This is a genomic window from Desulfothermus naphthae (assembly GCF_054657475.1).
The window spans coordinates 665,172-722,842 of the sequence record NZ_BAAHYQ010000003.1 but is presented as its reverse complement, the minus strand read 5'-3'; the positions used below and the strand labels follow the sequence as shown (position 1 = coordinate 722,842).

The 57,671-nt window shown below is 33.6% G+C and carries 57 protein-coding genes and 1 pseudogene (2 of these 58 cut by a window edge); 54 read left to right on the top strand and 4 right to left on the bottom strand.

Going from position 1 to position 57,671, the window contains the following annotated elements; genetic code table 11:
* The 7 genes in view from ACYQ1E_RS15220 to ACYQ1E_RS15190 are tightly spaced (at most 34 nt apart) and all read left to right on the top strand, a layout consistent with a single transcriptional unit that may run on beyond the window.
* Nucleotides 1–652: the 3' end of a hypothetical protein gene (locus ACYQ1E_RS15220; RefSeq protein ID WP_459881248.1), read on the top strand. Its footprint begins 1,172 nt before the window's first position; the window shows 652 of its 1,824 coding nt (coding positions 1,173–1,824); its start codon lies beyond the left edge, outside the window; it ends in the stop codon at nt 650–652.
* Nucleotides 653–656: 4 nt separating this feature from the next.
* On the top strand, nt 657–1,754 hold the full coding sequence (locus ACYQ1E_RS15215; protein WP_459881245.1) for a hypothetical protein: 1,098 nt from the start codon (nt 657–659) through the stop codon (nt 1,752–1,754).
* The gene (locus ACYQ1E_RS15210) at nt 1,751–2,425 is read left to right on the top strand and encodes a GNAT family N-acetyltransferase (RefSeq protein WP_459881242.1); all 675 of its coding nucleotides are present in this window, start codon (nt 1,751–1,753) and stop codon (nt 2,423–2,425) included. Before ACYQ1E_RS15215 ends, ACYQ1E_RS15210 begins: the two co-directional genes overlap by 4 nt.
* On the top strand, nt 2,412–3,563 hold the full coding sequence (locus tag ACYQ1E_RS15205; protein ID WP_459881239.1) for a glycosyltransferase family 4 protein: 1,152 nt from the start codon (nt 2,412–2,414) through the stop codon (nt 3,561–3,563). The genes ACYQ1E_RS15210 and ACYQ1E_RS15205 overlap by 14 nt, the downstream gene beginning before the upstream one ends.
* On the top strand, nt 3,560–4,582 hold the full coding sequence (locus ACYQ1E_RS15200; protein WP_459881236.1) for a polysaccharide deacetylase family protein: 1,023 nt from the start codon (nt 3,560–3,562) through the stop codon (nt 4,580–4,582). The genes ACYQ1E_RS15205 and ACYQ1E_RS15200 overlap by 4 nt, the downstream gene beginning before the upstream one ends.
* Nucleotides 4,583–4,616: 34 nt before the next feature.
* Nucleotides 4,617–5,063: an acyltransferase gene (locus tag ACYQ1E_RS15195; protein ID WP_459881233.1), complete on the top strand. Its 447-nt coding sequence runs from the start codon at nt 4,617–4,619 to the stop codon at nt 5,061–5,063.
* Nucleotides 5,041–6,645 carry a heparinase II/III family protein gene (locus tag ACYQ1E_RS15190; RefSeq protein WP_459881230.1) on the top strand — a complete coding sequence of 535 codons (1,605 nt, stop codon included), beginning with the start codon at nt 5,041–5,043 and terminating at the stop codon, nt 6,643–6,645. The genes ACYQ1E_RS15195 and ACYQ1E_RS15190 overlap by 23 nt, the downstream gene beginning before the upstream one ends.
* A 221-nt stretch (nt 6,646–6,866) precedes the next feature.
* Here ACYQ1E_RS15190 and ACYQ1E_RS15185 read toward each other — a convergent pair whose 3' ends face one another.
* Entirely contained in the window at nt 6,867–8,159 is a 1,293-nt protein-coding gene (locus ACYQ1E_RS15185; protein ID WP_459878963.1) for an IS1380 family transposase, read from the bottom strand.
* 82 nt (nt 8,160–8,241) lie between these two features.
* Between ACYQ1E_RS15185 and ACYQ1E_RS15180 the strand changes: the two genes are divergently transcribed.
* The 8 genes from ACYQ1E_RS15180 (at nt 8,242) to ACYQ1E_RS15145 (ending at nt 17,329) form a co-directional block, all read left to right on the top strand.
* Nucleotides 8,242–8,496, top strand: coding sequence for a hypothetical protein (locus ACYQ1E_RS15180; RefSeq protein WP_459881227.1), 255 nt, complete (start codon nt 8,242–8,244; stop codon nt 8,494–8,496).
* Nucleotides 8,468–9,220, top strand: coding sequence for a WecB/TagA/CpsF family glycosyltransferase (locus ACYQ1E_RS15175; protein ID WP_459881224.1), 753 nt, complete (start codon nt 8,468–8,470; stop codon nt 9,218–9,220). Before ACYQ1E_RS15180 ends, ACYQ1E_RS15175 begins: the two co-directional genes overlap by 29 nt.
* Complete coding sequence (gene xrtD, locus ACYQ1E_RS15170; RefSeq protein WP_459881221.1) at nt 9,195–10,751, top strand: VPLPA-CTERM-specific exosortase XrtD; 1,557 nt, start codon at nt 9,195–9,197, stop codon at nt 10,749–10,751. Before ACYQ1E_RS15175 ends, xrtD begins: the two co-directional genes overlap by 26 nt.
* 217 nt (nt 10,752–10,968) lie before the next feature.
* Nucleotides 10,969–11,172, top strand: coding sequence for a type II toxin-antitoxin system HicB family antitoxin (locus tag ACYQ1E_RS15165; RefSeq protein WP_459881218.1), 204 nt, complete (start codon nt 10,969–10,971; stop codon nt 11,170–11,172).
* 52 nt (nt 11,173–11,224) lie between these two features.
* Nucleotides 11,225–12,868, top strand: coding sequence for an MraY family glycosyltransferase (locus tag ACYQ1E_RS15160; RefSeq protein WP_459881215.1), 1,644 nt, complete (start codon nt 11,225–11,227; stop codon nt 12,866–12,868).
* Between the two features lie 2,258 nt (nt 12,869–15,126).
* Nucleotides 15,127–15,594 carry a hypothetical protein gene (locus tag ACYQ1E_RS15155; protein WP_459881212.1) on the top strand — a complete coding sequence of 156 codons (468 nt, stop codon included), beginning with the start codon at nt 15,127–15,129 and terminating at the stop codon, nt 15,592–15,594.
* 138 nt (nt 15,595–15,732) lie between these two features.
* Nucleotides 15,733–16,647 carry a hypothetical protein gene (locus tag ACYQ1E_RS15150; protein WP_459881209.1) on the top strand — a complete coding sequence of 305 codons (915 nt, stop codon included), beginning with the start codon at nt 15,733–15,735 and terminating at the stop codon, nt 16,645–16,647.
* Between the two features lie 106 nt (nt 16,648–16,753).
* On the top strand, nt 16,754–17,329 hold the full coding sequence (locus tag ACYQ1E_RS15145) for a hypothetical protein (RefSeq protein ID WP_459881206.1): 576 nt from the start codon (nt 16,754–16,756) through the stop codon (nt 17,327–17,329).
* Between the two features lie 355 nt (nt 17,330–17,684).
* Here ACYQ1E_RS15145 and ACYQ1E_RS15140 read toward each other — a convergent pair whose 3' ends face one another.
* Nucleotides 17,685–18,746 carry an IS630 family transposase gene (locus ACYQ1E_RS15140; protein WP_459881203.1) on the bottom strand — a complete coding sequence of 354 codons (1,062 nt, stop codon included), beginning with the start codon at nt 18,744–18,746 and terminating at the stop codon, nt 17,685–17,687.
* Between the two features lie 267 nt (nt 18,747–19,013).
* On the opposite strand from ACYQ1E_RS15140, the gene ACYQ1E_RS15135 reads away from it, so the two are divergent.
* From ACYQ1E_RS15135 to ACYQ1E_RS15025, 23 genes and pseudogenes are all read left to right on the top strand, one after another.
* Nucleotides 19,014–19,820: an L-type lectin-domain containing protein gene (locus ACYQ1E_RS15135; protein ID WP_459881200.1), complete on the top strand. Its 807-nt coding sequence runs from the start codon at nt 19,014–19,016 to the stop codon at nt 19,818–19,820.
* 954 nt (nt 19,821–20,774) lie between these two features.
* Nucleotides 20,775–21,263, top strand: coding sequence for a hypothetical protein (locus ACYQ1E_RS15130; protein WP_459881197.1), 489 nt, complete (start codon nt 20,775–20,777; stop codon nt 21,261–21,263).
* 138 nt (nt 21,264–21,401) lie between these two features.
* Nucleotides 21,402–22,352, top strand: a complete 951-nt coding sequence (locus ACYQ1E_RS15125; RefSeq protein ID WP_459881194.1) for a hypothetical protein — start codon at nt 21,402–21,404, stop codon at nt 22,350–22,352.
* 179 nt (nt 22,353–22,531) lie between these two features.
* Nucleotides 22,532–22,720 carry a hypothetical protein gene (locus ACYQ1E_RS15120; protein ID WP_459881191.1) on the top strand — a complete coding sequence of 63 codons (189 nt, stop codon included), beginning with the start codon at nt 22,532–22,534 and terminating at the stop codon, nt 22,718–22,720.
* A gap of 385 nt (nt 22,721–23,105) precedes the next feature.
* The gene (locus tag ACYQ1E_RS15115) at nt 23,106–23,495 is read left to right on the top strand and encodes a hypothetical protein (protein ID WP_459881188.1); all 390 of its coding nucleotides are present in this window, start codon (nt 23,106–23,108) and stop codon (nt 23,493–23,495) included.
* Between the two features lie 263 nt (nt 23,496–23,758).
* Nucleotides 23,759–24,982 (top strand): AAA family ATPase, encoded by a 1,224-nt coding sequence (locus ACYQ1E_RS15110; RefSeq protein WP_459881185.1) that lies wholly within the window; start codon nt 23,759–23,761, stop codon nt 24,980–24,982.
* A gap of 337 nt (nt 24,983–25,319) precedes the next feature.
* Complete coding sequence (locus tag ACYQ1E_RS15105) at nt 25,320–25,820, top strand: heparinase II/III family protein (protein ID WP_459881809.1); 501 nt, start codon at nt 25,320–25,322, stop codon at nt 25,818–25,820.
* Nucleotides 25,821–25,822: 2 nt separating this feature from the next.
* Entirely contained in the window at nt 25,823–26,044 is a 222-nt protein-coding gene (locus tag ACYQ1E_RS15100; protein WP_459881182.1) for a DUF2281 domain-containing protein, read from the top strand.
* Nucleotides 26,045–26,275: a hypothetical protein gene (locus ACYQ1E_RS15095; RefSeq protein ID WP_459881179.1), complete on the top strand. Its 231-nt coding sequence runs from the start codon at nt 26,045–26,047 to the stop codon at nt 26,273–26,275. It abuts the gene before it with no gap.
* A gap of 21 nt (nt 26,276–26,296) precedes the next feature.
* Nucleotides 26,297–26,374: pseudogene (locus tag ACYQ1E_RS15090) on the top strand (hypothetical protein); the annotation flags it as partial.
* A 775-nt stretch (nt 26,375–27,149) separates the two neighbouring features.
* A complete protein-coding gene (locus ACYQ1E_RS15085) occupies nt 27,150–27,599 on the top strand; it encodes a hypothetical protein (protein WP_459881176.1) in 450 nt (149 codons plus the stop codon).
* Nucleotides 27,600–27,735: 136 nt separating this feature from the next.
* Entirely contained in the window at nt 27,736–28,041 is a 306-nt protein-coding gene (locus ACYQ1E_RS15080) for a hypothetical protein (RefSeq protein ID WP_459881173.1), read from the top strand.
* 54 nt (nt 28,042–28,095) lie between these two features.
* Entirely contained in the window at nt 28,096–28,626 is a 531-nt protein-coding gene (locus tag ACYQ1E_RS15075; RefSeq protein WP_459881170.1) for a hypothetical protein, read from the top strand.
* 181 nt (nt 28,627–28,807) lie between these two features.
* A complete protein-coding gene (locus ACYQ1E_RS15070) occupies nt 28,808–29,686 on the top strand; it encodes a hypothetical protein (RefSeq protein WP_459881167.1) in 879 nt (292 codons plus the stop codon).
* A gap of 106 nt (nt 29,687–29,792) precedes the next feature.
* Nucleotides 29,793–30,233 carry a hypothetical protein gene (locus ACYQ1E_RS15065; protein WP_459881164.1) on the top strand — a complete coding sequence of 147 codons (441 nt, stop codon included), beginning with the start codon at nt 29,793–29,795 and terminating at the stop codon, nt 30,231–30,233.
* A 519-nt stretch (nt 30,234–30,752) separates the two neighbouring features.
* Nucleotides 30,753–31,223 (top strand): coiled-coil domain-containing protein, encoded by a 471-nt coding sequence (locus tag ACYQ1E_RS15060; RefSeq protein ID WP_459881161.1) that lies wholly within the window; start codon nt 30,753–30,755, stop codon nt 31,221–31,223.
* Nucleotides 31,224–32,256: 1,033 nt separating this feature from the next.
* Complete coding sequence (locus tag ACYQ1E_RS15055; protein WP_459881158.1) at nt 32,257–32,766, top strand: hypothetical protein; 510 nt, start codon at nt 32,257–32,259, stop codon at nt 32,764–32,766.
* A gap of 138 nt (nt 32,767–32,904) precedes the next feature.
* Complete coding sequence (locus ACYQ1E_RS15050) at nt 32,905–33,087, top strand: hypothetical protein (protein ID WP_459881155.1); 183 nt, start codon at nt 32,905–32,907, stop codon at nt 33,085–33,087.
* Nucleotides 33,032–33,667, top strand: a complete 636-nt coding sequence (locus ACYQ1E_RS15045) for a hypothetical protein (protein WP_459881152.1) — start codon at nt 33,032–33,034, stop codon at nt 33,665–33,667. The genes ACYQ1E_RS15050 and ACYQ1E_RS15045 overlap by 56 nt, the downstream gene beginning before the upstream one ends.
* Nucleotides 33,668–33,852: 185 nt before the next feature.
* The gene (locus ACYQ1E_RS15040; RefSeq protein WP_459881149.1) at nt 33,853–34,779 is read left to right on the top strand and encodes a hypothetical protein; all 927 of its coding nucleotides are present in this window, start codon (nt 33,853–33,855) and stop codon (nt 34,777–34,779) included.
* Nucleotides 34,780–35,504: 725 nt separating this feature from the next.
* Nucleotides 35,505–35,888, top strand: a complete 384-nt coding sequence (locus tag ACYQ1E_RS15035; RefSeq protein ID WP_459881146.1) for a DUF5615 family PIN-like protein — start codon at nt 35,505–35,507, stop codon at nt 35,886–35,888.
* A 2-nt stretch (nt 35,889–35,890) separates the two neighbouring features.
* Entirely contained in the window at nt 35,891–36,127 is a 237-nt protein-coding gene (locus ACYQ1E_RS15030; RefSeq protein ID WP_459881143.1) for a DUF433 domain-containing protein, read from the top strand.
* Nucleotides 36,128–36,504: 377 nt separating this feature from the next.
* A complete protein-coding gene (locus ACYQ1E_RS15025) occupies nt 36,505–37,095 on the top strand; it encodes a hypothetical protein (RefSeq protein ID WP_459881140.1) in 591 nt (196 codons plus the stop codon).
* 274 nt (nt 37,096–37,369) lie between these two features.
* Here the strand turns inward: ACYQ1E_RS15025 and ACYQ1E_RS15020 are convergent, their stop codons facing one another.
* Entirely contained in the window at nt 37,370–37,942 is a 573-nt protein-coding gene (locus ACYQ1E_RS15020) for a hypothetical protein (protein WP_459881137.1), read from the bottom strand.
* Nucleotides 37,943–38,164: 222 nt separating this feature from the next.
* Here ACYQ1E_RS15020 and ACYQ1E_RS15015 point away from each other — a divergent pair, with 222 nt between their 5' ends.
* The 10 genes from ACYQ1E_RS15015 (at nt 38,165) to ACYQ1E_RS14970 (ending at nt 51,937) form a co-directional block, all read left to right on the top strand.
* A complete protein-coding gene (locus tag ACYQ1E_RS15015; protein WP_459881134.1) occupies nt 38,165–39,055 on the top strand; it encodes a hypothetical protein in 891 nt (296 codons plus the stop codon).
* A gap of 427 nt (nt 39,056–39,482) precedes the next feature.
* Entirely contained in the window at nt 39,483–40,535 is a 1,053-nt protein-coding gene (locus tag ACYQ1E_RS15010; protein WP_459881131.1) for an NUDIX domain-containing protein, read from the top strand.
* A gap of 347 nt (nt 40,536–40,882) precedes the next feature.
* A complete protein-coding gene (locus ACYQ1E_RS15005; protein WP_459881128.1) occupies nt 40,883–41,944 on the top strand; it encodes an IS630 family transposase in 1,062 nt (353 codons plus the stop codon).
* Nucleotides 41,945–42,042: 98 nt separating this feature from the next.
* Entirely contained in the window at nt 42,043–44,034 is a 1,992-nt protein-coding gene (gene uvrB / locus ACYQ1E_RS15000) for an excinuclease ABC subunit UvrB (protein WP_459881125.1), read from the top strand.
* A 93-nt stretch (nt 44,035–44,127) separates the two neighbouring features.
* Nucleotides 44,128–45,120, top strand: a complete 993-nt coding sequence (locus tag ACYQ1E_RS14995; RefSeq protein ID WP_459881122.1) for a potassium channel family protein — start codon at nt 44,128–44,130, stop codon at nt 45,118–45,120.
* An 11-nt stretch (nt 45,121–45,131) separates the two neighbouring features.
* The gene (ligA, locus tag ACYQ1E_RS14990; protein ID WP_459881119.1) at nt 45,132–47,180 is read left to right on the top strand and encodes an NAD-dependent DNA ligase LigA; all 2,049 of its coding nucleotides are present in this window, start codon (nt 45,132–45,134) and stop codon (nt 47,178–47,180) included.
* 15 nt (nt 47,181–47,195) lie between these two features.
* Nucleotides 47,196–47,981 carry a 4-hydroxy-tetrahydrodipicolinate reductase gene (gene dapB / locus ACYQ1E_RS14985; RefSeq protein ID WP_459881116.1) on the top strand — a complete coding sequence of 262 codons (786 nt, stop codon included), beginning with the start codon at nt 47,196–47,198 and terminating at the stop codon, nt 47,979–47,981.
* A complete protein-coding gene (locus ACYQ1E_RS14980) occupies nt 47,982–48,809 on the top strand; it encodes a phosphodiester glycosidase family protein (protein WP_459881113.1) in 828 nt (275 codons plus the stop codon).
* Between the two features lie 10 nt (nt 48,810–48,819).
* Nucleotides 48,820–49,467, top strand: a complete 648-nt coding sequence (gene lolA, locus ACYQ1E_RS14975; protein WP_459881111.1) for an outer membrane lipoprotein periplasmic chaperone LolA — start codon at nt 48,820–48,822, stop codon at nt 49,465–49,467.
* 478 nt (nt 49,468–49,945) lie between these two features.
* Nucleotides 49,946–51,937, top strand: a complete 1,992-nt coding sequence (locus ACYQ1E_RS14970; RefSeq protein WP_459881109.1) for a tetratricopeptide repeat protein — start codon at nt 49,946–49,948, stop codon at nt 51,935–51,937.
* On the opposite strand, the gene ACYQ1E_RS14965 is transcribed toward ACYQ1E_RS14970, so the two are convergent.
* Nucleotides 51,923–52,561, bottom strand: coding sequence for a lysophospholipid acyltransferase family protein (locus ACYQ1E_RS14965; protein WP_459881106.1), 639 nt, complete (start codon nt 52,559–52,561; stop codon nt 51,923–51,925). The genes ACYQ1E_RS14970 and ACYQ1E_RS14965 overlap by 15 nt on opposite strands.
* A gap of 346 nt (nt 52,562–52,907) precedes the next feature.
* On the opposite strand from ACYQ1E_RS14965, the gene ACYQ1E_RS14960 reads away from it, so the two are divergent.
* From ACYQ1E_RS14960 to ACYQ1E_RS14935, 6 genes are all read left to right on the top strand, one after another.
* Nucleotides 52,908–54,194, top strand: a complete 1,287-nt coding sequence (locus ACYQ1E_RS14960) for a 4Fe-4S dicluster domain-containing protein (protein WP_459881103.1) — start codon at nt 52,908–52,910, stop codon at nt 54,192–54,194.
* A gap of 14 nt (nt 54,195–54,208) precedes the next feature.
* Entirely contained in the window at nt 54,209–55,150 is a 942-nt protein-coding gene (locus ACYQ1E_RS14955) for an RnfABCDGE type electron transport complex subunit D (protein WP_459881100.1), read from the top strand.
* A 6-nt stretch (nt 55,151–55,156) separates the two neighbouring features.
* A complete protein-coding gene (locus tag ACYQ1E_RS14950; RefSeq protein WP_459881097.1) occupies nt 55,157–55,750 on the top strand; it encodes an RnfABCDGE type electron transport complex subunit G in 594 nt (197 codons plus the stop codon).
* A 34-nt stretch (nt 55,751–55,784) separates the two neighbouring features.
* Complete coding sequence (gene rsxE, locus ACYQ1E_RS14945; RefSeq protein ID WP_459881094.1) at nt 55,785–56,393, top strand: electron transport complex subunit RsxE; 609 nt, start codon at nt 55,785–55,787, stop codon at nt 56,391–56,393.
* 92 nt (nt 56,394–56,485) lie between these two features.
* Nucleotides 56,486–57,064 carry an electron transport complex subunit RsxA gene (gene rsxA, locus ACYQ1E_RS14940; RefSeq protein WP_459881091.1) on the top strand — a complete coding sequence of 193 codons (579 nt, stop codon included), beginning with the start codon at nt 56,486–56,488 and terminating at the stop codon, nt 57,062–57,064.
* A gap of 19 nt (nt 57,065–57,083) precedes the next feature.
* Nucleotides 57,084–57,671, top strand: partial view of an RnfABCDGE type electron transport complex subunit B gene (locus ACYQ1E_RS14935; protein ID WP_459881088.1) — the 5' portion only. It continues 255 nt past the right edge of the window; only the first 588 of its 843 coding nucleotides appear in the window; the start codon lies at nt 57,084–57,086; its stop codon lies off the right edge, out of view.

The window sequence follows — 57,671 nt, the reverse complement described above, 5'->3', positions numbered from 1 at the left end:
CGAATTTGCAAGAAAATTTGATAATTGTCATCCACTTTACATTAATTATGGTAATTTATTAGAAGATTACAAATTTTATAAGGGAGAAGTGCCTGGAGATATAGTTAGTCATACCCAATATCCAATTCCAGTCTATCCGATTACCTATATAGCAGAAAATACAGCTTTTGAATGTGTAACAGGTGAGTTTAAGAAGCCTGTGGTTCTTTGGTTACAACTTTGGGGCGGAAAAGGCCGTTATCCCACTCCCGATGAGTTTTCCTGCATGGCTTATCTTGCTGCAATTTATGGGGCAACTGGTTTTCAAACATGGCCAATGATGCCAGGATCAAAGCTTTTATGGAATAGAGTAAAAGTGGTTATATCGGAAATGAAAGAGCTCGCTCCTGTATTGTATGAACCAGTAAGATTTCCTATTGAGCTAAAGGGTTCAGAATATGTTCACGCGATGGCTAAAAAAGTTAATGGAAAATATTGGATAATTGCAGTTAATACCTTAAATAAACCTCAAAAAATAACTATTAAAGTTTTATCTATTAAAAACATTAGTCATGTAGAAGTAAAATTTGAGAACAGGATTTGTGACTATAAAAAGAATTATTTTGAAGATAATTTTAAACCTTATGAAAGACATGTTTATAAAATAGAGTAAGCTTATGAAATTTGATGTAGCTATTTTAGGTTTAGCCCCTCAAGGGTTAGCTTTACTTAGAACCTTTGCTAGAATGGGATTAAATGTTCTAGCCATTGGAACACCATCTCAAGTTGGAATAAAATCTAAATATGGAAAGATTTTTATAATAAAAAAATTAGATGAGCTTAAAAGTATATTAGAAAAATATATTCAAAAAAATACAATTGTTCAAGTAACTAGCGATTACTTTTTAAATTACTTATTAAAGAATTATCCAGAAACTTTTTTATCATATAACATCTATCCTTCCTATGAAGTTGCTAACATTTTTGCAAATAAATTTAAAACAGGAATCTTATCACAGCAATTAGGAATTAATTATCCTAAATGTTATATTTTAAAGGATATAGATATTAAAAATTTTAATTTATTTCCATCCATTTTAAAATGGAATATAAGATATAAAGAAACAACTTTTAAAACGGTAGTTATAAATTCTACCAAAGAATTACAATTACATTGGTCCAATTTTACTACGCAAGAAAGGGAAAATTTACTTCTCCAAGAATATATTAAAGGAGGTTTTGATACTGATATAAGTTATGGGGGATATTGGGAAAATGGAATAGAAAAAGTAGGAATTGTAATAATTCAGAAGAGAAAATTTCCTTATCCTGGAGGCTTAGCAAGTTGTGTAGTAGAAGAAACAAATAATTCTTACGTAGTCGAAGTAAGAAAAATTGCCCAAAAAATTTTATCTTATGTTAAGTATGAAGGTTTTGTTGAAGTAGAATGTAAAATTGTTCCTCAGAATAAACAGGTATATTTAATTGAAGTTAATCCTAGAGCCTGTGGATGGATTAAGATATTAATGGATCGTTTTGTTAATTTTGTTTTAAAAGAAAAGACTGATAAGAATAGTAGTAAAAAATTAATTTGGATAAATTTAGTTAGAGATATAAGAGCCGGTTTTTATCTTTTAAGAAAATATCGTGATCCCAAGTGGATTATAGATATGTTTAAAGATTATTTAAAATTTCCTATTTGGGATATATTTGATTTACGAGATATTAAACCTTTTCTATGGCAATTTAGAAAGCTTTTGTGGAGGTTGAAATGAACAAGATAAAAACATTGCTAAAGAAAACCGTTTTTAAAGTACAAAGTGAAGGAATATTAAGTACAATAGTAGAAATTTTTAAAATTTTTGCGCAAAAAACTGGTTTTTCTTCATCTATAACTTTGATTTATAGAATTGATTTATCTTTAACAAGTTTATATTTATTAAATAATTTTTCTCAATATCATATTCTTGTGATAAATGACGTTGGTGAGTTTAACAATTTTTATCAGGTTCCTCAGAAGCTTTATTTTTTACCGTTAAAAAAGTGGTTCGAAAGAGGTTCTAAGTGTTTAGCTATTAGTAAAAATAGGCATTTAGCAGCATATACTTGGATACATAAAAATTTTTACGATGAGTTAGGCCCTGCAGGAGCATTAAGATTAGATGAAAACGAAGCATATATTGGTCCTTTCTATACAGATCCTTTATTTAGAGGAAAAGGTCTCTATTATATACTTATGAATTATGCCTTACATCATTTAAAGAAAAAAAATATTGTTTTTTTATACGGTTCTTCAAATATACATAATATAGCTACTATTAAGGTACTATCAAAATCAAATTTTAATATTATTGGCATAATCTGGGTTCAAGGTAATAACTACCAAATAATAGATTTTACAAAAGAAAAGAAGTTAAATAAAAAGTTTTACAATGAAAAAAATTAATATTTTATTTACTAGGTCATTTAGATTTCTTCGTAGAGGTGGAGTAACTATTTACGCAAAATATTTGGTAAAACATCTTAAGAGGGATCTTATTGAGATAATTAATCTAAAGGAAATTTCTAAACAATCAATAGATATATTAAAAGAACATAGTGATTCCTCTATTAGAGAAAAGATAAAGTCAAGATTTTTTCTTACTCTTTTTAGTCTATTATTCCCATTCCGAATTTTAATCCATTCAGTAGATATTATTCATGCAAATCCATCATTTAGGCCAATACCCTTAATTAGAGATAGTTATTTTATTTTATGGGCAGCCTTATTAAGAAGAAAAATAGTTGTAACTATACATGGATGGGATTACAATTTAGAACAAAAGATGTTGTCTTGTAAATATCTATCACGAATTTTTGCGCTCATTTATAATTTAGCCGATGTTATTTTTGTTTTATCTGAGAATTTTAAAAAATCACTTTTAAAACTTGGGATAAAAACTAAAATTATTGTTGAAACTAATATGGTAGATGATAATCCTATTTTAGAAAATAGTATAGAAAACAATATAAAACAAAAACCATTTAAAAAAAACTTAATAATACTATTTCTTGCCCGTATCGAAAAAACAAAAGGAATATATCAGGCAATTGAGGCTTTTAAGATTGTGTATCAGAAGTTCCACAATATAACACTTTTTATTGCTGGAAGTGGTGCAGAGTTAGAGTATGTTAAAAAATTTGTAAAGGAACAAAAGATACCACATATTAAATTTTTAGGCTATGTTTCAGGGAAGAAAAAGACAGAAGTTTTTTTGAATTCTGATATTTATTTATTTCCTTCATACCATGAAGGTCTTCCCATTTCCGTTTTAGAAGCCATGTATTTTGGCCTACCTGTTATTACAAGACGTGTTGGAGGATTAAAAGACTTTTTTATTAATGGCAAACATGGTTTTATTACTGATTCTAAAGATCCCAAAGTCTTTGCAAATTACTTAGAAAAGTTAATTTTAGATAGGGATCTTAGAATAAAGATCTCACAATTTAATCATAATTATGCAAAAGAGTATTTTGTTGCTTCTAAAGTTGTGCAGAGAATTGAGGGAGTTTATTTAGATCTTTTTAAGGAAAGTTTGTTATGATTTATATTATACTCACTCTTGATTATGAGATTTTTGGTAATGGTGCGGGCGATGTTTTGCGTCATATTATTAAACCTACAGATAGAATACTTGGTATTCTGGAACAATATAATGTACCTCTTACAATCATGTTTGAAGTGGGGGAATATTTAAAATTTCAAGAGTATGATGCTCAAATAAAAAAGGACAAAGGTTATTCTTATGCTAATGCTATGTCCAAACATGTTATTGATGCATATCAGAGAGGTCATGATGTTCAGTTACATATTCACCCACAGTGGTTTAATGCCTATTATAAATCTGGACAATGGATAATGGATGATCCAGATATTTGTATATCTGAATTTTCAGCTAATGAAATTGATAAAATAATTTCAACTTCAAAGAAATGTTTAGAAAATATTTTAAAACCAATTGATAGAGTGTATAGTTGTAAGGTTTTACGACTGACCAATTTAAATTGGTCAGAGGCTCCAAGAAGTGTTTTTGCTTCTATGGCTAAAAATAACTTACATGTTCATTCCTTAGCTGTTTCTACTAATCCTAAAAATACAAAGAAAGGATATTGGTACTTAGATAAAAACTATCCAATAATAGAAATTCCGATTCATGCATTAAAAATGCCTATCTATAAATATGTAAACCGTTATAGAATAATTACGGCTTTATATAGATTATTAATTTCAAAGTTTTTTTGGAGAAATAATAAAAATAGTAAAAACAATAAAAAAACACAAAAAAAACTAAGTGTTAAAAGTATATTAAAAAAAGTATTTGATTCTTATCCAGCAAAATGGGATTTTTGCAAACAGTCTTCTAAAGAAATGATTTATTTTCTCTTTAAAGCAATGGAATTTTATGATTGGCAGAATTGTGATGTTCCTTTAGTTATGATTTCACATTCAAAAGATTTTTTTAATAGTAGAAATTTAATTTATTTTTTAGAACAGGTTAAAAAAATAAATAATATTAAATTTGTTACTTTTAATAGTTTTATAGATATTTTAAAAAGAAATTAATTTTAATTCTTTTGTAAAGGTAAGGAATGAAAATATGTTTATTTATACAGTATTTCGAAAAATTATTCACCATGTTGGTAGTTATTTGAGAAGGATAAAAAAAATATATTATAAAATGTGTGGCATTAAAATTGGCCAAAATACCATGATTAGTTTGGGTGCCAAACTTGATGTTAGAAGAGGTGAAATTATTATTGGCAATAATTGTACAATAACATATGGCTGTATTCTTTTATCTCACGATGCTACTGCTAAATGGTTACATCCTGGAGATAATGGAGCAGGTAAGATTATAATAGAAGATGATGTTTTTATTGGAGTGGGAACAATAGTTATGCGAAATGTTAGAATAGGTAAAGGGGCTATAATTGGAGCTGGATCTGTAATTACTAAAGATGTTCCTGCAGGAGCAATTGTTATTGGAAATCCACAAAGGATAATAGGATATAGACCAGGTTATGAGCCAATTAAAAAAAATTAAGTTTTATATCTTGAGACTTAAAAATTCATCAATAAAAGAAATATGTTATAGAATAAAAGAATTAATTTTTATTAAAAGACTAAAAAGTGCACAGAAAAAAATTCTTCAGACCCATATAAATTTTATCCAACATATTAAAATTCCTAATTTTTATTTTGAACGGGATTCTTATAAGATTGTAAATGAAATTTTAAAAGGGAAAACATATACCTTAAATGAATCTATTGAGTTAATAAGTGAAATTGAAGCCCAGTACAGATTCACTTTTTTTTCAGATATAGATATAACCAAGTTTCCATTGGATATAAGGTCTATTTGGGAGCCAGCTAGACTTCAACATTTGGCTTTTTTAAGTTTATATATTCTTCAAAATCCTACTTTAGCAAATAAAGATAAAGAAATAATAAAAAAATATATTAAAAGATCTCTGTTTAAATGGTTTAATGATAATCCTTTTCCTTATGGGTTACATTATATATCTGCAATGGAATGTGCTCTTAGGATACCTGTTTTTGTATATTGTTTTAAAGCATTGGACGATGTCCTAACAAAAGAAGAAGTAAAAGAGATTGCTCAACAGATATTTATAAACGCTTGGTTTGTTTTTAATAGACTTTCTCTTTATTCTTCTGTTGGAAATCACACAATAGCAGAATGCACAGGACTTATCTTTGCTGCTCTTTCTATAGACTGCCTTTTTAGTAAAAAATGGCTTGATGTTGCCATACAACTTCTGAAACAGGAAGCTTATCACCAAATCTTAAATGATGGAGGACCTGCAGAGCAGTCCTTAAATTATCATAGGTTTATTCTTGATCTTTTATGGCTATCAAAAAATATGCTTGAAATAAACGGAAATAATGAACTCAAAGAAGTTGAATATAGGTTAAAAAAAGGTGAAAAATTTTTAAGTTGTTTTTATTATGACAAAGATAAATACCCCTCAATTGGGGATAGCGATGATGCTCATGCAATAGCACCTGGGGTATATCCTATAATAAGGAGTAATCCACAGAAAGTAGGATATTATCTTTTTCAAACTTCAGGATACAGCATTATAAGAACAGATAATATATTATTCATATTTGATCATGGCCCATTAGGAATGCCACCATTGTATAACCACGGTCATGCTGATGCACTTTCTGTAATTCTTATAAAGAATGGAAATCCTTTTTTGATTGATACTGGGACATATAAGTACAACAAAGAGCTCAAGCTACGAAAATATTTTAAAGGTACAAAGGCACATAATACAGTTACAATTGATGATAAAGACCAGGCAGTTCAAGAAACTTCTTTTATATGGAGCCATCCGTATAGATGTCATTTAGAAAGAATTTATACAACTGAGAAAGATCTGTATATTTCTGCTTATCATGATGGATATAAAAGGCTTTCTAACCCGGTATTTCATAGAAGAACTGTATCATTTTTTGATAATGAGTTTTTTATTATAAAAGATTCTTTTTGGGGAGAAGGAACTCACAAATTTGAATTAAATTTTCATTTAGCAGATGGTTCAATGGTAAAAAAGATTGACAGATGGTGGCAAATAGAAAATAAAAAAGAGTCTACCTAAAATCTGCAATTACAGTTCAATCGTAAGCAACTGATTGTTCTGGACAGAGATACCTAGATATGGAGCTGTTATGTTAAAGGATATGTCTCCCTCATTGTGACTTGGAAGGCTTTTTCAGGTAGAAGCTGCGGTCAGTGGCACTCTTTACGGGTGTGTAAAGGCACACCACTGCACATGGACTTACGCAAAATCCTATTTTGGAGGATACTCTCAAAAAAAGATTAAGCAAATTGTAATGACCGGATGGAATTTTCTATCTTTATCCAACGTTCTTTGAAAAAATAATCCCTCGATAATCGAAGGAACCATTGTCGTCCCGCATGCATCAGCCGAGCTGGAACATGGATTAGAAACATGCGGATTGTGTTGGGCTCTTCTCTAAAACCATCTTCATCGTTGAGCCACATCATCCAAACCAGTAGATTGTAAGCCAGAATACAGGTCTGGAATATGGCGGAGTTGGCCCAAAAATCCTGTGTCAAAATGCTTCCAGAGGCCATCTGTCCCTTACACCACTCAATCCAGTTTTCACTGGCCCCCCGTTGGCAATAATACCTGTGGACGTCCCAGGGACTCAGGTTCATATTTGTTACATAACAAAAATAATCATACTCAGTCTTTGTAACGCTGAAAAAAAAGCAACTAAATTTGCTCTCTATTACTTGACGTACGGCCACAAACCGGCGGGGGTGTTTCCACCTCTCACATTTGTATGTGAATTCGGTCTTCTCATAGCCAGGTCTATTTTTAACCTTGTGCCATTTCTGAGCTTCTAAAAGCTGAGTGAGTCCTCGCATCTTAACCTTGATTAAGTACAAAGCATGAGCCTCTTCTAAGTAGTCTAAAAGTTCTCCATTAAAAAAGGCGGAATCTGCACGTACAATAATTTTCCAGACTCTCCTTGGAAGCTTGGCAAAGCACTCTTGCATAAACTCTACACAACCATTGGCTGAATAAGCATCTCCGGCTCTAAACCAGTTGTGAAGACATTCCCGCGTCTCAGCAATAAAGCAAAGTAGCGGATGATATCCCCTTTGTCCTGGCTTCTTGGGGTTGTAACCCTTCTCGGCACCTTCCTGTTTCCCATACACCCCACGCACTGTAGAGTCCAAATCTAAAGTGATGCGGCTAAACCATTTTTTACCCCAAACCTTTTTGCGCACTTTTGTTTCTACATCGGAGAGCTCATTGCAATGTCGGGGATTAAACAACTTAAAAACCCGATTTATGGTAGTATAGTCAGGAAACCTTTCCCATTTAAAAAGCGACCTCAATGCTAAATCAGATTTTAGGATAAATACATGGCTCATATGCTTAGCCCCGGCTAACACTGCCATCATCAAAATCATGATAATGTCGGAAACCTTATACTGTGCGGTAGCTCCCCGCTTAATAGTAATGTGTTGCTCAAGCATCTTGGGAAGCTTCAGTTTGTCAGCAAACAGGCCCAGCAATACCAGTCCGGCGTTGCCCGTAAGATTTTTTTCAGTGAACTTAACATGGAATCTACGCATAGAATCAGTGCCTCCTTCATACTTCCTATTTGAAACACTTTATACCATTAATTCACTATATTGTCAAGCTAAACATTATCTTATGATGCAAATTTTAGGGTCTATATTTATCTGTTCCGTTGATGAATACGATTTCAATTTAACAAAGAATTTCTCTTCACCCTGTTATGGAGTTAAAAGTGAAATAAATGTATTACACATGAAAAAACATGGGCTACCTAAAGAAGTTTATTTTTGCACGGCGATTTCAATTAATTCACCTTTAAATTTAAAAACATTAGAAGAAAAGGTTAAAGAAAGTGCAGAGGTTGAAAATATTAAATATATGGGTAGATAGTATAACTAAACAAGAATTTCTTAAAAAGATAGAAGAGTTTATCCATACAAAAGAGAAAAAAGTTCATACAATCTTTGCCTCTAATCCTGAAAAAAATTTTTCCGTTCCAAAAGATCCAGTTGTTTATAAAATATTTAAAGATGCTGATATACTCCTTCCAGATGGGATAGGTGTTGTTTTAGCAGCAAGACTCCTATATGGAATTCATATAACAAGGCTTCCTGGCGCTGATATGATGGAAGAGATATGTAAATTGGCAGCTAAAAAAGGATTTAAAGTATTTGTATATGGTGCAAAAGAAGAAGTAAATAAAAAGGCTGTAGATATTTTAATAAGAAAATATCGAGGCTTAAATATTGTTGGAAGATCCCATGGTTATGTGAATGAAAAAGATATGAACAAATTAATAGAAAAAATAAATAATTCAAAAGCAGAGATTCTTTTTGTTGCATTAGGTTCTCCAAAACAGGAAAGATGGATTGCTGCATATAAAGACAAGTTAAATACAGTAAAGGTATGTCAAGGTATAGGAGGAACTCTTGATACTATTGCTGGAAATGTAAAAAGAGCTCCAATTTTTTGGCAAAGGCTAAATCTTGAATGGCTATATAGACTTATATCAGAGCCAAAGAGGATAAAAAGACAAAAGGTTCTTCCTGTTTTTGCATTTTTGATATTATTAGAAAAGGTTAAAACATATGTTAAAAAGAGAAAAGATTTATAATAGCTTATATTTGGGTATTATTGGACTTTTAATAATCGCTACTTATTATTCCACTCTTTCGTGGCTTTTTTTTGTAGATCTTACTAGAGAAGACTATAATTATGGGTATATTATACCTTTTATAGTCTGTTATCTGTTATGGGAAAAAAAAGATATTTTAAAAAGTGTTCCCTCTATCCCTTCCTGGAAAGGAATTATTTTAATAATTTCAGGAATTATTATATTCTGGTTTGGAGAACTTGCAGGTGAATTTTATTCACAATATATTTCCTTGTGGATTATAATAGTGGGATTGGTATGGTGTTTTGTAGGTTGGTCAAAACTTAAAAAAATTATTTTCCCTTTAATGATTATTCCTTTGATGTTTCCTCTCCCTCAATTTATAAACAACAGACTCACATTAAAACTAAAGCTTATATCTTCTAAATTAAGCGTATTATTCCTTCAGTTTCTCGATATTCCAGCTTATAGAGAAGGAAATATAATTGATCTTGGTTTTACTAAGTTACAGGTAGTAGATGCTTGTAGTGGACTTAGGTATCTTTTTCCTTTATTAGTCCTGGGAATAATAATGGTTTATTTTTATAAAGAAAAGTTATGGAAGAAATTAATAATTGTACTTTCTACCATACCTCTGTCTATAATAACCAATGCTCTTAGAATCACAATTACTGGTATTTTATATAAGAAAGTTGGTCAGGAAGTAGCAGAAGGATTCTTCCATGCATTTTCAGGATGGTTAATTTTTATATTGAATATGTTAATAATTTTAGGTGAAATGTGGCTACTGAAAAAAATATTTCCTTACACAAGCTTTAATACAAAAACACCAGATAAGGCTAAAAATAAAAATGAACATAAAGATGAAAAACTCAATGCACCTTTAAAACCGTCTTACCTGACATTTATTGCTATTTTTATTATATTTTTCTTAAATACATGTATGGTTTATTCAATAAAATTAACCCAGAAAAAAATACCTATTAACAAAGCATTATCAACTTTTCCTGTAGCTGTTGATGGATGGAAGGGAACGCACGATTATTTAACTAAAGATATAATAAATGCATTAGATCTTTCAGATTATGTTGTATTAAACTACCAGAATTCAGAGGGTAAAACAGTAAATTTTTATGTGGCATACTATGAAATACAAACCAAAGGAAAATCAATCCATTCGCCAAGAAGTTGTTTTACTGGAAGCGGATGGGTTTTAAAGCAAGATGGTTTAAAAAAAGTAAGATTATCTAATAATAAAACAATAGTTGTTAGAAGACTTTATATGGAAAAAACGGGTAATCGTCAGATTTGTTATTATTGGTTTTATCTAAGAGGAAGAGTTATTAGTGATGCTTATCATGTAAAATTTTTCAATTTTTTGGATTCCATAACAAGACATAGAACAGATGGTGCGCTTATAAGAATAGTTACGCCAATTTATAATTTTGAGATGGTTAGGGACGCAGACAAGAGACTGGAAAATTTCATAAGAATGATATATCCAATTTTAAATAAATATTTGCCTGCTTAAAATTAAAAAAATAGCAAATGCAAAGTCAAGGATCTTTGATACAAGTTAAACTTTTTGCTTTAAAATAAATATACTGTAAAATAAGAAGCAAGTAAGTATGTTTAAAAAAATTATTCCTGGGATAAAATTGCACAAGATTTTAAGAGATTGTATAATGATTGCTGTAACTGTATTGATTTTTATAACAGGTGAGAAAATCAAAAATGGATATTGAAATATGAAATTAAAAGTAATCGTTCACACTGCAGAAGAAGGTGGATATTGGGCAGAAGTCCCTTCTATCCCTGGTTGTGCTACTCAAGGTGAAACATTTGAGGAACTTTTGACCAATATTTGCGTGGCTGTAGAAGGTTGTTTGTCTGTAGATATGAAGGACATTCAAATAAATGAAAATGACAGAGTTCTGGAAATAGCAGTTTGAAAGCCATATCTGTTAACAAATTCGCAGAACTTTTTGAAATCAACGGAGTAATATGACTGTAGTTTTTACAATTATTATAATTTCTTTTTTTATCACTATATCTATCATTCCAGTTCTTTATAGAATTGCTCTTAAGTACAATCTCCTGTTGGATATACCGTCTAAAAGAAAGATGCATGAGAGGCCTGTTCCGAGAATTGGCGGGATTGGCATGGCCCTGGCCTTTTTTGTCACTACCTTTATGTGGGTACCAAAAAATGAATTTTTTTATGCCTTTTTAATTGGATGTGGGATAATTGTGTTTTCTGGTGTTTTAGATGACTTGTTCTCTTTAGGGTATAAACCTAAATTTTCAGCTCAAATAATAGCAGCCGTGGTTTTAATAGTGTATGGTAAGGTAAGAATTTTATCTGTTGGAAACATTCTTCCTGAAAATTTTTGTCTTTCTGATTGGTCTAGCTTTTTGTTAACCCTGGTTGTAATTGTAGGTATTACTAATGCCATTAATCTTGCCGATGGTCTGGACGGACTGGCAGGTGGGATTTGTTTGTTGGCATTTTCATGTATCGCTTATCTTGCATATTTAGTTCACATGCCTATTATCTTACTTTTTTGTGCATCCATGATAGGGAGTATTCTGGGTTTTTTGAGATTTAACACATATCCAGCAACCATTTTCATGGGAGATACCGGGAGCCAGTTGCTTGGATTTAGTGGAATAATATTGGCTATAAAGCTCACTCAAGAAAGTATTGACTTAAGCCCTGTTTTGCCAGCCCTTATTTTTGGAGTTCCTATTCTGGATACCCTCTCAGTAATGACTCAGAGGATGATGGAAAAAAGACCATTATTTAAAGCAGACAAAAACCATTTTCATCATAAATTGATTCGTCTTGGTTTATTTCATACAGAAGCAGTAGTTGTTCTCTATACATTACAATTTTTATTTATTCTTTTGGCTATTATTTTTAGAACATCTTCGTCAATAATAATTTTACTTGGATTTATTATTTTTCTTGTTTTAACGATATTATTTTTTATTTTTATTGAAAAAAGAGATTATAAACTCGTACGTTTTGAGTTTATAACAAACTTAAAAAGTAAATTAAGAGATATTAGAGAACAGGGATTTTTTATTAAATGGTGTTTTTTTGCCTTAAAAATTTTTCTTCCTGTTTTAATGGTTTTTATTTCTTTTGTACCTGCAAATATACCAAAATATTTATCTATTGTTGCAACAGCTATAGTAATTTTATTGTTATTTAATATTGGTATTGGAAAGAAATTAAATCTTTTACTAAGATTAATAGCATATATGTTTTTTCCTTATTTAATTTTCTTAGGTGAACAAAATAGCTATGTCTTAACTAATCATTCTTTATTAATAGGTTATAACTTATTATTTCTTTTAGTAACTACATTTTCTGTTCTAACGATAAAACTTACAAGAAGACGTAGTGGATTTTATGTAACACCAATGGATATTTTAATCTTGTTAATTATAACAAGTTTATTTATAATCCCTGCTGATAATATAAATATTCACAAAGTGGGTATGATTGCAGCAAAAAGTCTCATTATTCTTTTTGGTTATGAAGTTTTAATAGGAGAACTCAGAAAAGAGACAAAAGCATTAGGTATTTTTATACTTGGAGTTCTTATTGCGATTATAATAAGAGGATTTTGTGCGATTTAACAATAGAGGATTCGCCATCGGCGTACCTAAAAAGAGCAAAAAAGGGGACATGCGAATAATGTAATTCTAACAAGAGTGACCAGTGTGTGTGATCAGTGTGTGTGATAAAGAGTGATCAATGAAAACTGAACAGTGTCAGTAGATAACAGATCACAGACACAGATCACAGATAACAGTGATCAGTGTCAGTAGATAACAGATCACACACACAGATAACAGGTCACACTAACAAGAGTGACCAGTGTGTGTGATCAGTGTGTGTGATAAAGAGTGATCAATGAAGACTGAACAGTGAGTATATAACAGATCACAGACACAGATCACAGATAACAGTGATCAGTGTCAGTATATAACAGATAACACACACAGATAACAGGTCACACTAACAAGAGTGACCAGTGTGTGTGATCAGTGTGTGTGATAAAGAGTGATCAATGAAGACTGAACAGTGAGTATATAACAGATCACACACACAGATAACAGGTCACAACATCAAAAAAGGGGACATGCAAATAATGCAATTTGGGTTAATGGGTTTATGCGTTTATGCGTAAATGGGTTGATGGGTTTGTTGGCTTAATAATAAAATGGAACATTAAACAAGAAGGCCTTTTTCCCGAAATCAGTCACAGACCACAGATAACAGGTCACAGACACTAACAAGAGTGACCAGTGTGTGTGATCAGTGTGTGTGATAAAGAGTGATCAATGAAGACTGAACAGTGAGTATATAACAGATCACACACACACTGATAACAGGTCACAACATCAAAAAGGGGACATGCAAATAATGCAATTTGAGTTAATGGGTTAATGGGGGTATGCGTTAATGGGTTAATGGGTTGATGGGTTTGTTGGCTTAATAATAAAATGGAACATTAAACAAGAAGGCCTTTTTCCCGAAATCAGTCACTGACCACTGATAACAGGTCACACTAACAAGAGTGACCAGTGTATGTGATCAGTGTGTGTGATAAAGAGTGATTAGTGAAAACTGAACAGTGTCAGTAGATAACAGATCACACACACAGATAACAGATAACAGTGATCAGTGTGAGTGGAAAACAGATCACAGACACTGATAACAGGTCACAACATCAAAAAAGGGGACATGCAAATAATGCAATTTGGGTTAATGGGTTTATGCGTTTATGCGTAAATGGGTTGATGGGTTTGTTGGCTTAATAATAAAATGGAACATTAAACAAGAAGGCCTTTTTCCCGAAATCAGTCACAGACCACAGATAACAGGTCACAGACACTAACAAGAGTGACCAGTGTGTGTGATCAGTGTGTGTGATAAAGAGTGATCAATGAAGACTGAACAGTGAGTATATAACAGATCACACACACAGATAACAGGTCACAACATCAAAAAAGGGGACATGCAAATAATGCAATTTGGGTTAATGGGTTAATGGGGGTATGCGTTAATGGGTAAATGGGTTTGGTGGGTTTGTTGGGTTAATAATAAAAGGGAACATTAAACAAGAAGGCCTTTTTCCCGAAATCAGTCACAGACCACGGATAACAGGTCACAGACACTAACAAGAGTGACCAGTGTGTGTGATCAGTGTGTGTGATAAAGAGTGATCAATGAAGACTGAACAGTGAGTATATAACAGATCACACACACAGATAACAGGTCACACTAACAAGAGTGACCAGTGTGTGTGATCAGTGTGTGTGATAACATCAAAAAAGGGGACATGCAAATAATGCAATTTGGGTTAATGGGTTAATGGGGGTATGCGTTAATGCGTAAATGGGTTGATGGGTTTGTTGGCTTAATAATAAAATGGAACATTAAACAAGAAGGCCTTTTTCTCGAAATCAGTCACAGACCACAGATAACAGGTCACAGACACTAACAAGAGTGACCAGTGTGTGTGATCAGTGTGTGTGATAAAGAGTGATCAATGAAGACTGAACAGTGAGTATATAACAGATCACACACACAGATAACAGGTCACAACATCAAAAAGGGGACATGCAAATAATGCAATTTGGGTTAATGGGTTTATGGATAAATGGGTTGTTACAAAGCCTGCCTAAATCAGTCTCCTACCCTTTGTTGAGAAAAGTATCTATAGACCTAGAAAAGTAAACAAGGAAGAGGGATTATTGATTAATGGTTAGGATAGGTTAACGTTAATATAAAACATATTTGAATTTTAACAGCAACTTGACATAAATATAAACAAAAGGTAAAGTCAAATGAGAATGTAAATAGTAAATAATATTGAGGTGTTAGAATGATGAAAAGGTTTATTCTGATAATTACAATTATATTTTGTTTGAGTTTATTTTCAGGTGGAGTGATTGCCTCTAATGCAAAATCAGAGGTTAAGACACCATTACCTATGGGTTTGTCAAAGGATACTCAATTTATTATTTATTACATGGACAAGCGTTTTGATGCCTTGTACCGGGAAATGGATAAACGTTTTGAACAAGTGGATAAACGTTTTGAACAGGTGGATAAACGCTTTGAACAGATTATGAATTTTTTATGGATGTTAACTGGAATTTTTACTACTTTGACTGCTGCGGTGATAGCCTTTGCATTCTGGGATAGGCGCACAATTATTCGTCAGGCTCGAAATGAGGCCATTGAAAGAATTGAAAAGGAAGGTCGGCTCCAGAATTTGATAGAAGTTCTCCGAACATTTGCCAAAAAAAATAGTGAATTTGCAGAAATTTTAAAATCTTTTAATCTGTTGTAACACATCCCTATGTCTCAGAAGAGATGGCATTTAAAGTGAGCATAAAAAAAGGGCACATGCAAATAATGCTCTTCAGGTGTTAGGTAGTTTGATAGAGAAGAGGTGAGAGGTTAGTTTCATGAAAAGCAGGAGTTGAGGATGCAGTATGATATAGCGTCAAAGGTAATATTGTCACATTGCAGAAAGGCAGTGTTGCAAGAGTTGTGCGGGTTGAGGGTGAAGGATGCTGAACTCATAGAGGTACGTCCCCAGGAGACAGCGTCAGTAAGGAGGTCAGATTTTGTTTTAAAAGCCCTGTTTGAAGATGGGACAGAGAAAATGGTGTTACTGGAACTGATAACCGCATGGAAGAAATATTTGCCACTGAGGACACTGGAGACAAGATGTCGTCACTTACTGGAAGAAGGGCTTGAGATAGAAACAATAATGATAGAATTAAGGCGATGTTACGGAGTAAAGGATTATTATCATGACAATGAGGTTGATTTCAAGTATAAAGTGGTAAAGTTGTATGAAATGGAAGCGAAAGAGGTGTTAAAAAAGGGAATTAAATGTTTGTATCCCTTTATGCCGTTGATGAAGGGAGGTAGTGAGTTGGTAGAAGAGGCAGAGAGGAGGATATATGAGGGAGAAGAAAGTCGTGCATACAAGGCAGATATGTTAACAGGGATGACAATTATGGCGGGTTTGGTATCAGAAGAGATGGCATTAAAATTGTTACAAAGGAGGAGGGATATCATGATAGAATCAGCAGCATATGAGTTAATAGGGCAAGAGAGATATGAAGCCGGTATGCAACAGGGGTTGCAACAGGGATTGCAACAGGGATTGCAACAGGGATTGCAGCAGGGGTTGCAGCAGGGATTGTTGTTGGAAGCTCAGGAGATGTTGGTAAATGCTCTGGAGGAGCGATTTGAGATAGTGCCGCGGGCCATAGTTAGGAAAATCAAGGAAATTGAGGATAGAGAAGTGATAAAGGGTTTGTTTAGAGTAGCGTTACGAAGTGATTCTTTGGAGGAGTTTAAGAGGAAATTGGAGAAGGCTATAGAATGATGTACTGATAGCAAAAAAATTATCAAGGGATTATGGGTTAATGCGTAAATGGGTTTATGCGTTTACGAGTTAATGGGTTTGTGGAGTTAAATGAGTAAATGCGAAAATGAGAGTTAGTTTCGCATCCACCGTTATTGAAAAAAGAGATTATAAACTCATACGTTTTGAATTTATAACAAACTTAAAAAGCAAATTAAAAGATATTAGAGAACAGGGATTTTTTATTAAATGGTGTTTTTTTGCCTTAAAAATTTTCCTTCCTGTTTTAATGGTTTTTATTTCTTTTGTGCCTGTAACTATACCAAAATATTTATCTATTGTTGCAACAGCTATAGTAATTTTATTATTAATTAGTATTGGTACTGGAAAGATATTAAATCTTTTATTAAGATTAATAGCATATATGTTTTTTCCTTATTTAATTTTCTTAGGTGAACAAAATAGCTATGTCTTAATTAATCATTCTTTATTAATAAGTTATAACTTATTATTTCTTTTAGTAACTACTTTTTCTGTCCTAACGATAAAACTTACAAGAAGACGTAGTGGATTTTATGTAACACCAATGGATATTTTAATCTTGTTAATTATAACAAGTTTATTTATAATCCCTCCTGATAATATAAATATTCACAAAGTGGGTATGATTGCAGCAAAAAGTCTTATTATACTTTTTGGTTAGGAGAACTCAGAAAAGAGACAAAAGCATTAAGTATTTTTATACTTGGAGTTCTTATTGCGATTATAATAAGAGGATTTTGTGCGACTTAACAATAGAGGATTCGCCATCGGCGTACCTTAAAGGCTTGTCTTTGACAACGCAATGAAGGCTATTAGGAAGACAACTATTTTCCTGAGACTCAAGGTTTAAAGTTCCACGTTCAAAAAACTTAAAACATAGAACTTTGCGAATTTTAGCTAATTTTAATCAAGAAAAATTCCAATTCCGTCTGAGGCAAGATAATATAATCTATCTTCATGCCGCAATGATAGCTTATAATCTTGGAGGAAAGAAAGAAGCAGAAAAATATTTATAGTTATCCGCACAATTTCATATAATATGGGGTGCCCTTTAAAAATTTTTCTATCCAACTTTTAGCAAAACTTAGTTTTTTACATAACCTATTCCATGCTTCTGATATAACGTCCTCCATCTCTTTTATATCTTTTACAAAAACTAATGAAAGCACTCTTTTTATACTTTTCCAGATATACTCAATAGGATTTAACTCTGGTGAATAAGGGGGAAGATAGACTAGATAAATATCTAACTCAGATGCCTTTTCTCTTACTACTTTACTCTTATGGGATGAAAAATTATCTATTATTGCTACTATCGCTTTATATCTCTTATTTACTTCTCTTATCTTTTCTAAAAACTTAGCTATTGATAAGCCTTTTGAATCTTCTAAAAATGATTTTACACTTTCTCCTTTTATAGCATAAAAACCTATTGTGTTTGTCTTGAACTTTGTTGTATTTTTTATAATTCTTGTCTTCTCAAAACTCCATACCCTTACTGTATTGGCGGTGTTCTGCGGACTTGTTTCATCTATAAAACCTATTGCTATCTCCTCTTCTTTAAATCCTTTCTCCTTTAACAGAGAAAAAGTAAGTTGAAGTTGATTCTCTAATATCTTCTCTCCATCTTTTGGTTTCCTATAATCCATCGGATATGGTTTAGAAAAATGCATCTTAAGCTTATCTCTCAATATCCTTACTACATGGTCTTGGGAGTATTCTATATCAAAAGTATCTTTTATCAATGCCCTTACTTCTTTTGTAGTCCAATAAGCTCTCTTTTTAAGTAATTCCTTAAGCTTTTTTAAATCTTCCTCTGATAGCCTACTTGGCCTTCCTCCCCCTTTTCCTCTTCCTTTACCTTTTATCCCTTTATAACCCTCTTGGTTCCATTCCCTTATCCATAAGTATCCTGTCGATTGGGCTATCCCACAACCGCTACACGCCTTTTCAAAATCTATCCCTTCTCTTATAAGATTTAGAAAAATAAGTTTTACCAAAATATTGTCTTTCTTCTCACCCTTTAATTTTTCCTTTAGCTCTTCTGCATTTTTAACCTTAATACGTTCCCCTTTCATAAATATTCATTATATCAAATCGTTCCTATTATATCAAGTTCTGAAGGATACTATAAATATTGCTATTCAATGCATAAATCCAGATATAAGAAAAAAAAGCTATTGAATTAAAAGAGAAAATTATACTGAGCAAAGAATCGTGATGTTGCTCAAAAAATATTTAAAATAGTCTCAAAAGATTGTTGACAGAAAATAAAAAAATTATAATATTACCAGAAACGGAGTATATACAAAAAATTTTAAAAAATAAAAAGTGGAGGGAAGAAAATGATTAAAAAAATTTTTTCTTACACAATAGGGGTTTTGGTATGTTGTTTTTTAATGGGCTTTTCTCAAGCAAAAGCCTTTACTATTATGGATGATTTTAGTTCAGATCCAGCAACAAACTGGCAATTAAATGGAGATGCTGAGTGGAATGGTGCTCAGGTGCATTTGACTCTTTCACAGTTATATCAAAGCGGAAGTATGTGGTATAAACAAAGCTTTGATCTTTCCAAATATAAAAGCTTTATAGTCGAGTTTGATTTTAGTGTAGGTTATTTAGATGATGGGGCAGATGGTATAACCTTTGCTGTGATTGATAAATCCAACGGTCTTAATGCATTGGGAAGTGGAGGTGGTGGTTTGGGATATAAAGATATTTCAAATAGCTTTGCTGTAGAGTTTGATACTTATCAAAATTCTGTTTATGGTGATCCATCTGATGATCATATTGGGATTGATAAAGATGGAAACATAGAGTCTTTAACAACTCTTTCAGTTGGAAATATTGAAACATCAGGCTTTAAACATGCAAAAATAGATTTTGATATTACAACAGGAGCGATCTCTGTTTACTTGGATAAAGATAATGATGGTAATGTAGATTATACACTTAACTATACAATTACAGATTTTACTCCATGTGAAGCCTACTTTGGTTTTACTGGAGCTACAGGAGGTCTCCGTAATCTTCAAAGTGTAGATAACTTCAATCTCACATTAATTCCTGTTCCTATTCCTTCAAGTATGCTACTTCTTCTAAGTGGTTTAATAGGAGGCCTTTATTTGAGAACCAAAGAAAAAATTAAATAAAGAAATGGGGGGGATTTCCCCCACCTCCTAACTAGCTCTTAGTAACTAAAAAGGGGACATGCAAATAATGCAATTTGGGTTAATGGGTTAATGCGTTTATGCGTAAATGGGTTGATGGGTTTGTTGGCTTAATAATAAAATGGAACATTAAACAAGAAGGCCTTTTTCCCGAAATCAGTCACAGACCACAGATAACAGGTCACAGACACTAACAAGAGTGACCAGTGTGTGTGACCAGTGTGTGTGATAAAGAGTGATCAATGAAGACTGAACAGTGAGTATATAACAGATCACACACACAGATAACAGATAACAGTGATCAGTGTGAGTGGAAAACAGATCACACACACAGATAACAGGTCACAACATCAAAAAGGGGACATGCGAATAATGCAATTTGGGTTAATGTGTTAATGGGGGTATGCGTTAATGGGTAAATGGGTTTGTTGGGTTAATAATAAAAGGGAACATTAAACAAGAAGGCCTTTTTCCCGAAATCAGTCACAGACCACAGATAACAGGTCACAGACACTAACAAGAGTGACCAGTGTGTGTGATCAGTGTGGGTGATAAAGAGTGATCAATGAAGACTGAACAGTGAGTATATAACAGATCACACACACAGATAACAGGTCACAACATCAAAAAAGGGGACATGCGAATAATGCAATTTGGGTTAATGTGTTAATGGGTTTATGTGTTAATGCGTTAATGTGTATATGGGTTGTTACAAAGCCTGCCTAAATCAGTCTGCTACCCTTTGTCGAGAAAAGTATCTAAAGACCTAGAAAAGTAAACAGGGAAGAGGGATTATTGATTAATGGTTAGGATAGGTTAACGTTAATATAAAACATATTTGAATTTTAACAGCAACTTGACATAAATATAAACAAAAGGTAAAGTCAAATGAGAATGTAAATAGTAAATAGTAAATAATATTGAGGTGTTAGAATGATGAAAAGGTTTATTCTGATAATTACAATTATATTTTGTTTGAGTTTATTTTCAGGTGGAGTGATTGCCTCTAATGCAAAATCTGAGGTTAAGACACCATTACCTATGGGTTTGTCAAAGGATACTCAATTTATTATTTATTACATGGACAAGCATTTTGATGCCTTGTACCGGGAAATGGATAAACGTTTTGAACAAGTGGATAAACGGTTTGAACAGGTGGATAAACGTTTTGAACAGGTGGATAAACGCTTTGAACAGATTATGAATTTTTTATGGATGTTAACTGGAATTTTTACTACTTTGACTGCTGCGGTGATAGCCTTTGCATTCTGGGATAGGCGCACAATTATTCGTCAGGCTCGAAATGAGGCCATTGAAAGAATTGAAAAGGAAGGTCGGCTCCAGAATTTGATAGAAGTTCTCCGAACATTTGCCAAAAAAAATAGTGAATTTGCAGAAATTTTAAAATCTTTTAATCTGTTGTAACACATCCCTATGTCTCAGAAGAGATGACATTTAAAGTGAGCATAAAAAAAAGGCACATGCAAATAATGCTCTTCAGGTGTTAGGTAGTTTGATAGAGAAGAGGTGAGAGATTAGCTTCATGAAAAGCAGGAGTTGAGGATGCAGTATGATATAGCGTCAAAGGTAATATTGTCACATTGCAGAAAGGCAGTGTTGCAAGAGTTGTGCGGGTTGAGGGTAAAGGATGCTGAACTCATAGAGGTACGTCCCCAGGAGACAGCGTCAGTAAGGAGGTCAGATTTTGTTTTAAAAGCCCTGTTTGAAGATGGGACAGAGAAGATGGTGTTACTAGAACTGATAACCGCATGGAAGAAATATTTGCCACTAAGGACACTGGAGACAAGATGTCGTCACTTGCTGGAAGAAGGGCTTGAGATAGAAACAATAATGATAGAATTAAGGCGATGTTACGGAGTAAAGGATTATTATCATGACAATGAGGTTGATTTCAGGTATAAAGTGGTAAAGTTGTATGAAATGGAAGCAAAGGAGATATTGAAAAAGGGAATTAAATGTTTGTATCCCTTTGTGCCCTTGATGAAGGGAGGGAGTGAGTTGGTAGAAGAGGCAGAGAGGGGGATATATGAGGGAGAAGAAAGTCGTGCCTACAAGGCAGATATGTTAACAGGGATGACCATAATGGCGGGTTTGGTATCAGAAGAGATGGCATTAAAATTGTTACAAAGGAGGAGGGATATCATGATAGAATCAGCAGCATATGAGTTAATAGGGCAGGAGAGATATGAAGCCGGTATGCAACAGGGATTGCAGCAAGGATTGCAAGAAGGATTGCAACAGGGATTGCAGCAGGGATTGCAAGAAGGATTGCAGCAGGGATTGCAGCAGGGGTTGCAGCAGGGATTGTTGTTGGAAGCTCAGGAGATGTTGGTAAATGCTCTGGAGGAGCGATTTGAGATAGTGCCGCGGGCCATAGTTAGGAAAATCAAGGAAATTGAGGATAGAGAAGTGATAAAGGGTTTGTTTAGAGTAGCGTTACGAAGTGATTCTTTGGAGGAGTTTAAGAGTAAATTGGAGAAGGCTATAGAATGATGTACTGATAGCAAAAAAGAAAAAAAAGACATGCAAATATATTTACTCATCTACTCCCATTTTGTTACCCCCAAAATAAATTAAAATAGAAATAGTAAGAGGCAAATAATGCTTTTCAGATATTAGGCGAGACAGAGAAGAGGTAAGATGGTTAGTTTCATGAAAAGCAGGAGTTGAGGATGCAGTATGATATAGCGTCAAAGGTAATATTGTCACATTGCAGAAAGGCAGTGTTGCAAGAGCTGTGCGGGTTGAGTAAAAAAAAGGGACATGCGAATAATGCAATATCAGTGAACAGTGAAAAGGAAAAAAAGAAGAGATTGATTAGAAAACACGAAGGACCGGGCTTTGCCCACCCACTTTATTAATTTTGCCATCCAAGCGGAGCGGGAAGTCCAGTCTCCGCTTTTTTTATTTTTAAATTTAGAAATTGAAAAGTCTCTTTTCTCTTGTCTTTTTTTCTTTTCTTTATTAAACTAATTCAAGCCCTTATTTTTAAGACTAGAAAATATTAGGATGAAAAAATTAAAATTTTTGGCTGTTTTGCCTCTGACGGAATTGGAATTTTCCTCAAAATATGTTAACAAAAATTAAACTTTGAAGAGTAGAGTCATGAGTAAGAAAAGAAGACATTACACCCCACAAAAAAAAGTGATGATTTTGAAGAAAAATCTATAGAATGATGGTAGCTGGTGGTATTATGTAAAGGGAGCAAAAGGAAATTTTATTGATTGTTTTCACTCATGCTTTATCATGAAAAACATTTATAAAACTGCTCAAATAGTTGACTTGCTAGATTGGCAAAAAGTGGTAGAAAATGGATATAATTATTTGTTAAAAAATTTCCTTGATAAAAAGGAGTTTTTAGTAAAGAGATTTACAAAAACTGATAAGTTCAATCCTGTTAAATGGGACCTATACGACAATGCTGAGTTTTTAAATTTGTCTGTACTTCTTGGTAAAAGAGACATTATTGAAAAAAACTTAGAGGCTATTTTGAAGTTTTTTGTAAAAAATGAAAATGAAATATATTCTCAAATATGGATAGGCGGAATTAAAAGGTATAAAAATACCCTACGTTGGGCTGTTATGCCGTTTATTTATGCTTTAAGTGAGTATTTAATAAAATTAAATAGAAAGTGATTATAAAAGGGTTTTCTATTTTTTAAGATGCTTTCTTTTTCCTTATTGCATGGGAAATAATTTTGAAGCGATTCCTTTTACAACGCTGTTAAATCTTTTAGGTTTTGATGTATATGCATTTAATTTACAACGTGCATCTAAGATTATTTCTTATTTAGCTGAAAGTCCATATTTAATAAGATGTATATTGGAGATTGGATTTTTAGGATTATTACTAGTAACAGAAGTACTTTTACAGACAATTAGAAAAGAAAGGTAAAAGAATGTTTGTAGAATTTATGTTAAAAAACTTTGCTAATCATAAAAATACTATTATAAAACTTTTTGGTCCAGTAGTTCTTTTAATAGGGGCTAATTCTTCAGGAAAGACCAATCTTTTAAAAGGGATTCATTTTATGAGCAAAATAGTGTCCCGTGCTCGTCCTCTGCAAAAACAATCAGATAGTAATGAAGAAGAGATGAGAACCCGTATTAAGCCTAAAGAGTTTAGAACTTTTTATTATCGTTGGGCTAAGGGAGAACCCATGGAGCTTTCTTGTAAATGGAAAGATGCAAGAGATAATAAAATTTTATATTCTTTTAAGATATTCGAAAAAAATAATCAGATTTTGGGCAAAGAAGCATTAATTGTCAAAATTAATAATGCTGAGGAAAAAATATTTGAAACAAAGGAAAGTGAATCCTTAAACTTACGATTAAAGATTCAAAATGAAAATCTTGAGAAAAACTATATGCAGGTTATAAATGCATTCTTTGCAGATCTGGCTTCAATATACTTTTTTCACTTCCAGCCTTCAGCTTTAAAGGGATTAATAAAACAAGAAACCTTGTTAAAAAAGGATAATGTGCTATTATTACCTGGTGCCTTAGGACCTGCTGGTGAAAATTTTCCTGAAATTGTAGAATATGTTAGAGATAATGAAAAAAAAGTTTACGATAAAATGGTTTCCTTTTTAAGAATTATTGATGAAAAATTTGAAAGTGCGAGAGTGGAGAAGGGAAAATTAAGGTGGTTTTATAAACCTGAAAAACACATTCCTCGTTTGTATAATTTTACCACGGATCAGGTATCAGATGGATTTATTAAAGCTGCCGTTATAGCTCTTCTGATAAGTTTAGATAGATCTCCGTCTATGATTCTGCTGGAAGAAATTGAAAACGGAATAAACCCATTAAATATTAGACAGTTATTAAAATGGCTTTATCAGGCTGTAGGCACGTCTAATTCCATAGCAAGAGGATATATAACTCAGTTTATTTTGACTACCCATAGTCCTATTGTTTTAAGGGAATTTGCAGATAATTTAAAATGTGTATATTCCCTTAGAAGAATGGATAAAGAATTTTTAAGCATTGTAAAAAATTTAGAGGAAGTTATTAGAACTTTTGTGGAAGTGGGAACAATTGAAGGAGAACTTACAGAGGAAAGTGTGAAAATTTCTAAGGAACAATTAGAGTCTTTGTGGCTGGAGGGTTTAATTGGATAGAGTAAAAATTGCAATAGCAGCAGATGGCGGAACGGATTTTCAGTTTTTTAGTTATATAATAGAAAAATATAATTTTTTAGGAGCTAAATTTGCAACCTATATTTAAATTGTCTAATCGAATTTTTGAAAAAAATAATCAAGACTTATGTAAGCTTATTAAGCAAGCGAAAGAAATACTAAATAATCGTTTCAATATTTTTGATATAAAGGTTGATTATGGTGAAAAAATAGACTGGCATCTAGATCCTAAAACAAAAAAAAGTGGCCATTAAAATTTTGGGCAGATATAGATATTCGGGATAGTTTTACAATAGGTGGCGTTAAGTTTGTATAGGAAATAAATAGATTTTATTTTATGCCTATTTTGGGTATTGCATTCCAAATAACTAATGATCAGCGTTTTGCTGACAAAATATTTTCATTATTATCTGATTGGTTAGAAGCAAATCCTTATCCTATTGGAGTAAATTGGACGAGTGGGATTGAGCTGGCTTTGCGTATTTCTAATTTAGTATGGGCTTTGTCCTTTCTAGAAGATTACCCAATTAATAATGAACAAAAAATTTTAATAAATAGTTTTATTTATTTTCATACACATCATCTTATGCGTTATCCATCAAAGTATTCTTCTAATAATAATCATGCTATTGCAGAAGCCTTTGGTTTGTTGTTGGCGGGTCTTTATTTTAAACATTTACAATTATGTGGTCAAAACATTTTTCACAGACTGGAAGCTGTACTATATATTTTATTAAATAATATTGCAGAAAAGTCCAAAATGGATTTTTCGAAAGTTAATTTTTATGGATATGCCAGAAAATTTATAGTAGGAGGATAAAAATGTTAAATATCAATAAATTAGAAATAATTGTAAAACAATTACCTCCAGAACTTCAAAAGGAAGTAGAAGATTTTGCATTATTCTTGTTAGAAAAGAGAGCTAACAAAAGAAAGAAGGGAAACTTCTTAAAACAAGATTGGGCAGGAGGGCTTAAAGTATATCGTAATGTTTATACATCTTTAGAGTTACAAAAAAAGTCATTAGAGTGGAGAGGGGATTAAATGTATCTTGTTGATACCAATATATGGCTCGAGAGACTTTTAGAGCAAGAAAGAAGTGATGAAGTAGCAGAATTATTAAATTCTATTTCAACTGAAAAACTATTTATTACAGATTTTTCTTTTCATTCTATTGGTATAATTTTAACGAAATTTAAAAAATTTGAGATATTAACAAAATTTGTTCATGATCTTTTCATCCATTGGAAGTTGAGCAATATGTTTATATTTTGAAATTTAAAAGTAGGAGTAATTATGCGTATTAGTATTTTTGGATTGGGATATGTTGGAGCTGTTTCAGCTGGTTGTTTAGCAGCTGACGGCCACAAGGTAACAGATCACAGACACTGATAACAGGTCACAACATCAAAAAGGGGACATGCGAATAATGCAATTTGGGTTAATGGGTTAATGGGGGTATGCGTTAATGGGTAAATGGGTTTGGTGGGTTTGTTGGCTTAATAATAAAATGGAACATTCAACAAGAAGGCCTTTTTCCCGAAATCAGTCACAGACCACTGATAACAGGTCAGAGACACTAACAAGAGTGACCAGTGTGTGTGATCAGTGTGGGTGATAAAGAGTGATCAGTGAATACTGAACAGTGTAAAGAGATAACAGATCACAGACACTGATAACAGGTCAGAGACACTAACAAGAGTGACCAGTGTGTGTGATCAGTGTGGGTGATAAAGAGTGATCAGTGAATACTGAACAGTGTAAGTAGATAACAGATCACACACACAGATAACAGATAACAGTGATCAGTGTGAGTGGAAAACAGATCACAGACACTGATAACAGGTCACAACATCAAAAAAGGGGACATGCAAATAATGCAATTTGAGTTAATGGGTTTATGCGTTAATGGGTTAATGGGTAAATGGGTTGTTACAAAGCCTGCCTAAATCAGTCTGCTACCCTTTGTTGAGAAAAGTATCTATAGACCTAGAAAAGTAAACAAGGAAGAGGGATTAGTCATTAACGGTTAGGATAGGTTAATGTTAATATAAAACATATTTGAATTTCAACAGCAACTTGACATAAATATAAACAAAAGGTAAAGTCAAATGAGAATATGAATAGTAAATAATACTGAGGTGTTAGAATGATAAAAAGGTTTATTCTGATAATTACAATTATATTTTGTTTGAGTTTATTTTCAGGTGGCGTGATTGCCTCTAATGCAAAATCTGAGATTAAGACACCATTACCTATGGGTTTGTCAAAGGATACTCAATTTATTATTTATTACATGGACAAGCGTTTTGATGCCTTGTACCGGGAAATGGATAAACGTTTTGAACAGGTGGATAAACGCTTTGAACAGATTATGAATTTTTTATGGATGTTAACTGGAATTTTTACTACTTTGACTGCTGCGGTGATAGCCTTTGCATTCTGGGATAGGCGCACAATTATTCGTCAGGCTCGAAATGAGGCCATTGAAAGAATTGAAAAGGAGGGTCGGCTTCAGAATTTGATAGAAGTTCTCCGAACATTTGCCAAAAAAAATAGTGAATTTGCAGAAATTTTAAAATCTTTTAATCTGTTGTAACACATTCCTATGTCTCAGAAGAGATGGCATTTAAAGTGAGCATAAAAAAGGCACATGCAAATAATGCTCTTCAGGTGTTAGGTAGTTTGATAGAGAAGAGGTGAGAGGTTAGCTTCAGGAAAAGCAGGAGTTGAGGATGCAGTATGATATAGCGTCAAAGGTAATATTGTCACATTGCAGAAAGGCAGTGTTGCAAGAGTTGTGCGGGTTGAGGGTAAAGGATGCTGAACTCATAGAGGTACGTCCCCAGGAGACAGCGTCAGTAAGGAGGTCAGATTTTGTTTTAAAAGCCCTGTTTGAAGATGGGACAGAGAAGATGGTGTTACTGGAACTGATAACCGCATGGAAGAAATATTTGCCACTAAGGACATTGGAGACAAGATGTCGTCACTTGCTGGAAGAAGGGCTTGAGATAGTGACAATAATGATAGAATTAAGGTGATGTTACGGAGTAAAGGATTATTATCATGACAATGAGGTTAATTTCAGGTATAAAGTGGTAAAATTGTATGAAATGGAAGCAAAAGAGATATTGAAAAAGGGAATTAAATGTTTGTATCCCTTTGTGCCCTTGATGAAGGGAGGGAGTGAGTTGGTAGAAGAGGCAGAGAGGGGGATATATGAGGGAAAAGAAAGTCGTGCATACAAGGCAGATATGTTAACAGGGATGACAATTATGGCGGGTTTGGTATCAGAAGAGATGGCATTAAAATTGTTACAAAGGAGGAGGGATATCATGATAGAATCAGCAGCATATGAGTTAATAGGGCAGGAGAGATATGAAGCCGGTATACAACAGGGGTTGCAAGAGGGATTGCAGCAGGGATTGCAACAGGGATTGTTGTTGGATGCTCAGGAGATGTTATTAAATGCTCTGGAGGAGCGATTTGAGATAGTGCCGCGGGCCATAGTTAGGAAAATCAAGGAAATCGAGGATAGAGAAGTGATAAAGGGTTTGTTTAGAGTGGCGTTACGAAGTGATTCTTTGGAGGAGTTTAAGAGTAAATTGGAGAAGGCTATAGAATGATGTGCTGATAGCAAAAAAGAAAAAAAAGACATGCGAATAATACATTTACTCATCTACTCCCATTTTGTTACGCCTAAAATAAATTAGAATAGAAATAGTAACAGGCAAATAATGCTTTTCAGATATTAGGTGAGACAGAGAAGAGGTGAGAGGTTAGCTTCAGGAAAAGCAGGAGTTGAGGATGCAGTATGATATAGCGTCAAAGGTAATATTGTCACATTGCAGAAAGGCAGTGTTGCAAGAGTTGTGCGGGTTGAGGGTGAAGGATGCTGAACTCATAGAGGTACGTCCCCAGGAGACAGCGTCAGTAAGGAGGTCAGATTTTGTTTTAAAAGCCCTGTTTGAAGATGGGACAGAGAAGATGGTGTTACTGGAACTGATAACCGCATGGAAGAAATATTTGCCACTAAGGACATTGGAGACAAGATGTCGTCACTTGCTGGAAGAAGGGCTTGAGATAGAAACAATAATGATAGAATTAAGGCGATGTTACGGAGTAAAGGATTATTATCATGACAATGAGGTTAATTTCAGGTATAAAGTGGTAAAATTGTATGAAATGGAAGCAAAAGAGATATTGAAAAAGGGAATTAAATGTTTGTATCCCTTTGTGCCCTTGATGAAGGGAGGGAGTGAGTTGGTAGAAGAGGCAGAGAGGGGGATATATGAGGGAGAAGAAAGTCGTGCATACAAGGCAGATATGTTAACAGGGATGACAATTATGGCGGGTTTGGTATCAGAAGAGATGGCATTAAAATTGTTACAAAGGAGGAGGGATATCATGATAGAATCAGCAGCATATGAATTAATAGGGCAGGAGAGATATGAAGCCGGTATGCAACAGGGATTACAGCAGGGGTTGCAGCAGGGATTGTTGTTGGAAGCTCAGGAGATGTTGGTAAATGCTCTGGAGGAGCGATTTGAGATAGTGCCGCGGGCCATAGTTAGGAAAATCAAGGAAATTGAGGATAGAGAAGTGATAAAGGGTTTGTTTAGAGTAGCGTTACGAAGTGATTCTTTGGAGGAGTTTAAGAGTAAATTGGAGAAGGCTATAGAATGATGTACTGATAGCAAAAAAATTATCAAGGGATTATGGGGTAATGCGTAAATGGGTTTATGCGTTTACGAGTTAATGGGTTTGTGGAGTTAAATGAGTAAATGCGAAAATGAGAGTTAGTTTCGCATCCACCGTTATTGAAAAAAGAGATTATAAACTCATACGTTTTGAATTTATAACAAACTTAAAAAGCAAATTAAAAGATATTAGAGAACAGGGATTTTTTATTAAATGGTGTTTTTTTGCCTTAAAAATTTTCCTTCCTGTTTTAATGGTTTTTATTTCTTTTGTGCCTGTAACTATACCAAAATATTTATCTATTGTTGCAACAGCTATAGTAATTTTATTATTAATTAGTATTGGTACTGGAAAGATATTAAATCTTTTATTAAGATTAATAGCATATATGTTTTTTCCTTATTTGATTTTCTTAGGTGAACAAAATAGCTATGTCTTAACTAATCATTCTTTATTAATAGGTTATAACTTATTATTTCTTTTAGTAACTACTTTTTCTGTTCTAACGATAAAACTTTACAAGAAGACGTAGTGGATTTTATGTAACACAATGGATATTTTAATCTTGTTAATTATAACAAGTTTATTTATAATCCCTCCTGATAATATAAATATTCACAAAGTGGGTATGATTGCAGCAAAAAGTCTTATTATACTTTTTGGTTAGGAGAACTCAGAAAAGAGACAAAAGCATTAAGTATTTTTATACTTGGAGTTCTTATTGCGATTATAATAAGAGGATTTTGTGCGACTTAACAATAGAGGATTCGCCATCGGCGTACCTTAAAGGCTTGTCTTTGACAACGCAATGAAGGGTATTAGGAAGACAACTATTTTCCTGAGACTCAAGGTTTAAAGTTCCACGTTCAAAAAACTTAAAACATAGAACTTTGCGAATTTTAGCTAATTTTAATCAAGAAAAATTCCAATTCCGTCTGAGGCAAGAGACTATATTAACTCATTTTTTATGGGTAAAAAAAATTTCAATATCAAAAATAAATGTTAATATTGACTATTGATAGACAATTAAAATTACGCAAGGAGTAAAAAAATGGAAAAAGAAGAAAGAAAAAATAAAGAGCACATTCCTACAGAATTTCAAACACTGATAGCTGGGATCTTTCCAAACACAAGGTATTTTGATGCAAGGTTTGATTTGCTTCAGGTTCAGATTGACGAGCTAAAGAAAAATCAAGAGGATTTAAAGATAGGCTTAAAGGACTTAAAAGACGACATGAACTATCGTTTTGAACAAGTGGATAAGCGTTTTGAACAGGTACATAAACGTATTGATGAGTTTAAGCAGGAAGTGGATAAAAGATTTGAGCAAGTGGATAAAAGATTTGAGCAAGTGGATAGACGCTTTGAGCAAATTATAGCATCAATAGACAGACTTTCAGACAAAATTGAAAACAGGGATAAAGAGCAGAGAAATTTTACATTGAAAATGTTTTCAATATCCATAGGGATATCAATATTAGGAGCTTTAGGAGCTTTTTTAAAAGTAGTAGGTGTTTTTTGAGTAAATAAAGCGATTACAATGTTGTCAGAGTCCCCTGGGAGAGGAAACATGAGCGGTAAAAGGATAAGAGGAGCGCAGCAATTCTCGGTGAGTTGGTAAACTTAGGATTTACAAGCAAATAGGAGAAAAAATTACAATTATTTTTTTGTAAAATATATTCAAAAAATAAAATGGAAGTGGAAAGAGTATAATAGCTACAGCAAGAAAAGTAAAAAAGTCAAAAAAGAGGGGACATGCGAATAATGCAATTTGGATTAAAGGGTTAATGGGTAAATGGGTTTGGTGGGTTAATAATAATAAAATGGAACATTAAAAAACAAGAAGGCCTTTTCCCGAAACCAGTCACAGACCACAGATAACAGGTCACAGACACTAACAAGAGTGACCAGTGTGTGTGATCAGTGTGTGGGATAAAGAGTGACCAGTGAAGACTGATCAGTGTGAGTGGATAACAGATCACACACACTAACAAGAGTGACCAGTGTGTGTGATCAGTGTGTGGGATAAAGAGTGACCAGTGAAGACTGATCAGTGTGAGTGGATAACAGATCACACACACTAACAAGAGTGACCAGTGTGTGTGATCAGTGTGGGTGATAAAGAGTGATCAATGAAGACTGATCAGTGTGAGTGGAAACAGATCACACACACAGATAACAGATAACAGTGATCAGTGTGAGTGGAAAACAGATCACAGACACTGATAACAGGTCACAACATCAAAAAAGGGGACATGCAAATAATGCAATTTGAGTTAATGGGTTTATGCGTTAAGGGGTTTATGGGTTAAAGGGTTAATGGGTAAATGGGTTGTTACAAAGCCTGCCTAAATCAGTCTGCTACCCTTTGTCGAGAAAAGTATCTAAAGACCTAGAAAAGTAAACAGGGAAGAGGGATTATTGATTAATGGTTAGGATAAGTTAATGTTAATATAAAACATATTTGAATTTTAACAGCAACTTGACATAAATATAAACAAAAGGTAAAGTCAAATGAGAATATGAATAGTAAATAATATTGAGGTGTTAGAATGATGAAAAGGTTTATTCTGATAATTACAATTATATTTTGTTTGAGTTTATTTTCAGGTGGAGTGATTGCCTCTAATGCAAAATCTGAGGTTAAGACACCATTACCTATGGGTTTGTCAAAGGATACTCAATTTATTATTTATTACATGGACAAGCGTTTTGATGCCTTGTACCGGGAAATGGATAAACGTTTTGAACAAGTGGATAAACGTTTTGAACAGGTGGATAAACGTTTTGAACAGGTGGATAAACGTTTTGAACAAGTGGATAAACGCTTTGAACAGATTATGAATTTTTTATGGATGTTAACTGGAATTTTTACTACTTTGACTGCTGCGGTGATAGCCTTTGCATTCTGGGATAGGCGCACAATTATTCGTCAGGCTCGAAATGAGGCCATTGAAAGAATTGAAAAGGAAGGTCGGCTCCAGAATTTGATAGAAGTTCTCAGAACATTTGCCAAAAAAAATAGTGAATTTGCAGAAATTTTAAAATCTTTTAATCTGTTGTAACACATTCCTATGTCTCAGAAGAGATGGCATTTAAAGTGAGCATAAAAAAAGGGCACATGCAAATAATGCTCTTCAGGTATTAGGTAGTTTGATAGAGAAGAGGTGAGAGATTAGCTTCATGAAAAGCAGGAGTTGAGGATGCAGTATGATATAGCGTCAAAGGTAATATTGTCACATTGCAGAAAGGCAGTGTTGCAAGAGTTGTGCGGGTTGAGGGTAAGAGAAGATGGTGTTACTGGAACTGATAACCGCATGGAAGAAATATTTGCCACTGAGGACACTGGAGATAAGATGTCGTCACTTGCTGGAAGAAGGGCTTGAGATAGTGACAATAATGATAGAATTAAGGCGATGTTACGGAGTAAAGGATTATTATCATGACAATGAGGTTGATTTCAGGTATAAAGTGGTAAAGTTGTATGAAATGGAAGCAAAGGAGATATTGAAAAAGGGAATTAAATGTTTATATCCCTTTGTGCCGTTGATGAGGGGAGGGAGTGAGCTGATAGAAGAGGCAGAGAGGGGGATATATGAGGGAGAAGAAAGTCGTGCATACAAGGCAGATATGTTAACAGGGATGACAATTATGGCGGGTTTGGTATCAGAAGAGATGGCATTAAAATTGTTACAAAGGAGGAGGGATATCATGATAGAATCAGCAGCATATGAGTTAATAGGGCAGGAGAGATATGAAGCCGGTATGCAACAGGGATTGTTGTTAGATGCTCAGGAGATGTTATTAAATGCTCTGGAGGAGCGATTTGAGATAGTGCCACGGGCCATAGTTAGGAAAATCAAGGAAATTGAGGATAGAGAAGTGATAAAGGGTTTGTTTAGAGTGGCGTTACGAAGTGATTCTTTGGAGGAGTTTAAGAGTAAATTGGAGAAGGCTATAGAATGATGTGCTGATAGCAAAAAAGAAAAAAAAGACATGCGAATAATACATTTACTTATCTACTCCCATTTTGTTACGCCTAAAATAAATTAGAATAGAAATAGTAACATGCAAATAATGCTCTTCAGCTATTAGGTGAGTTTGACAGAGAAGAGGTGAGAGATTAGCTTCATGAAAAGCAGGAGTTGAGGATGCAGTATGATATAGCGTCAAAGGTAATATTGTCACATTGCAGAAAGGCAGTGTTGCAAGAGTTGTGCGGGTTGAGGGTGAAGGATGCTGAACTTATAGAGGTACGTCCCCAGGAGACAGCATCAGTAAGGAGGTCAGATTTTGTTTTAAAGGCCCTGTTTGAAGATGGGACAGAGAAAATGGTGTTACTGGAACTGATAACCGCATGGAAGAAATATTTGCCACTGAGGACACTGGAGACAAGATGTCGTCACTTGCTGGAAGAAGGGCTTGAGATAGAAACAATAATGATAGAATTAAGGCGATGTTACGGAGTAAAGGATTATTATCATGACAATGAGGTTGATTTCAGGTATAAAGTGGTAAAGTTGTATGAAATGGAAGCAAAGGAGATATTGAAAAAGGGAATTAAATGTTTATATCCCTTTGTGCCGTTGATGAAGGGAGGGAGTGAGCTGGTAGAAGAGGCAGAGAGGGGGATATATGAGGGAGAAGAAAGTCGTGCATACAAGGCAGATATGTTAACAGGGATGACAATTATGGCGGGTTTGGTATCAGAAGAGATGGCATTAAAATTGTTACAAAGGAGGAGGGATATCATGATAGAATCAGCAGCATATGAGTTAATAGGGCAGGAGAGATATGAAGCCGGTATGCAACAGGGGTTGCAAGAGGGATTACAACAGGGATTGCAACAGGGATTGCAGCAGGGGTTGCAGCAGGGGTTGCAGCAGGGATTGTTGTTGGAAGCTCAGGAGATGTTGGTAAATGCTCTGGAGGAGCGATTTGAGATAGTGCCGCGGGCCATAGTTAGGAAAATCAAGGAAATCGAGGATAGAGAAGTGATAAAGGGTTTGTTTAGAGTGGCGTTACGAAGTGATTCTTTGGAGGAGTTTAAGAGTAAATTGGAGAAGGCTATAAAATGATGTACTGATAGCAAAAAAATTATCAAGGGATTATGGGTTAATGCGTAAATGGGTTTATGCGTTTACGAGTTAATGAGTTTGTGGAGTTAAATGAGTAAATGCGAAAATGAGAGTTAGTTTCGCCTCCACCGTTATTGAAAAAAGAGATTATAAACTCATACGTTTTGAATTTATAATAAAAATATTTATCTATAGTCAAAAAAGGGGACATGCGAATAATGCAATTTGGGTTAACGGGTTAATGGGTTAATAGGTAAATGGGTTTGGTGGGTTAATAATAATAAAATGGAACATTAAAAAACAAGAAGGCCTTTTCCCGAAACCAGTCACAGACCACAGATAATAGGTCACAGACACTAACAAGAGTGACCAGTGTGTGTGATCAGTGTGGGTGATAAAGAGTGATCAATGAAGACTGAACAGTGTACGTAGATAACAGATCACACACACAGATAACAGATAACAGAAAAAAAAAGGGGACATGCGAATAATGCAATAATCAGTGAACAGTGAAGAGGACACAAGAAGAGATTGATTAGAGAACAGGAAGGACCAGGCTTTGCCCGCTCACTTTATTAATTTTGCCATTCAACCGGAGCCGGAAGTCCACTCTCCGTTTTTTATTTTTAAATTTAGAAATTGAAAAGTCTCTTTTCTCTTGTCTTTTTTTCTTTTCTTTATTAAACTATTTTAAGCCTTTATTTTTAAGGCTGGAAGATATTAGGATGAAAAAATTAAAATTTTTGGCTGATGTAAATATTGAGCAAAATGTTATTGAGACGATAAGACAAATAGGATATGAAGTTAAAGCAGTAAAGGATATAAATCTTTGTATGAAAGATGAAGAAATTTTTGAATTAGCTCAAAAAGAATCTTTTATTTTAGTTACAAATGATAAAGATTTTGGAGAATTTGTTTTTAGGAAAAAGCGGTTAAATGAAGGGATTATATTATTTAGATGCAAAGGGAAAAATTCTGAAGAAAAGAGTAAATTAATAAAAAAACTTTTAATAGGCTATAGAGATAAAATAGAAGGACATTTTGTAGTTATAACGAATAAAAAATTCAGATTTATTCCTATAGATGTAGCTATAGAAAATGGAGGGTAAAGATGGATGAAAAAGAGCTTTTAAAAAGAATAGAAATTAACCCTGAGATAATGTTAGGGAAGCCGGTGATTAAAGGGACGAGACTTCCTATAGAGATTATATTAGAAAAGTTAGGTTATGGCTATAGCGAAAAAGAATTAATTAGGGACTATCCATTTCTTAAGGAAGAAGACATTCGTGCTTGTTTAATTTATGCAGCAAAAAGGATGGCACTTGAAGAAGAAGTAATTGTTGGGTAATTTTCTACTTTACCCAAGTGCGAAATTCCGCATTAACTCTCACTTCCCTTTCCACCTCCTCTTCAGTAAAAAATAAAAAAGAGCAAAAATGGGGACATGCGAATAATGCAATTTGGGTTTATGGGTTAATGGTTTTATACGATTATGCGTTAATGGGTAAATGGGTTTGGTGGGTTAATAATAAAAGGAACATTAAACAAGAAGGCCTTTTTCCCGAAATCAGTCACAGACCACAGATAACAGGTCACAGACACTAACAAGAGTGACCAGTGTGTGTGATCAGTGTGTGTGATAAAGAGTGACCAGTAAAGACTGATCAGTGTAAGTAGATAACAGATCACACACACAGATAACAGATAACAGTGATAGTGACAATAATGATAGAATTAAGGCGATGTTACGGAGTAAAGGATTATTATCATGACAATGAGGTTGATTTCAGGTATAAAGTGGTAAAGTTGTATGAAATGGAAGCAAAGGAGATATTGAAAAAGGGAATTAAATGTTTATATCCCTTTGTGCCGTTGATGAAGGGAGGGAGTGAGCTGGTAGAAGAGGCAGAGAGGGGGATATATGAGGGAGAAGAAAGTCGTGCATACAAGGCAGATATGTTAACAGGGATGACCATAATGGCGGGTTTGGTATCAGAAGAGATAGCATTAAAATTGTTACAAAGGAGGAGGGATATCATGATAGAATCAGCAGCATATGAATTAATAGGGCAGGAGAGATATGAAGCTGGTATGCAACAGGGATTACAGCAGGGGTTGCAGCAGGGATTGTTGTTGGAAGCTCAGGAGATGTTGGTAAATGCTCTGGAGGAGCGATTTGAGATAGTGCCGCGGGCCATAGTTAGGAAAATCAAGGAAATCGAGGATAGAGAAGTGATAAAGGGTTTGTTTAGAGTGGCGTTACGAAGTGATTCTTTGGAGGAGTTTAAGAGTAAATTGGAGAAGGCTATAGAATGATGTACTGATAGCAAAAAAATTATCAAAGGATTATAGGTTAATGCGTAAATGGGTTTATGCGTTTACGAGTTAATGGGTTTGTGGAGTTAAATGAGTAAATGCGAAAATGAGAGTTAGTTTCGCATCCACCCATATTGAAAAAAAAGATCCATTTGCCACTCAAAAAAATAGAAAGAGTTCAGAGGGGAGTAGATAAGAATATCTTCAAGTCCAACATCTCGCAAGTGTTGAACTTGAAGATAGAGTACAATCAAATATAGAGCCTTAACTAAAATTAACCTTTCTTTCTATTCCCTACAATTAATAAACCCATTAGACTTGACCCTAACAGCATTATTGTAACTGGAAGGGGGACGGGTTTTAGATAATTACCACGGACGACCATTTCTTGAGTATCATCCAACTTATAGACAAAGTTCCAAGAATTATTCTCACTTTCGACTGCAACAATATCAGTAGGAGAATAATATCCATTTCCATCAAAAAAATAAAAGCTAAAATCTGGAGTCTCCCCTAATGGAATTTCACCAACGTTAGTTAACCCTTGATATACTTCAAGGAAATATTTACCATTATTATTGTTATTCTCTGCAATCACCTTAAATTGATAACCACTTTCATCATTTAGTAGGTTAAGACCATTCTTCGTCTCTCCATTATAATCATACACACCAAAGCTCCATCCTTTTAAAAGACCTTGTCCACCTGGAACATTAAGGGCCACCACATAACTTTCTGATTCTCCAGCAACCACAAAACGATTTACCACACTGGCATTACCTACCTGCACCTGACACAACAAAAACAAAAATCCTGCCAAAATAAACACAAAACACTTACTCTTCATATCTTACTCCTCCTCTTTTTGCCATTTTTGGAAACCTTATCATTATAAAACAAGCAAACACAATCCCTCAAAAGAGGGGTTTTTGAAAAAAATTTTTGGGTTAAATCAGCATTTAAAACCCCAGTAGCAAAAAAGGGGACATGCGAATAATGCTTTTCAGGTATTAGATGAATTTGACAGAGAAGAGGTGAGAGGTTAGTTTCAGGAAAAGAGGAGTTGAGGATGCAGTATGATATAGCGTCAAAGGTAATATTGTCACATTGCAGAAAGGCAGTGTTGCAAGAGTTGTGCGGGTTGAGGGTGAAGGATGCTGAACTTATAGAGGTACGTCCCCAGGAGACAGCGTCAGTAAGGAGGTCAGATTTTGTTTTAAAGGCCCTGTTTGAAGATGGGACAGAGAAGATGGTGTTACTGGAACTGATAACCGCATGGAAGAAATATTTGCCACTGAGGACACTGGAGACAAGATGTCGTCACTTGCTAGAAGAAGGGCTTGAGATAGAAACAATAATGATAGAATTAAGGCGATGTTACGGAGTAAAGGATTATTATCATGACAATGAGGTTGATTTCAGGTATAAAGTGGTAAAGTTGTATGAAATGGAAGCAAAGGAGATATTGAAAAAGGGAATTAAATGTTTGTATCCCTTTGTGCCGTTGATGAAGGGAGGGAGTGAGCTGGTAGAAGAGGCAGAGAGGGGGATATATGAGGGAGAAGAAAGTCGTGCCTACAAGGCAGATATGTTAACAGGGATGACCATAATGGCGGGTTTGGTATCAGAAGAGATGGCATTAAAATTGTTACAAAGGAGGAGGGATATCATGATAGAATCAGCAGCATATGAATTAATAGGGCAGGAGAGATATAAAGCCGGTATGCAACAGGGATTGCAGCAGGGGTTGCAGCAGGGGTTGCAGCAGGGATTGTTGTTGGAAGCTCAGGAGATGTTGGTAAATGCTCTGGAGGAGCGATTTGAGATAGTGCCGCGGGCCATAGTTAGGAAAATCAAGGAAATTGAGGATAGAGAAGTGATAAAGGGTTTGTTTAGAGTGGCGTTACGAAGTGATTCTTTGGAGGAGTTTAAGAGTAAATTGGAGAAGGCTATAGAATGATGTACTGATAGCAAAAAAGAAAAAAAAGACATGCAAATAATACATTTACTCATCTACTCCCATTTTGTTACGCCCAAAATAAATTAGAATAAAAAAAGGGGACATGCAAATAACAAATAATGCAATTTGGGTTAATGGGTTAATGTGTGAATGGGTTTATGCGTAAATGGGTAAATGGGTTTGTTGGGTTAATAATAAAATGCTTTTAATCTATAGCAAAAATGACACCTACTTTCGCATCTACTCATCTACCTAAAAAGACACAAATTTTCGCCGCCTCAATTTTGCGCCCCTCCCCTTCTTCCTCTCATTAAGATGTTGACTTTTAATTTTCAATAGGCTTAAACCTAACAAGGTAAGAGGAAGTCGGGATAATGGATGCTAAGAAGTAAAGTCTTAGTAAATTTTATAAAAAAGGCAGAAAATTATGAGTAACAAAGCTCAAAATATGGTAGAGGCTGTAATTATTTTTGTTGATGTAAGAGGATTTACGTCCTGGGCTGAGAAGGTTGATGTTTTCCCATATTTAAATATTTTCACTGATAAATTTTATCAAATTTTAAATGAAGTATTTAAAGATTATACTATTAAAACTTTAGGAGATGGAGCTTTATTGATTAAAAAACTACCAGAGTCTGAAAGTATTGATTTAAATTTGCAAAAGTTGATTAAAGAAATTATTAAGAAGATAGATAGAGTTGAGAAAAAATTTAAAAAAATGTGCTGTGATCTCTCAAAGAGGCATGGGTCTTCAATCCCTTTATCTTTAGGATGGGGTGTTACTAAAGGTTGGATAAAACCATTAAATGGTGATTTTATTGGAGCAGAAATCAATAAGTGTGCTAGATTATGCGATATTGCACGTCCAAAAGGAATAGTTATAGATAAGGACGACTTTCCTATTCTTCCTAAATTACCTAAATCAATTGATATTGAATTCTTTGAACAAAAGAGGAAACTGAGAGGATTACTTTATGAAATTGATGTTTGGGTCTCGAAGGAGATAGCTAATCAGTTTTTTACCAGAGAAGATGTTAGATTAACTCCTGAAGTTCATATTGCTGGTCTTTGTATTAAAGAGGAAGAGGGTGAAATCAAAGCTCTTATTGCAAAAAGAAGCAACTCTCGCAAATTATTTCCAGGGTTATATGAAGGTTGCGGTGGACAATTAGATAGCAATGAAACTTTTGTTGAGGGAGTAAAAAGACATTATAAATTAGAACTGAATATTGATGTAGAAGTATTAGAAGATATTCATAAATTTTACTGCATAAATTATCCATCTGAACCAAAAATTCCAGGGATTAAATTCCTTTGTCTATACAAAGGAGGCACGCCGAAATCTGAAAATCATACTGAAATTAAATGGGTTACAGAAGAAGAGTTAAAAAAGATTCCAGATAAAAAGTTTATTCCTGCCTTAAAACAGGATTTTATACAATTCATTCATGAATTTAAGAAAAAAAACGTAATACCATAAGTAAAAACTTTTAAGTGTCTATCTAATAAACCAGAAGAATTTAACTGCCGCAATTTTGCGCCCATTTCCTTCCCTCTATCGCATCCACTCATATACTCATATACCCATCCACTAATCTACCTAAAAAGGGGCGTGCGAATAATGCAATTTGGGTTAATGGGTTTATGCGTTAATGGGTAAATGGGTTGTTACAAAGCCTGTCTAAATCAGTCTGCTGCCCTTTGGAAGGGTAGCTAAAGACCTAGAAAAAGTAAACAAGGAAAAGGGATTATTGATTAAGGGTTGGGAGAGTTATAGTATCCTTCAGAACTTGATATAATAGGAACGATTTGATATAATGAATATTTATGAAAGGGGAACGTATTAAGGTTAAAAATATAGAAGAGCTAAAGGAAAAATTAAAGGGTGAGAAGAAAGACAATATTTTGGTAAAACTTATTTTTCTAAATCTTATAAGAGAAGGGATAGATTTTGAAAAGGCGTGTAGCGGTTGTGGGATAGCCCAATCGACAGGATACTTATGGATAAGGGAATGGAACCAAGAGGGTTATAAAGGGATAAAAGGTAAAGGAAGAGGAAAAGGGGGAGGAAGGCCAAGTAGGCTATCAGAGGAAGATTTAAAAAAGCTTAAGGAATTACTTAAAAAGAGAGCTTATTGGACTACAAAAGAAGTAAGGGCATTGATAAAAGATATTTTTGATATAGGATACTCCCAAGACCATATAGTAAGGATACTGAGAGATAAGCTTAAGATGCATTTTGCTAAACCATATCCGATGGATTATAGGAAACCAAAAGATGCAGAGAATATATTAGAGAATCAACTTCAACTTACTTTTTCTTTGTTAAAGGAGAAAGGATTTAAAGAAGAGGAGATAGCAATAGGTTTTATAGATGAAAGGAGTCCGCAGAACACCGCCAATACAGTAAGGGTATGGAGTTTTGAGAAGACAAGAATTATAAAAAATACAACAAAGTTCAAGACAAACACAATAGGTTTTTATGCTATAAAAGGTGAAAGTGTAAAATCATTTTTAGAAGATTCAAAAGGCTTATCAATAGCTAAGTTTTTAGAAAAGATAAGAGAAGTAAATAAGAGATATAAAGCGATAGTAGCAATAATAGATAATTTTTCATCCCATAAGAGTAAAGTAGTAAGAGAAAAGGCATCTGAGTTAGATATTTATCTAGTCTATCTTCCCCCTTATTCACCAGAGTTAAATCCTATTGAGTATATCTGGAAAAGTATAAAAAGAGTGCTTTCATTAGTTTTTGTAAAAGATATAAAAGAGATGGAGGAGGTTATATCAGAAGCATGGAATAGGTTATGTAAAAAACTAAGTTTTGCTAAAAGTTGGATAGAAAAATTTTTAAAGGGCACCCCATATTATATGAAATTGTGCGGATAACTATAAAACAGATCGACAAGTTTTAAGTTGAAGCAAGGGAAATTTAAAAAGAAAGCTGAAAGGCTTAAAAACTAAAAAATCTTTTTACCCAAAAATTAATGAAATTTAAACTCATATCTCCATATAAACCTGCAGGGGATCAGCCTAAGGCAATAGCTCAATTGTGCAAAAATTTAAAAAAGGGCGTTAGGCATCAGGTTTTGTTGGGAGTTACAGGCTCTGGCAAGACCTATACCATGGCCAATGTCATAGCAAAATTAAATAGGCCCACCTTAATAATGGCTCCAAATAAGACCCTTGCTGCTCAATTATATAATGAATTCAAACAATTATTCCCTGGGAATGCAGTAGAGTATTTTGTGAGTTACTATGATTACTACCAACCAGAGGCATATGTGCCAGAGAATGACTTATACATCGAAAAAGACTCGTCAATAAATGAAGATATTGATAAGCTAAGACATGCTGCAACCTATTCATTGTTAACTCGCAGGGATGTAATTATTGTTGCCTCTGTATCATGCATCTATGGTCTGGGTTCGCCTGAATATTATAAAAACATGGTTATTCCAATTGGAGTTGGACAAAGGGTAGTAATGGAGGATTTTTTAGAAAGACTGGTTGAAATATACTATGAACGAAATGACTATGATTTTCATAGGGGCACCTTTAGGGTAAGAGGAGATGTAGTTGAAATAATTCCTGCATACAAGCAAGAACAGGCCATAAGAATAGAATTTTTTGGGGACGAGATAGAGTCTATTTCTGAGATAAATCCCCTTACAGGGGAGGTATTAGATCAAATAGAAAAAACAGTGATATTCCCTGCATCCCACTACGTCTCAGAAAAAGATAACCTTATGAGGGCCATATCAGATATACGAGAGGAACTAAGAGAGAGGCTTGAGTGGTTTTATGTACACAATAAACTGGTAGAGGCCCAGAGGTTAGAACAAAGGACCTTGCTTGACCTTGAGATGTTAGAAGAACTTGGGTACTGTAATGGCATTGAAAACTATTCTAGGCACTTAGATGGAAGAAAACCGGGCACCCCCCCAGCATGTTTATTAGACTATTTTCCTGAAGATTTTTTAATGTTTATAGATGAATCTCACATTACAATCCCTCAGATAAGGGGAATGTATAATGGTGATAGGTCAAGGAAGCAAAATTTAGTGGATTATGGATTCAGGCTACCATCTGCCTTAGATAATAGGCCACTTAATTTTGATGAATTCTTATCCAGAATAAATCAAGTTGTATATGTATCAGCAACTCCAGGTCCATTTGAAATAGAAATCTCCGAGGGTAGGGTAGTTGAGCTGATAATCAGACCAACAGGACTTGTTGACCCTGAGGTGGAAGTCCATCCAACAAAGGCCCAGATAGACCACCTGGTTTCTGAGTGCAGAAAAAGAATGAAAAGAGACGAAAGGGTGCTTGTTACTACCCTAACAAAAAAAATGGCAGAGGATTTAACTGATTTTTTGAATGAAAATTCAGTGCCAGCAAGATACATGCACTCAGATATTGATACCTTGGAGCGGATTTCAATAATTAAGGAACTCCGTGATGGGACATTTTATGTGCTTGTTGGGATAAATCTCTTAAGGGAAGGGCTAGATATACCAGAGGTATCACTGGTCGCAATCCTGGACGCAGACAAAGAGGGTTTTTTAAGATCCACTTCCTCTTTAATTCAGACCTTTGGAAGAGCTGCAAGAAATGTAAATGGCAAGGTAATAATGTACGCAGATACCATTACAGAGTCAATGAAACAGGCCATTTTAGAGACCAATAGACGTAGGAAAATTCAGATAAAATATAACAAAAAACACAATATAATCCCAAAGACAATAGAGAAAACAACCCAAAATCCTCTGTATGAGTTTGGAGAAAGAAAAAAGAACAAGGTTTTATCTGTTGCAGAATCAAAAGAACTTTATTATTTAGACAGGGAAACAATAGAGAGAGAGATAAGAAAACTGGAGAAAAAGATGAAAGAAGCTGCAAGGGAATTAGAGTTTGAAAAAGCTGCCCTATTTAGGGATAAAATTTTTGAATTAAAGGAAATTTTAATAAAGTATTAAGCAAAGACGAAAAACTGTTTATCTATTGCCAAGAATTTTATGTCCCCAAAAATCCACAAATCCAGGATAGAGTTCTTATTATCAAAGGAGTTTGTGCATGAATTTTATCCTCTAATTATTGGATTTGCTATACTTAGCTTGGTATATTTATACGGCATCTATATTTTTATGTACATAGAGGGGTGGAGCCTATTAGATAGTTTTTATCAGGTGGTTATAACCCTCTCGACCGTAGGATTTAGAGAAGTTCACAATCTTTCAGATCAAGGGAAATTACATACGTCCATATTAATTTTACTGGGTGTTGGAACCTATGCCTACATTATTGGTTCATTTACTAATGCCTTTTTAGAAGGCAAGATTCAACTTTTTTGGGGTAAAAAGAGGATGGAAGCAAAAATTTTGTCGCTAAAAGATCATTATATTGTCTGTGGCTTTGGCAGGATAGGAAGTGTAGTGGCAAAAGAACTCATAAGAGAAGGTTGTGAAATTGTTGTAATTGAAAATAATCCCAAAGCAATTGAAAAATTAATGGAAAATAAAATCTTATATGTAGAGGGAGATGCAACTGATGATAATGTATTATTTAAGGCCGGATTAAATAATGCAAAGGCCTTAATTACTGTCTTGTCAAATGATGCCCAGAATGTGTATGTAACACTCACAGCGCGACAGGCAGCTCCAAATATAACCATAATTGCAAGGGCAGAGAATGAAAAATCAATTAAAAAATTAGAGCTTGCAGGCGCTGATAGGGCGCTTACACCACACCTGTTAGGTGGACTCAGGATGGCACAAATGGTTCTGAGACCTACAGTTATTAACTTTTTGGACATGGCCATCCATGGAGATGATTTAAATTTACAAATGGAAGAGGTTTTTATTCCCGAATCCTCATCTATTGTAGGGAAAAATTTAATAGAATCTGAACTGAGACCAAGATTTAACTTAATAATAATCGCCATTAAAAAACAAGATGGCACTATGATTTATAATCCCCAGGCTGGGGAAATACTTGAGGGAAGAGATACTTTAATTGTTGTGGGCAGAAAAGTTGATTTGAAAAAATTTAAAGAAATACTTTAACTTTTTTAGATATGGACTTGGAAAAAATAAAAAAAAGAATAGAAGAGTTAAGAGAGAAAATAGAGTATCACAACTACAGGTATTATGTTTTAGATGATCCTGAAATATCAGATGCAGAATATGACAGGCTATTTAATGAATTAAAGGAATTGGAAGAAAAATACCCTGAGTTTGTAACTCCCTATTCACCTACCCAGAAAATTGGGGGCAAGCCCCTTGAAGAATTTGCAAGGAGACAACATAGTGTTCCAATGTACAGCCTGGACAATGTGTTTTCAAAAGGAGAGTTTGAGGAATATTTTTCTAAACTTAGGAGGCTACTTCCTGGAGAAGATATCTCTTTTTGGGTTGACCCTAAATTAGATGGACTCGCATTGGAAATAATATATGAGAATGGAAAATATGTAGCAGCAGCAACAAGGGGAGATGGGTATGTGGGCGAGGACGTAACTGAAAATGTTAAGACCATAAAAAATGTACCCTTGATTTTAAGGGATAGGATAAATTTTTTTCCTGAATATATAGAAGTGAGGGGTGAAGTTGTTATATCCAAAAAGGATTTTTACCTCTTAAATCAAAGACAGCTGGAAAGTGGTCAAAAGGTCTTTGCAAATCCAAGAAACGCAGCTGCAGGCTCTATAAGACAATTGGATCCTAAAATAACAGCTTCTAGGCCACTTAGATTTTTTGCCTATGGAGTAGGCATAATTAGGTGGAGAGGAGGATCAAATAATGAGCTAAAAACCCAGAGGCAAATTATGCACCTTTTAAATCAACTTGGGTTTAATATTGTGCCTGAGGCTAAATATTGCAAAGATAAAGACGAAGTCTTTTCTTATTTTGAGAGCATTGAGGCCAAAAAGGATGGTTTTCCCTATGAGATCGATGGAGTAGTGGCCAAGGTAGATTCCTTGGATCAACAAAAGAGACTGGGGGCAACAGCAAGGTCTCCAAGATGGGCAATAGCCATTAAATTTAAGGCAGAACAGGCCCAAACAACATTAAAAGATATAATAGTACAGGTTGGAAGAACAGGGGTGCTTACACCAGTTGCTATTCTAGAACCCGTGGAAATTGGAGGAGCAATAGTAAAAAGGGCAACTTTGCACAATGAAGACGAGATCAGGGCAAAGGATTTAAAAATAGGTGATAGGGTAGTGGTTCAGAGGGCAGGGAATGTTATACCTGAGGTGGTTCGTCCAATAAAAGAGCTCAGGACTGGAAAAGAGAAGGAGTTTGTTTTTCCTAAAAAATGTCCAGTGTGTGGAAGCGATGTAATCAGGCTTAAAGATGAAGCAAATCATAGGTGCATAAATGCTTCTTGTCCAGCAAAACTAAAAAGGGGACTTATCTATTTTGTCTCTAAATCTGGACTTGACATAAGTGGAGTAGGGGAGAGGTGGATAGAAATTTTTGTGGACAAGGGGATAATAAAAGATTTTGCTGATCTATTTTTGTTAAAAAAAGAAGATATAATCCATCTAGAGCGCATGGGAGACAAGCTTGCAGATAATATGCTCTCTTCTATTAAAGAAGCAAAAGAGCAGGCAACTCTTGATAAATTCATCTCTGCTTTAGGTATTAGATTAGTTGGAGAACAAACAGCAAAGCTACTGGCCCATCACTTTGGTTCAATTGATAGACTAGCCAATGCATCTATAGAGGAGTTGCAAAATATCCGTGACATTGGCCCAGAAGTAGCAAAATCCATATACACATTTTTTAGAAATCCAGCAAATCAGTCCCTTTTGAAAAAATTTAAAGAAATTGGGCTTTGGCCCTCAAATATAGATCAGGGACAAGAGAAATCAGAGGATTTAAAACTTAAAGACAAAAAATTTATCTTTACAGGTAAATTGGAATCCCTCACAAGGAGTCAGGCAAAAAAATTGGTTGAGCAATTAGGGGGTAAGGTGGTTAGTGCAATTTCAAAAAAGGTAGATTTTGTGGTGGTAGGAAAAGATCCAGGAAGTAAATTTGCCAAGGCAAAAGAGTTGGGTCTAAAGATAATAGAAGAAAAAGAATTTTTAGATTTAATAGAAAATAAATCTGTAAACTAATACATGGAGGGATTTATGACAATTTATGCCATAGTCACAGGAGCAGCTGGAAGAATGGGTTCTACTATATGTAATTTAATAAATTCAGATAAGGACATAGAACTCGTAGGAGCAATTGAAAAACATGAATATTTAGAGAAAATCAAGGGACTTACTGATACAATATCCAGCGACTTAAAAGAAGTTGCCTTTAAATATCAAAATGCAGTTATCATTGATTTTACATATCCAGATGTTACTCAAAAAAATGTAGAAATAGCTGTTTCAACAAAAAATCCAATGGTAATTGGAACAACTGGGTTAAACAACGAGCAGATGGGCTTTTTAGAAGAGGCCGCAAAAAAGATTCCATTATTTTGGGCTCCTAATATGAGTGTTGGAATTAATGTGCTTTTAACATTGCTCCCAAAATTTGTAGAGATGCTAGGGGATTTATATGATGTAGAGATATCAGAAATCCATCATAAATTTAAAAAAGATGCTCCAAGTGGTACAGCTGTAAAGCTGGCTGAGGTACTCAGAGGGGCAAAAGGTTTTGATAAAGAGGCTATTAGATATTGCAGACAGGGTATGATAGGAGAGAGGCCAAAACAAGAGATAGGTGTTCAGAGTTTAAGAGGTGGAGATGTAGTAGGAGACCACACAATATATTTCTTTGGCCTAGGTGAAAGAATTGAAATAACCCACAGGGCTCATTCCAGGGAAACCTTTGCACAGGGTGCAATTAGGGCAGCAAAATGGATAGTAAATAAACAACCTGGAAAATTATACACAATGAAAGATTTATTTGAGGATGTATAATTGGGCGGGAAAATAAAAAAAATATTTTTAGTTTTTGTCTTATTATTATTTTTTAGCTTTAATTCTGCCTATTGTAATAGTGTTAAGCAACTAAAATTAGACAGAGGGCTTGTATTTTATAATTTTAAAGGGAGTTATAGAGACAAAGGTTATGATATATACATATTAAAAATAGATCCCAATTATTTCTCTCTTACACTACTTATGTCGTCTAAATTAAATATCTCACCTTTGTCATTAAGACAGTGGGCTGAAAAATATAATTTAATAGCAGTAATAAATGCCAGTATGTTCTGGGAAGATAAAAGAACAAGTACTGGATTTATGAAAAACAAAGATTATATAAATCAAAGAATAATTAATAAAAAATTTAGAGGATTTTTGGTATTTAATCCCAATCAAAAAAATATACCTCAAGTAGATATTATTGAGAGGGGATATACCAAGAATTGGGATAAATTATTAAATAAATATGATACTGTTATACAAAATTATAGAATGATAGGAGAAAATAGAAAAAATTTATGGCAGATGGACACTGATTCCTACAGTGTTTCTGCTATTGGGATTGATCGATTAAATAATGTGCAATTTATATTCAGCTATTTGCCACTATCCATACATGAATTAAATAACATCCTTTTGGATCTACCAATAAATATAAAATCTTGCATATTCACTGAAGGTGGAAATACCTGTGGGATATATATAAAATATAGGGATTTTGAAAAAGACTTGCATGGATATTCCAGAATAGATATTTTTAATCAAAATTCAAATAAATCAGAAATACCAAATGTAATTGGAGTTATAAAAAAAATTGACTAAAGGATATGATATGAGATTTTTTTATTTGATTATGTGTTTATTTTTATTAATTCCTGGCCAAGTACTTAGTGGACAAAATATAATAGATGATTTGTTAAAAAATTATAAAAACATACAGTCAATCAGAACTAAATTCAATCAAATACTTAAAAATAAGACCACCAGGGAGGAGGAAATTAGGTCAGGGAATATAATCTGTAAAAAATCATTAAATAGAGTAAAAGTGAGATGGGAAATAGAAAAGCCTGAACATGAGATTTTGATAGTAAATGGAAATATCATATGGGACTATTTTCCAGAAGAAAAACTCGCATATAAATATAAATTATCAAAAATAGAACAATCAAGAATTATATTTGACTTAATTACAGGTAAAATAGATTTAAAAAAGAAATTTAATATAACAAATGAAGGTATAAAAGGAGATCTATATAAAATAAAATTAGTTCCATTTAATCCAGAGCCAAATATGGTGCTTGTATATCTCTGGATAGACAAAAATCAATTAATAAAAAAGATAAATATAATAGATTTTTTTGGAAATGAGAATTTTTTAGAATTTGATGATATAAATTTAAATCCAGAAATTGACTCGAAGCTATTTTGGAATAAACCTCCATCTGGAGTTAAGATTTTAGAAGGCAGGCCAGGTACTTAATCGATAAATAGATTTTAGAATAAGTGAAGGTCTCAACACAAAAGCAAGATATGCCTTTTAGGCTTTATTCAGTGAGCTCAAATCATCAGACAATCTTAGCCAGGAGGAGGACTCCTCTCAGTCATTATTATTTTTGTCTCATAATGAATATTATGTAAACTTAAGTATTTTTATTTAATTCTCTAAGAATTATTTTTTCCCTTCTTCTCCTCCCAATTGGGTCTTCTATAACCCATTTAAACTATCTCTTAAGAATTGATGTTTAATTTTATCAAATTTCTTTTTTGTTTAATTAAATTTGACTTCGAATGTTTAATTTTATTTTCTAAAATGTTTAATCAAAATGTTTAATAAAAATGAACATAAATTTGTTTTTTATTATTAAACACAAGTATGTTTAATAAAAATTAATTTTAAGAAATCTTTACTTTTGAGCTATACCTTAGTAAAAGTTATCCAAAAATGTCGGAGTATTTATATGTTAAAAAAGATTCTAATTATCTTGGTTTTATTTTTTTTGACTCCATATTTTTCATTTTCCAAAAATAACGAATTTATTTCCTTTTTAAAAAGCTATGGTGCTTATGATATTATCAATATTGAACTCAAAGATTCTTACAAAGAACCCTTATTGCTACTCTCATATGCCAACGCCAAAATATTTTCTGGAAATCCTGATGAGGCCATCTCGATTTTAGAACAGACAGCTTTTAAGGAAAAAAAATTACTCGCAAAAAGAGAGATTATCCTTGCCAGGGCCTATAGGTATAAAGGTGATTTTGAAACCGCCCTACTCCACTACACAAAGGGTTATTATTTAACTAATGACTCAAAATTAATTTTAAATGAGCCAGGCATTGACAACTTTTTTAAGATCGTTTTTTTAAAATGGTCTTTTGATACTCTTTATAATGGGAAATTTTTAATTGATAAAAATGAATTTTTACAAAAAAAGAGGGAAATTTTAAAAGCCATAGACATGGCTCAAAAACTTTGGCCTAAAGATAATGAGCTGGCTTCAATATCCAGATGTATTTTAAAGATCACTCCTGATGATTTTAGCTTTAAATTAGCAGATGAACATCTTAGAGATTCAATTATTTCATTTTTGGCTTCAATATCAATAAAAGATAAAAAAGCTGCTATTTTATCTATAAAATTATTTAAAGATCCAAATCTAAGGCAATTATTACAGTTATTTCTAAAAAAACTTTATGGTAATGACTTGCCTAAAGACCATTCCCCTCTGTTTGGATTTCCAAAATATAACGCTTATTTTGAAATATTTGTGAAAAATCTTGATCCAGATAAATGGATTATTGATAATGGATCTGAGCTATTAAATAAACTAAAAGAGGAAAATAATAATGTAGAGCTCTCTCTATGTGATATAATAAACAAAGAAATTCACAGTGTTTTTGTTCCACAAGATATCAAGGAAAAATTAAGGCAGATAAAAATAGCTATTATTTTAAAAAATAATGATTATTCTCTATTAAAAAAAGAAGTATCTAAAGTAGATTTTAAAAAATTGCCTATTTCTTTAAAAATTTCTATTTTATTGTTATTGGATAAAGTTTCTTCTTTAAATATTGGCATATCTATGAATGAATTTAAAGAAATTGTTTTATTTTTACAGCCATTTGGATTTAATCCATTCAATTTGAATTCAAGTTTTAAAATATCAAAAGAGGAATTAGATAACACATTAAAGCTCTATCCATTGGATTATTTACTGAGATATTCGTATGTAAGCAATCTTATCACCAAAAAACAAGTTAATAATATTATATTAAAACAGACTATATTGCTATACAAAAACACCATCTCTGGCCAAATGGCGATTTTAGAGCTTGCTAAAAATGAAGTTTTAGCAGGAAATTTTACGTTGTTTAAAAAATATATTGAACTTTTCAATTATGAAAATATCGATCAGAAGTTGTTAATTAATTACTATAAAATAATGGGAGATTATTACAACTTGAAAAATGAATACCGCCAGGCCATGTCTTATTACGAGAAGATCTTTGAAATATCTCCTAATTCTTTAGCGCCAGAAAAGCTTATAAAAATGGCTCTATATGCTCAAAAAAATAACAACCTTGAATTTAGTAAAAAGGTTTTAAACTATCTTTGGAATAAAAGAGAAAAATTAAATAGAAAAATGGAGGCAGAAGTATTATTTTGGATGGCAGAATGCGACCAGATAGAGGAAAAATTAGATTTGGCTACCAATAAATATCTAAAAGTGTATTTTCTATATAAAGATCAATATATCTGGTCTATCACTGCTCTATATAGGGCAGCTTTGATTTTTGAACAAAAGGGAAACCTTTATACTGCACAAAAAATCTTAAGGGATGTAATAAAAAATGCCAGGAGAAAGTCTGAAAAAGAGGCAGCGCGCTCAAGATTAAATGGAATCAATAGAAAATTAAATAAGGCTTCTCAAAATTTATTTTGGTTTTAACTCATCCATTTTTTTCTTTAATAAGTGGGATTCATCTAAAAGTATTTTAGATGATAATTTTTTGTGGGAAATATAATATGGTGTTCCATAAATAATTTTACATCTAGCAAATGGCAGGGGCAACTGAAATTTATCCCAGGATTTGGAAAAAACTTTTTTTAAAGATACAAAAGTCCTTACTGGAACAATTGGAATATTTAATTTCCACGCAAGATATATCACTCCTTGCTTTGGGATGTGCCTTGGACCAGTTGGTCCATCAATGGTTATAGCAATATCTCTTGGATTTTCTTTGAACATTTTTACAAAATGCTTCAAAGCCTTAATTCCGCCTCTAGTACTTGAACCCCTAATTGTCTTGTATCCAAATTCCTTTAGTATCCTTGCTATAAATTCTCCATCCCTGCTTTCACTAACTAAAATTATAACATCCTCATCTCTATGAAAATAAAGTGGAGCAAATAACTCATCATGCCATATGGCAAATAATACCACCCTACCCTTTTCCCTGCACCTAAAAGGTTCAACGAGTTCTTTACACTCATGAGAATACTTTAAGGTTCTATACCAGAACTTTAATAAAAAACTCACAAATGGTGCAGTTTTAATAACATCTATTTTCATTTCTTTCTATTTTTTAAAATTTATTAATTAGTTACAAATATTATTTAATGTAATATATTAACTTTATATTACAATCGATTTAAATTACAGACTTATCTAATTTAAAAAAAAAGCATTACTCTTTAATTTTTTGATTAATTTGAAAAAGTTAAATTGACAAGTATATTTTTAGTTAGGGATAGTGTCTAAAAAGTAACCTCTATAATTTTATTATTATTTTGCCCTTGACAATAACTGTTAAAGAAAATAGAGCTGAGTAAGTATTTAACATAAAGAACAAAATTAACAAAAATTACTCATATCTTATTATCTCCTATGACCTAAAAACAAATAAGAGAGAATAAACATGAGAGACTTATCTTTTTCTTCTGGAGGTATAAAATTAAATTTTTTATCCAGCTATCCTGAAAGTGTAAAAACTCTCCCCTTTCCTGAAAAAATAACGCTTCCCTTGAAACAAGACTTCTCCCCTCAACTCTCGTCAAGAGTTAAAAAAAAATCAAAAATAGCAGCAGGCGAGGTAATCGCCACTGGCCCCCATGGTTCTTTGATATCTCCAGTAAGTGGCAAAATTGTAAACATTGTTAAAGATTTTAAAAGCCATCTTGGCACCAAATGCGATGCCCTGGAAATCTACGTGCAAGACATAGATCTTTCAGTTGATTTTCCAACACAACCTGGAATTTTACATAACATAATTAATTGTGGCATCATAACTAATCAGGACAATAAAGTATTATTTCTTGCAAAAAAAATAGAGATGGCTCAAAAAAATAAGGTAGATACTTTAATTATAAACGGTCTTGAAGAAATTATTGCCAATGGGAAAAATTATTTTTTTCTCCAGAAGCAAATAAATGTAATTAAGCAAGGTTTTGAACAAGTTATAAATCTTTTTAAGCCTAATAAAATATTTTTGGCAATATATAGTGATTATAGACAGATTGACGGTTTTGTAGATCAGTTAAATTCTTCTTTAGCACCTTTAGGAATAAAAATTGTATTTCTTAAAAAGAAGTATCCTCAACATAAGACACCTCTTCTTGTAAAGACAATTCTAAATGAAGAGCTGGAGATGGATAAGCCATTAGAAGAATCTCTTCATACAACTATATTGGACTTAGAAACCATATATCATTTGGGATTATTGATAAATAATAAAGTTCCTTACAGGGAAAAAATTATAACTGTTATTGATGGTGATATTAGCAACTCACAACTTGTTAAAGTTCCAATAGGAACTTCAATACATTATATCTTAGAAAAATTAAATATAGATACAAAATCCATTTCAAAGATAATTATCAATGGCACCATCTCTGGGATACCAATATATGATATAAATTATCCTATAACTAAAGATATTGGATCAATATTTGTTTTAAAACAAGGTCAGGTAAACACATATTCTGATGCAGTGTGCATAAAATGCGGGTTATGTGTTGAAGTATGTCCAATGGGGCTAATGCCACTTTTTATTTTTGGATATTCTAAGACCAAGCAATTTGATTTTACAAAAAAATTTTATATTGAAAAATGTATTGAATGTGGTTGTTGTGCCTATGTGTGTCCTGTAAATATTCCATTAGTCCAGTGGATAAAATATGGTAAGGAAAATTTAAATATAAAATAAGGAGTAATACCCTTATGAATAATTTAGTTGTATCACCTATTCCCCACCTTCATAGTGGAAATAGTTTAAAAAGCATAATGTTAGATCATATTATAGCGCTTTTGCCAGCAACTTTTTTTGCTATCTATCTATTTAAATTAGCTGCCTTAAAGATTGTATTATTATCACTTATATCTGCAGCGTTATGGGAGATTTTTTTTCAAAAAATTACCAAAAGAGAACTCATGATTCACGATTTAACTTCTGTTTATTATGGGCTATTATTTTCAATGTTACTTCCCCCTACCCTACCCTGGTGGATTGTTATAATTGGTACATTTTTCATGGTGCTTTTAGGAAAGGAGGTTTATGGGGGATATGGTGCCAATCCTTTTAATGGAGCACTTATTTCATGGGTAATTTTAAAAATTTCTTTTCCAGATTTTATGGGAAAATGGATATGTCCAATTAAAGATGTGGCTACAAATTTAACACCACTTGAAATCTTCAAGACCCAAGGAATTGAGTATGTCCACCACTATTTTTCTTACAAAGATATGTTTTTGGGACTTCGTTGTGGATTTATGGGACAGATATCATTTCTTTGTCTAGTTCTAGGAGGGATTTATCTTTTAGCAAGAAAGAGGATAAACTGGAGACTCCCAATCAGTTACTTATCAGGAGTTTTTTTCTTTTCTCTCATTTGTTGGGCCATTGGCTCCACTTCCTTTGGAGACCCCATCTTTCACCTGCTTGCAGGTGGAACGGCTTTAACAGCCTTTTTTTTTGCAACTGATATGCCTTCTACTCCAGTATCACCCCAGGGCATGGTGATATTTGGTCTCTTAGGTGGCGTGTTAACTGTAGTAATAAGGCTTTGGGGCAGCTGGACCTTTGGTGCCTATTATGCAGTTTTGATAACCACTCTAATAACTCCTTTTTTAGATAAAATATTACCTGAACCTTATGGGAGGTAATTAAAAGTGAATGCCAAAGAAATTCTTCGAATGGTCATTGTACTAACCGTGGTTTGTGGAGTATGGGGAGGGGCCTTATCAATTGTAAAAAAAGTAACTGAACCCCAAATTGAATATCAGCGAATAAAAAACATAAAGGCGCCAGCACTTAAAAAAGCTTTAGTGGTGGATTATGACAATGATCCAGTAAAAGACAGGATAAAAGTTGTGGTAGGCAAGGACAAGCGTGGAAGGGATATTGTTAAAAACATTTTTCTTGCCAAAAAAGGAGGAAAAATAGTTGCTGTTGCCCTTGAGGCTTATGGAGTTGGATATGCGGGTAATATTGGTGTTATGGTCTCAATTAATTTGCCCTCTGAAACTATAGGTGGAATTGCAATAACAACTCACTCTGAAACCCCTGGTGTTGCAACAAAGGCTACTGAAAATAAAAAATTTAAAGATCAATTTAAAAATAGATTAATAACAACAAACTTTGCCCCTGGATCTGGCACAATTGATGTTGTCAGTGGTGCCACTTATACCTCTAGGGGAATCATGGAGGCGGTCCAACATGCAGTGGATATTTATAAAAAGATAAAAAGTAAAATCGGGGTGTAATTTTAGTTATTTCCTTAATTTTAAGGAGTAAGTCATGTCTAGGTTAGTTCAAGAATTTACCAAGGGACTTTGGAAAGAAGTCCCCCCATTTAGGTTTGTTTTAGGTCTATGTCCAATCCTTGCTGTAACTAGCAGTGTGAGCAGTGCTATAGGACTTGGCTGTGGAGTTATCTTTGTCCTGCTCGTTAGTAATTTTTTGATTTCAATGTTTAGAAATTTTATCCCAGCAAAGATTAGGGTTCCTGTATTTATAGTTATAATTGCTTCAGCAGTAACTATAGTTGAACTTTCCATGGAGGCCTATTTTTATTCTCTTTATAGAGTTCTTGGTATCTGGATTCCTCTAATTGTTGTAAATTGTTTGATACTGGGTAGGGCTGAGGCATTTGCCAGAAAAAATCCAATACTTTACTCCATAGCTGATGCACTGGGAATGGGACTTGGATTCACCCTCTCGTTAACAACCCTTGCATCCATTAGAGAAATTATAGGTGCTGGAACTTGGTTTGGTATAAGGGTAATGCCATCATCCTATCTGGGTTTTGAATTATTACAACAACCCCCAGGGGCCTTTATCTGTTTAGGACTTATTCTTGCGTTTATGAATTTTATATCCTTAAAAATTGAAGGGAAAAGGGCTTAATTAAATAAAAGTAGTTAGGATAGTAGATGTGTAATTTTATTTCACACATAATTTGCTAACTTAATTTGCTAACTTTAAGAGGAGTAAATCTCATGAGTGACTATATTCTTATGATGGTCACGGCTATATTTGCAAACAATATCTTGCTTGTAAGATTCTTAGGAAACTGTCCATTTGTTGGAGTTTCAACAAATTTAGACAGTGCAATTGGTATGTCTGGAGCCGCCCTATTTGTAAATGTCCTGGCCAGTTGTATTACTTGGATGGTCTATAATTTTATTTTACTCCCCCTGGAGTTAGAATATCTTAGAACAGTAGTCTTTATTTTAGTCATTGCATCCCTGGTGCAACTGGTAGAAATTATATTACAAAAAGTTGCTCCTGCACTTTACAGATCTCTTGGAATCTATTTACCTTTAATTACCTCAAATTGTATGATATTTGGTGTTGCTGTTTTAAATATTCAACAAAAGCATACTTTTATGGAAACATTCCTATATTCCATTGCCACTGCTATTGGATTTGACCTTGCCCTAATTATTCTTGCAGGTATAAGGGAAAGGTTTGCCTTAGGCAGGATCCCTACTCTATTTCAAGGTTTTCCCATTGCCCTTATCACTGCAGGACTAATGGGACTTTGTTTTTATGGTTTTGTGGGACTTGGTCAATAAAATTAAGGAGAAATAAAATATGTCTCCAATTATTACTGCTGTTTTGATAATGGCTATTTTAGGTCTTTGTTTGAGTCTATTTTTGGGTATAGCTGCAAAGGTATTTTATGTAGAAGTGGATCCAAGGATTGAGGAAATTGCAGACATCCTTCCTGGTGCAAATTGTGGTGGTTGCGGATATGCAGGCTGCAGTGATTATGCAGAAGCAATAGTAACCAAGAATGAACAACCTAACAAGTGTGTTGCTGGTGGTGCCAATGTGATAGAAGCAATATGTTCTATCTTAGGGATATCAGCCTCTTTGGAAGAAAGAAAAATAGTGAGGATTCAGTGTAGGGGTGACAATGATAATGCAAAGAGGATTTTTGAATATGTCGGCGCCAAAGACTGTTATGCAGCTATAATTTCTACAGGAGGGAATAAGGCATGTGAATTTGGTTGTATAGGGCTTAGGTCATGTGTGGAAGCCTGCCCTTTTGGTGCGCTCTCAATGGGTGAAAATGGAATCCCAGTAGTAAATGAAGATTTATGCACTGGATGTGGATGTTGCGTAAATGTTTGTCCAAGAAATATCCCCAAGCTTTTCCCAGCATCACAAAAGGTTGCA

Bases quoted from the DNA above. Each gene is read 5' to 3' on its own strand.
- ACYQ1E_RS15215 (WP_459881245.1), top strand. From the start codon at position 657: ATGAAATTTGATGTAGCTATTTTAGGTTTAGCCCCTCAAGGGTTAGCT.
- ACYQ1E_RS15210 (WP_459881242.1), top strand. From the start codon at position 1,751: ATGAACAAGATAAAAACATTGCTAAAGAAAACCGTTTTTAAAGTACAA.
- ACYQ1E_RS15205 (WP_459881239.1), top strand. From the start codon at position 2,412: ATGAAAAAAATTAATATTTTATTTACTAGGTCATTTAGATTTCTTCGT.
- ACYQ1E_RS15200 (WP_459881236.1), top strand. From the start codon at position 3,560: ATGATTTATATTATACTCACTCTTGATTATGAGATTTTTGGTAATGGT.
- ACYQ1E_RS15195 (WP_459881233.1), top strand. From the start codon at position 4,617: ATGTTTATTTATACAGTATTTCGAAAAATTATTCACCATGTTGGTAGT.
- ACYQ1E_RS15190 (WP_459881230.1), top strand. From the start codon at position 5,041: ATGAGCCAATTAAAAAAAATTAAGTTTTATATCTTGAGACTTAAAAAT.
- ACYQ1E_RS15185 (WP_459878963.1), bottom strand. From the start codon at position 8,159: ATGCGTAGATTCCATGTTAAGTTCACTGAAAAAAATCTTACGGGCAAC.
- ACYQ1E_RS15180 (WP_459881227.1), top strand. From the start codon at position 8,242: ATGATGCAAATTTTAGGGTCTATATTTATCTGTTCCGTTGATGAATAC.
- xrtD (WP_459881221.1), top strand. From the start codon at position 9,195: ATGTTAAAAAGAGAAAAGATTTATAATAGCTTATATTTGGGTATTATT.
- ACYQ1E_RS15165 (WP_459881218.1), top strand. From the start codon at position 10,969: ATGAAATTAAAAGTAATCGTTCACACTGCAGAAGAAGGTGGATATTGG.
- ACYQ1E_RS15160 (WP_459881215.1), top strand. From the start codon at position 11,225: ATGACTGTAGTTTTTACAATTATTATAATTTCTTTTTTTATCACTATA.
- ACYQ1E_RS15155 (WP_459881212.1), top strand. From the start codon at position 15,127: ATGAAAAGGTTTATTCTGATAATTACAATTATATTTTGTTTGAGTTTA.
- ACYQ1E_RS15150 (WP_459881209.1), top strand. From the start codon at position 15,733: ATGCAGTATGATATAGCGTCAAAGGTAATATTGTCACATTGCAGAAAG.
- ACYQ1E_RS15145 (WP_459881206.1), top strand. From the start codon at position 16,754: ATGAGAGTTAGTTTCGCATCCACCGTTATTGAAAAAAGAGATTATAAA.
- ACYQ1E_RS15140 (WP_459881203.1), bottom strand. From the start codon at position 18,746: ATGAAAGGGGAACGTATTAAGGTTAAAAATGCAGAAGAGCTAAAGGAA.
- ACYQ1E_RS15135 (WP_459881200.1), top strand. From the start codon at position 19,014: ATGATTAAAAAAATTTTTTCTTACACAATAGGGGTTTTGGTATGTTGT.
- ACYQ1E_RS15130 (WP_459881197.1), top strand. From the start codon at position 20,775: ATGAAAAGGTTTATTCTGATAATTACAATTATATTTTGTTTGAGTTTA.
- ACYQ1E_RS15125 (WP_459881194.1), top strand. From the start codon at position 21,402: ATGCAGTATGATATAGCGTCAAAGGTAATATTGTCACATTGCAGAAAG.
- ACYQ1E_RS15120 (WP_459881191.1), top strand. From the start codon at position 22,532: ATGCAGTATGATATAGCGTCAAAGGTAATATTGTCACATTGCAGAAAG.
- ACYQ1E_RS15115 (WP_459881188.1), top strand. From the start codon at position 23,106: ATGAAAAACATTTATAAAACTGCTCAAATAGTTGACTTGCTAGATTGG.
- ACYQ1E_RS15110 (WP_459881185.1), top strand. From the start codon at position 23,759: ATGTTTGTAGAATTTATGTTAAAAAACTTTGCTAATCATAAAAATACT.
- ACYQ1E_RS15100 (WP_459881182.1), top strand. From the start codon at position 25,823: ATGTTAAATATCAATAAATTAGAAATAATTGTAAAACAATTACCTCCA.
- ACYQ1E_RS15095 (WP_459881179.1), top strand. From the start codon at position 26,045: ATGTATCTTGTTGATACCAATATATGGCTCGAGAGACTTTTAGAGCAA.
- ACYQ1E_RS15085 (WP_459881176.1), top strand. From the start codon at position 27,150: ATGATAAAAAGGTTTATTCTGATAATTACAATTATATTTTGTTTGAGT.
- ACYQ1E_RS15080 (WP_459881173.1), top strand. From the start codon at position 27,736: ATGCAGTATGATATAGCGTCAAAGGTAATATTGTCACATTGCAGAAAG.
- ACYQ1E_RS15070 (WP_459881167.1), top strand. From the start codon at position 28,808: ATGCAGTATGATATAGCGTCAAAGGTAATATTGTCACATTGCAGAAAG.
- ACYQ1E_RS15065 (WP_459881164.1), top strand. From the start codon at position 29,793: ATGAGAGTTAGTTTCGCATCCACCGTTATTGAAAAAAGAGATTATAAA.
- ACYQ1E_RS15060 (WP_459881161.1), top strand. From the start codon at position 30,753: ATGGAAAAAGAAGAAAGAAAAAATAAAGAGCACATTCCTACAGAATTT.
- ACYQ1E_RS15055 (WP_459881158.1), top strand. From the start codon at position 32,257: ATGAAAAGGTTTATTCTGATAATTACAATTATATTTTGTTTGAGTTTA.
- ACYQ1E_RS15050 (WP_459881155.1), top strand. From the start codon at position 32,905: ATGCAGTATGATATAGCGTCAAAGGTAATATTGTCACATTGCAGAAAG.
- ACYQ1E_RS15040 (WP_459881149.1), top strand. From the start codon at position 33,853: ATGCAGTATGATATAGCGTCAAAGGTAATATTGTCACATTGCAGAAAG.
- ACYQ1E_RS15035 (WP_459881146.1), top strand. From the start codon at position 35,505: ATGAAAAAATTAAAATTTTTGGCTGATGTAAATATTGAGCAAAATGTT.
- ACYQ1E_RS15030 (WP_459881143.1), top strand. From the start codon at position 35,891: ATGGATGAAAAAGAGCTTTTAAAAAGAATAGAAATTAACCCTGAGATA.
- ACYQ1E_RS15025 (WP_459881140.1), top strand. From the start codon at position 36,505: ATGATAGAATTAAGGCGATGTTACGGAGTAAAGGATTATTATCATGAC.
- ACYQ1E_RS15020 (WP_459881137.1), bottom strand. From the start codon at position 37,942: ATGAAGAGTAAGTGTTTTGTGTTTATTTTGGCAGGATTTTTGTTTTTG.
- ACYQ1E_RS15015 (WP_459881134.1), top strand. From the start codon at position 38,165: ATGCAGTATGATATAGCGTCAAAGGTAATATTGTCACATTGCAGAAAG.
- ACYQ1E_RS15010 (WP_459881131.1), top strand. From the start codon at position 39,483: ATGAGTAACAAAGCTCAAAATATGGTAGAGGCTGTAATTATTTTTGTT.
- ACYQ1E_RS15005 (WP_459881128.1), top strand. From the start codon at position 40,883: ATGAAAGGGGAACGTATTAAGGTTAAAAATATAGAAGAGCTAAAGGAA.
- uvrB (WP_459881125.1), top strand. From the start codon at position 42,043: ATGAAATTTAAACTCATATCTCCATATAAACCTGCAGGGGATCAGCCT.
- ligA (WP_459881119.1), top strand. From the start codon at position 45,132: ATGGACTTGGAAAAAATAAAAAAAAGAATAGAAGAGTTAAGAGAGAAA.
- dapB (WP_459881116.1), top strand. From the start codon at position 47,196: ATGACAATTTATGCCATAGTCACAGGAGCAGCTGGAAGAATGGGTTCT.
- lolA (WP_459881111.1), top strand. From the start codon at position 48,820: ATGAGATTTTTTTATTTGATTATGTGTTTATTTTTATTAATTCCTGGC.
- ACYQ1E_RS14970 (WP_459881109.1), top strand. From the start codon at position 49,946: ATGTTAAAAAAGATTCTAATTATCTTGGTTTTATTTTTTTTGACTCCA.
- ACYQ1E_RS14965 (WP_459881106.1), bottom strand. From the start codon at position 52,561: ATGAAAATAGATGTTATTAAAACTGCACCATTTGTGAGTTTTTTATTA.
- ACYQ1E_RS14960 (WP_459881103.1), top strand. From the start codon at position 52,908: ATGAGAGACTTATCTTTTTCTTCTGGAGGTATAAAATTAAATTTTTTA.
- ACYQ1E_RS14955 (WP_459881100.1), top strand. From the start codon at position 54,209: ATGAATAATTTAGTTGTATCACCTATTCCCCACCTTCATAGTGGAAAT.
- rsxE (WP_459881094.1), top strand. From the start codon at position 55,785: ATGTCTAGGTTAGTTCAAGAATTTACCAAGGGACTTTGGAAAGAAGTC.
- rsxA (WP_459881091.1), top strand. From the start codon at position 56,486: ATGAGTGACTATATTCTTATGATGGTCACGGCTATATTTGCAAACAAT.